This window comes from Microcoleus sp. MON2_D5, assembly GCF_036701905.1.
In the GTDB taxonomy this organism is placed as follows: Bacteria; Cyanobacteriota; Cyanobacteriia; order Cyanobacteriales; family Microcoleaceae; genus Microcoleus.
On sequence record NZ_JAUBRM010000001.1, the window covers coordinates 1 to 57,671 of the forward strand.

The 57,671-nt window shown below is 46.6% G+C and carries 51 protein-coding genes (1 of these 51 running past the window's edge); 27 read left to right on the forward strand and 24 right to left on the reverse strand.

The genetic code is table 11. The annotated features are described in order from the left end of the window. Nucleotides 1-49: 49 nt before the first annotated feature. From QUA47_RS00005 to QUA47_RS00015, 3 genes are all read right to left on the reverse strand, one after another. Nucleotides 50-451 (reverse strand): HAMP domain-containing protein, encoded by a 402-nt coding sequence (locus QUA47_RS00005; protein WP_333429223.1) that lies wholly within the window; start codon nt 449-451, stop codon nt 50-52. Between the two features lie 434 nt (nt 452-885). Continuing rightward, nucleotides 886-1,320 (reverse strand): peptidoglycan-binding protein, encoded by a 435-nt coding sequence (locus QUA47_RS00010; protein WP_333429224.1) that lies wholly within the window; start codon nt 1,318-1,320, stop codon nt 886-888. Between the two features lie 6 nt (nt 1,321-1,326). Beyond that, nucleotides 1,327-1,554 (reverse strand): hypothetical protein, encoded by a 228-nt coding sequence (locus QUA47_RS00015; RefSeq protein ID WP_333405391.1) that lies wholly within the window; start codon nt 1,552-1,554, stop codon nt 1,327-1,329. Between the two features lie 1,072 nt (nt 1,555-2,626). On the opposite strand from QUA47_RS00015, the gene QUA47_RS00020 reads away from it, so the two are divergent. The 5 genes from QUA47_RS00020 to QUA47_RS00040 all read left to right on the forward strand — a co-directional run bounded on the left by QUA47_RS00020 (nt 2,627) and on the right by QUA47_RS00040 (nt 8,681). After that, nucleotides 2,627-3,766, forward strand: coding sequence for a glycosyltransferase family 4 protein (locus tag QUA47_RS00020; RefSeq protein ID WP_333429225.1), 1,140 nt, complete (start codon nt 2,627-2,629; stop codon nt 3,764-3,766). Between the two features lie 444 nt (nt 3,767-4,210). Further along, on the forward strand, nt 4,211-5,335 hold the full coding sequence (locus QUA47_RS00025; protein WP_333429226.1) for a glycosyltransferase family 4 protein: 1,125 nt from the start codon (nt 4,211-4,213) through the stop codon (nt 5,333-5,335). Between the two features lie 105 nt (nt 5,336-5,440). Further along, the gene (locus QUA47_RS00030; RefSeq protein WP_333429227.1) at nt 5,441-6,811 is read left to right on the forward strand and encodes an O-antigen ligase domain-containing protein; all 1,371 of its coding nucleotides are present in this window, start codon (nt 5,441-5,443) and stop codon (nt 6,809-6,811) included. 491 nt (nt 6,812-7,302) lie between these two features. Then, entirely contained in the window at nt 7,303-8,043 is a 741-nt protein-coding gene (locus QUA47_RS00035) for a WecB/TagA/CpsF family glycosyltransferase (protein ID WP_333429228.1), read from the forward strand. Nucleotides 8,044-8,237: 194 nt separating this feature from the next. Continuing rightward, nucleotides 8,238-8,681, forward strand: a complete 444-nt coding sequence (locus QUA47_RS00040) for a DUF4079 domain-containing protein (protein WP_190655512.1) — start codon at nt 8,238-8,240, stop codon at nt 8,679-8,681. 89 nt (nt 8,682-8,770) lie between these two features. Here QUA47_RS00040 and QUA47_RS00045 read toward each other — a convergent pair whose 3' ends face one another. After that, a complete protein-coding gene (locus tag QUA47_RS00045; RefSeq protein ID WP_333429229.1) occupies nt 8,771-9,679 on the reverse strand; it encodes an alpha/beta hydrolase in 909 nt (302 codons plus the stop codon). A 377-nt stretch (nt 9,680-10,056) separates the two neighbouring features. Further along, nucleotides 10,057-10,902 (reverse strand): bifunctional 2-polyprenyl-6-hydroxyphenol methylase/3-demethylubiquinol 3-O-methyltransferase UbiG, encoded by an 846-nt coding sequence (ubiG, locus tag QUA47_RS00050; protein ID WP_333429230.1) that lies wholly within the window; start codon nt 10,900-10,902, stop codon nt 10,057-10,059. Between the two features lie 230 nt (nt 10,903-11,132). Here ubiG and QUA47_RS00055 point away from each other — a divergent pair, with 230 nt between their 5' ends. Next, nucleotides 11,133-11,864 carry a TIGR04283 family arsenosugar biosynthesis glycosyltransferase gene (locus QUA47_RS00055; RefSeq protein WP_333429231.1) on the forward strand — a complete coding sequence of 244 codons (732 nt, stop codon included), beginning with the start codon at nt 11,133-11,135 and terminating at the stop codon, nt 11,862-11,864. A 14-nt stretch (nt 11,865-11,878) separates the two neighbouring features. On the opposite strand, the gene QUA47_RS00060 is transcribed toward QUA47_RS00055, so the two are convergent. The 6 genes from QUA47_RS00060 to QUA47_RS00090 all read right to left on the reverse strand — a co-directional run bounded on the left by QUA47_RS00060 (nt 11,879) and on the right by QUA47_RS00090 (nt 16,562). Further along, nucleotides 11,879-12,931, reverse strand: a complete 1,053-nt coding sequence (locus QUA47_RS00060; protein WP_333429233.1) for an acyltransferase — start codon at nt 12,929-12,931, stop codon at nt 11,879-11,881. A 358-nt stretch (nt 12,932-13,289) separates the two neighbouring features. Next, on the reverse strand, nt 13,290-13,976 hold the full coding sequence (locus QUA47_RS00065; RefSeq protein WP_333284230.1) for a DivIVA domain-containing protein: 687 nt from the start codon (nt 13,974-13,976) through the stop codon (nt 13,290-13,292). After that, on the reverse strand, nt 13,859-14,437 hold the full coding sequence (gene coaD / locus QUA47_RS00070) for a pantetheine-phosphate adenylyltransferase (protein WP_071587822.1): 579 nt from the start codon (nt 14,435-14,437) through the stop codon (nt 13,859-13,861). Before coaD ends, QUA47_RS00065 begins: the two co-directional genes overlap by 118 nt. Nucleotides 14,438-14,590: 153 nt before the next feature. Then, nucleotides 14,591-15,424: a M15 family metallopeptidase gene (locus tag QUA47_RS00075; protein ID WP_333429234.1), complete on the reverse strand. Its 834-nt coding sequence runs from the start codon at nt 15,422-15,424 to the stop codon at nt 14,591-14,593. A gap of 444 nt (nt 15,425-15,868) precedes the next feature. Further along, nucleotides 15,869-16,231, reverse strand: coding sequence for a transcriptional regulator (locus QUA47_RS00085; RefSeq protein ID WP_333284234.1), 363 nt, complete (start codon nt 16,229-16,231; stop codon nt 15,869-15,871). Then, nucleotides 16,215-16,562: a type II toxin-antitoxin system RelE/ParE family toxin gene (locus QUA47_RS00090; RefSeq protein WP_333405413.1), complete on the reverse strand. Its 348-nt coding sequence runs from the start codon at nt 16,560-16,562 to the stop codon at nt 16,215-16,217. Before QUA47_RS00090 ends, QUA47_RS00085 begins: the two co-directional genes overlap by 17 nt. Nucleotides 16,563-16,835: 273 nt before the next feature. Here QUA47_RS00090 and typA point away from each other — a divergent pair, with 273 nt between their 5' ends. From typA to QUA47_RS00110, 4 genes are all read left to right on the forward strand, one after another. Beyond that, nucleotides 16,836-18,626, forward strand: a complete 1,791-nt coding sequence (gene typA / locus QUA47_RS00095; RefSeq protein WP_333405415.1) for a translational GTPase TypA — start codon at nt 16,836-16,838, stop codon at nt 18,624-18,626. 507 nt (nt 18,627-19,133) lie between these two features. After that, complete coding sequence (locus QUA47_RS00100; protein WP_190662708.1) at nt 19,134-20,006, forward strand: ParA family protein; 873 nt, start codon at nt 19,134-19,136, stop codon at nt 20,004-20,006. Next, nucleotides 20,003-20,449, forward strand: coding sequence for a hypothetical protein (locus tag QUA47_RS00105; RefSeq protein WP_333429235.1), 447 nt, complete (start codon nt 20,003-20,005; stop codon nt 20,447-20,449). The genes QUA47_RS00100 and QUA47_RS00105 overlap by 4 nt, the downstream gene beginning before the upstream one ends. A 32-nt stretch (nt 20,450-20,481) precedes the next feature. Next, the gene (locus QUA47_RS00110) at nt 20,482-21,753 is read left to right on the forward strand and encodes a DPP IV N-terminal domain-containing protein (protein WP_333429236.1); all 1,272 of its coding nucleotides are present in this window, start codon (nt 20,482-20,484) and stop codon (nt 21,751-21,753) included. A 141-nt stretch (nt 21,754-21,894) separates the two neighbouring features. On the opposite strand, the gene hpsL is transcribed toward QUA47_RS00110, so the two are convergent. Beyond that, nucleotides 21,895-23,562, reverse strand: a complete 1,668-nt coding sequence (gene hpsL / locus QUA47_RS00115; RefSeq protein ID WP_333429237.1) for a hormogonium polysaccharide biosynthesis protein HpsL — start codon at nt 23,560-23,562, stop codon at nt 21,895-21,897. A 409-nt stretch (nt 23,563-23,971) separates the two neighbouring features. Between hpsL and QUA47_RS00120 the strand changes: the two genes are divergently transcribed. Then, complete coding sequence (locus QUA47_RS00120; RefSeq protein ID WP_333429238.1) at nt 23,972-24,673, forward strand: alpha/beta hydrolase; 702 nt, start codon at nt 23,972-23,974, stop codon at nt 24,671-24,673. 143 nt (nt 24,674-24,816) lie between these two features. On the opposite strand, the gene QUA47_RS00125 is transcribed toward QUA47_RS00120, so the two are convergent. The 3 genes from QUA47_RS00125 to QUA47_RS00135 form a co-directional block, all read right to left on the reverse strand. After that, the gene (locus tag QUA47_RS00125; protein ID WP_333429239.1) at nt 24,817-25,713 is read right to left on the reverse strand and encodes a CoA-binding protein; all 897 of its coding nucleotides are present in this window, start codon (nt 25,711-25,713) and stop codon (nt 24,817-24,819) included. Nucleotides 25,714-25,796: 83 nt separating this feature from the next. Then, complete coding sequence (locus QUA47_RS00130) at nt 25,797-27,026, reverse strand: succinate--CoA ligase subunit beta (RefSeq protein ID WP_333405429.1); 1,230 nt, start codon at nt 27,024-27,026, stop codon at nt 25,797-25,799. A 332-nt stretch (nt 27,027-27,358) separates the two neighbouring features. Next, nucleotides 27,359-28,876 (reverse strand): glycosyltransferase family 2 protein, encoded by a 1,518-nt coding sequence (locus QUA47_RS00135; protein WP_333429240.1) that lies wholly within the window; start codon nt 28,874-28,876, stop codon nt 27,359-27,361. Nucleotides 28,877-29,122: 246 nt separating this feature from the next. On the opposite strand from QUA47_RS00135, the gene ebsA reads away from it, so the two are divergent. Both ebsA and QUA47_RS00145 read left to right on the forward strand, forming a co-directional pair. After that, complete coding sequence (ebsA, locus tag QUA47_RS00140) at nt 29,123-29,497, forward strand: type IV pilus biogenesis protein EbsA (RefSeq protein ID WP_006634686.1); 375 nt, start codon at nt 29,123-29,125, stop codon at nt 29,495-29,497. A 1,374-nt stretch (nt 29,498-30,871) separates the two neighbouring features. Continuing rightward, nucleotides 30,872-31,969 (forward strand): phosphotransacetylase family protein, encoded by a 1,098-nt coding sequence (locus tag QUA47_RS00145; protein ID WP_333405433.1) that lies wholly within the window; start codon nt 30,872-30,874, stop codon nt 31,967-31,969. 52 nt (nt 31,970-32,021) lie between these two features. On the opposite strand, the gene QUA47_RS00150 is transcribed toward QUA47_RS00145, so the two are convergent. Beyond that, complete coding sequence (locus tag QUA47_RS00150) at nt 32,022-32,219, reverse strand: hypothetical protein (RefSeq protein ID WP_333429241.1); 198 nt, start codon at nt 32,217-32,219, stop codon at nt 32,022-32,024. A gap of 28 nt (nt 32,220-32,247) precedes the next feature. Here QUA47_RS00150 and QUA47_RS00155 point away from each other — a divergent pair, with 28 nt between their 5' ends. From QUA47_RS00155 to QUA47_RS00165, 3 genes are all read left to right on the forward strand, one after another. Next, nucleotides 32,248-32,751 carry a DNA recombination-mediator protein A gene (locus QUA47_RS00155; protein WP_190656016.1) on the forward strand — a complete coding sequence of 168 codons (504 nt, stop codon included), beginning with the start codon at nt 32,248-32,250 and terminating at the stop codon, nt 32,749-32,751. A 15-nt stretch (nt 32,752-32,766) separates the two neighbouring features. After that, nucleotides 32,767-33,183, forward strand: a complete 417-nt coding sequence (locus QUA47_RS00160) for an MAPEG family protein (protein ID WP_333218812.1) — start codon at nt 32,767-32,769, stop codon at nt 33,181-33,183. Between the two features lie 123 nt (nt 33,184-33,306). Continuing rightward, the gene (locus tag QUA47_RS00165; RefSeq protein ID WP_006634691.1) at nt 33,307-33,798 is read left to right on the forward strand and encodes a YajQ family cyclic di-GMP-binding protein; all 492 of its coding nucleotides are present in this window, start codon (nt 33,307-33,309) and stop codon (nt 33,796-33,798) included. Between the two features lie 90 nt (nt 33,799-33,888). On the opposite strand, the gene QUA47_RS00170 is transcribed toward QUA47_RS00165, so the two are convergent. The 6 genes from QUA47_RS00170 to QUA47_RS00195 all read right to left on the reverse strand — a co-directional run bounded on the left by QUA47_RS00170 (nt 33,889) and on the right by QUA47_RS00195 (nt 39,831). After that, nucleotides 33,889-35,538, reverse strand: a complete 1,650-nt coding sequence (locus tag QUA47_RS00170; protein WP_333429242.1) for a mucoidy inhibitor MuiA family protein — start codon at nt 35,536-35,538, stop codon at nt 33,889-33,891. A 63-nt stretch (nt 35,539-35,601) separates the two neighbouring features. Next, the gene (locus QUA47_RS00175; protein ID WP_333405437.1) at nt 35,602-35,844 is read right to left on the reverse strand and encodes a hypothetical protein; all 243 of its coding nucleotides are present in this window, start codon (nt 35,842-35,844) and stop codon (nt 35,602-35,604) included. A 94-nt stretch (nt 35,845-35,938) separates the two neighbouring features. Continuing rightward, nucleotides 35,939-36,199: a hypothetical protein gene (locus QUA47_RS00180; RefSeq protein ID WP_333429243.1), complete on the reverse strand. Its 261-nt coding sequence runs from the start codon at nt 36,197-36,199 to the stop codon at nt 35,939-35,941. Between the two features lie 113 nt (nt 36,200-36,312). After that, nucleotides 36,313-37,203: a methylenetetrahydrofolate reductase gene (locus QUA47_RS00185; RefSeq protein ID WP_333284262.1), complete on the reverse strand. Its 891-nt coding sequence runs from the start codon at nt 37,201-37,203 to the stop codon at nt 36,313-36,315. A gap of 138 nt (nt 37,204-37,341) precedes the next feature. Then, entirely contained in the window at nt 37,342-38,352 is a 1,011-nt protein-coding gene (trpS, locus tag QUA47_RS00190) for a tryptophan--tRNA ligase (RefSeq protein ID WP_333429244.1), read from the reverse strand. Between the two features lie 237 nt (nt 38,353-38,589). Beyond that, a complete protein-coding gene (locus QUA47_RS00195; protein WP_333429245.1) occupies nt 38,590-39,831 on the reverse strand; it encodes an HlyD family efflux transporter periplasmic adaptor subunit in 1,242 nt (413 codons plus the stop codon). 216 nt (nt 39,832-40,047) lie between these two features. On the opposite strand from QUA47_RS00195, the gene QUA47_RS00200 reads away from it, so the two are divergent. From QUA47_RS00200 to QUA47_RS00210, 3 genes are all read left to right on the forward strand, one after another. Beyond that, complete coding sequence (locus QUA47_RS00200) at nt 40,048-40,275, forward strand: secretion protein HlyD (RefSeq protein ID WP_333429246.1); 228 nt, start codon at nt 40,048-40,050, stop codon at nt 40,273-40,275. A 169-nt stretch (nt 40,276-40,444) separates the two neighbouring features. After that, nucleotides 40,445-40,618 carry a hypothetical protein gene (locus QUA47_RS00205; protein ID WP_006634698.1) on the forward strand — a complete coding sequence of 58 codons (174 nt, stop codon included), beginning with the start codon at nt 40,445-40,447 and terminating at the stop codon, nt 40,616-40,618. A 133-nt stretch (nt 40,619-40,751) separates the two neighbouring features. Next, on the forward strand, nt 40,752-42,962 hold the full coding sequence (locus tag QUA47_RS00210; protein WP_333429247.1) for a peptidase domain-containing ABC transporter: 2,211 nt from the start codon (nt 40,752-40,754) through the stop codon (nt 42,960-42,962). Nucleotides 42,963-43,256: 294 nt separating this feature from the next. Here QUA47_RS00210 and QUA47_RS00215 read toward each other — a convergent pair whose 3' ends face one another. Then, nucleotides 43,257-43,649 (reverse strand): Fur family transcriptional regulator, encoded by a 393-nt coding sequence (locus tag QUA47_RS00215; RefSeq protein ID WP_190737581.1) that lies wholly within the window; start codon nt 43,647-43,649, stop codon nt 43,257-43,259. Between the two features lie 143 nt (nt 43,650-43,792). Here QUA47_RS00215 and purS point away from each other — a divergent pair, with 143 nt between their 5' ends. The 5 genes from purS to QUA47_RS00240 all read left to right on the forward strand — a co-directional run bounded on the left by purS (nt 43,793) and on the right by QUA47_RS00240 (nt 49,804). Continuing rightward, entirely contained in the window at nt 43,793-44,077 is a 285-nt protein-coding gene (gene purS, locus QUA47_RS00220; RefSeq protein ID WP_190655998.1) for a phosphoribosylformylglycinamidine synthase subunit PurS, read from the forward strand. Nucleotides 44,078-44,386: 309 nt separating this feature from the next. Further along, complete coding sequence (purQ, locus tag QUA47_RS00225; RefSeq protein WP_333067849.1) at nt 44,387-45,088, forward strand: phosphoribosylformylglycinamidine synthase subunit PurQ; 702 nt, start codon at nt 44,387-44,389, stop codon at nt 45,086-45,088. Between the two features lie 220 nt (nt 45,089-45,308). Continuing rightward, entirely contained in the window at nt 45,309-47,354 is a 2,046-nt protein-coding gene (locus QUA47_RS00230; protein ID WP_333429248.1) for an ATP-binding protein, read from the forward strand. After that, nucleotides 47,347-49,287, forward strand: a complete 1,941-nt coding sequence (locus QUA47_RS00235; RefSeq protein WP_333429249.1) for a hypothetical protein — start codon at nt 47,347-47,349, stop codon at nt 49,285-49,287. Before QUA47_RS00230 ends, QUA47_RS00235 begins: the two co-directional genes overlap by 8 nt. 304 nt (nt 49,288-49,591) lie before the next feature. Next, nucleotides 49,592-49,804, forward strand: a complete 213-nt coding sequence (locus QUA47_RS00240) for a hypothetical protein (protein WP_333429250.1) — start codon at nt 49,592-49,594, stop codon at nt 49,802-49,804. Between the two features lie 120 nt (nt 49,805-49,924). Here QUA47_RS00240 and QUA47_RS00245 read toward each other — a convergent pair whose 3' ends face one another. Beyond that, nucleotides 49,925-52,486, reverse strand: coding sequence for a PhoD-like phosphatase (locus QUA47_RS00245; protein WP_445302469.1), 2,562 nt, complete (start codon nt 52,484-52,486; stop codon nt 49,925-49,927). Nucleotides 52,487-52,631: 145 nt separating this feature from the next. Here QUA47_RS00245 and QUA47_RS00250 point away from each other — a divergent pair, with 145 nt between their 5' ends. From QUA47_RS00250 to QUA47_RS00260, 3 genes are all read left to right on the forward strand, one after another. Further along, the gene (locus tag QUA47_RS00250) at nt 52,632-54,794 is read left to right on the forward strand and encodes a CBS domain-containing protein (protein WP_333429252.1); all 2,163 of its coding nucleotides are present in this window, start codon (nt 52,632-52,634) and stop codon (nt 54,792-54,794) included. A gap of 936 nt (nt 54,795-55,730) precedes the next feature. After that, nucleotides 55,731-56,597: a ferredoxin:protochlorophyllide reductase (ATP-dependent) iron-sulfur ATP-binding protein gene (gene bchL, locus QUA47_RS00255; protein WP_006634709.1), complete on the forward strand. Its 867-nt coding sequence runs from the start codon at nt 55,731-55,733 to the stop codon at nt 56,595-56,597. Between the two features lie 34 nt (nt 56,598-56,631). Then, a protein-coding gene (locus tag QUA47_RS00260) for a DUF5331 domain-containing protein (RefSeq protein WP_333284283.1) crosses the window boundary here: on the forward strand, nt 56,632-57,671 show its 5' portion. 505 nt of this gene lie beyond the right edge of the window; only the first 1,040 of its 1,545 coding nucleotides appear in the window; the start codon lies at nt 56,632-56,634; its stop codon lies beyond the right edge, outside the window.

Sequence of the window (57,671 nt, forward strand, 5' to 3'; positions counted from 1 at the left end):
GAATTCTTTGAGATGCACCTTACTTGCTCTCCATTTTTGGACACCATACCTAATTTACCACTATTTGAGCCTTAACTGAACCGTATTGGCTCATATTGGCCAGAAATAAGCTTTTTGCATTGCTAGCTTTTTCCGCTTCGTTGCGAACTTTTTCTGCTTCCTGATTTTTGGCTTCCCAGCTAGGAAATAACTTTTGCAATGGCAAAGCCATTCGATTGAAAGCTTTGGCTAACGTTCCCAATTCATCTGGGCGATAGATATTTACTCTCTGATTCCAGTCGCCGCCCCAAAGCAGTGCAGCGGCAACTGTCAAGTCCGCGATCGGCCGAACCAAACGGCTGGTTAATATCCACCTGAAACCGCCGGCTCCCAAGACGACAAGGGCGGTAATAATAATTGCAAACTGCCAAAACAACTGTTCTTTTTCTAAAGCCTCGGCTTCTTCATGCAAGATAATTACGCCCCAGCGACTGTCTAATTAATTCAGACATGGAAGCCATTTCACTACCCGTTCATCGCCGAATAAAAAGGCACCGCTTTTGCCTGCTAATAGAGTTTTGACTGCGGATAGTTGCTGAGGTTTATTAGTTGCTTTCCAGCAAATAAGTTGGGAGCGGGATGACGGATTAATTGACATTTTTTCTCCCCAAAAAGCGAAGCTAATTTTCCAGATGCGGACTGTTCCGACCGAGGGACGGCGCTTAATAATATACCTATAATAGCTACTCCTTGAATTTTTCCCACTTGGTCGGCAGATTTATCAGTTGAATTTAATTGATGTGTGTGAGAAAATTGTTGTTTAAAATTAGTTGCTAGTTCGAGAAGGTGCTTGGTTGTAAAATCGACGCTGCCACCAACCGGCAAGCCTAAATATTTTTTGGAAAATTAATCAACGGCGTCGGCGGTGGGGTTTCCGTAAGTTCCCGTAATTTCGTTTTTGTAATACCCGAGTTGTTTGAGGTGCGGCTGCAATTGGCTGACTGAATTTCCTCGATCGCCCAAACTTAAAATAGTAAATTCCCGAATGGGTGTTGAGAAAATAACTGCGGGTTTTCCAGTTAAGGGATATGTCAAAGCTTCGCGGGTAATTTCAGTGCCAGCAACTCTACTTTTAAACCAATACCGATCGCTGCGGTTGATGCGATCGGGTGGCGTGCCGCTGCCGCGGGCGACAACGTACCTTTCTAAATTGTCAGCTTCGGCAAGGTATATGTGGCTGTAGCTGCGGTTGATGCCAACTAGCAGCCACAAGTGTTTGCTGGCATTCCTGCTGATTGTACGGGGTTCTTGACTGATGCTGTGCAATAATCGAACGTTCATATCTTCCTACCGGAAGATGCTTTCCGTTAAGCCATCTGAATTTAATTCTAGGTTTTGTTTTGCTTGCGATCGCATAATTTTAGCTGCATGAAAACTGGCCAACATATCGCTGCAAGCATCGGCGGCACAACCCCCAAGAGCACACCGATTGTCATCGGCAATTGCAAACTTAGGAAAAATAATGCTTTCATAACATGAAATTTTTTGTACGCGAAATCGTTTGATACATACCACGAAGTTGCTGCTACTGCTTAGGAGTCAAGGTTTGCACGATATAAACCGCTCAACCTTGAGTATTCCTTTGATCTTTATAGGGTATAGGGTCATTTGATAATTTGCTGCTGAACTTTTGTTACGGTAATTACTTAGACAGGAATAGGAGCGGAACGCTACATATACTCTGCCCCCCAGTGGCAGTATCTTTTGGGAACTTTTTCATGAGATCGCCTTTTATTAACAAATTTAAAACTCACGCAGCTAATTAAATTTATATCGGTGAAACTCTATCTTCTGTAGGACGATTGAGAAACCTATTTTTTCAAATAGTGGACGCAGCAACCAGTTTTTTTTAGGAACATACGACAACTGATCCCAAGGGATATCGCTTGAAAAATTGGCTTTCTCTCCTCCTTCGCACGTCCACGACAGTGATTCGCGCGATCCCGCCCCAGGAGGTATCTGAGAAAACCACCATCTCATAATCTTGATAAAATAGGATATTGTGTCTTGCCATACCGACAGGACAGTTATCAAAAAATCCAAGCCACCGATCGATGTTTAGCTCTGTTAGAGGGATGGGCAATCAACATTTTTAAGGTAATAATTACCTTCTTTAATGCAGTATTTTTTTTACAAAAGGCTATGTCAACCCACTGAAAAATGTTGCAACTGCTACCTTTATCTCCCACATTAAAACTTGGATGATCTTCGGTTTACCGTATATGCCTATCTCTGGGTTAGTAAATGATGTTATGTTGAACCGAGGGTGTTGTCTAGCTTGGTGTTTGTAGCGAAAAAGAGGTTTTATTTTATGAGGTATCTATCTTCAGGATGAAATTTCGATTACCTGCAAATTATCCCTATGGGAACTGTTTGGCGCTCACATCAATCGTTACTATCAATGCAACGACAGTGAAGTTTTGACAGATAGATACTGGGGTGTTGCGAACAGTCGGTCGGTTGGATTCTATGTAAACACCAGGAAAGCGGTAATTAATATTCACCCGCCCCTCTTTCCTTTTGCGCTCTAACATCAGCGCTGGTAACAGTGCCGAATGAGAGTCAAAGTCTTCAGCGGGACTTAAAAATGAAAATCACCTTTGTTCTTCCTACTCTGTCTCTGACTGGTGGAATACGAGTAATATCTATTTTCGCAGAACTTTTGAGAAAGCGAGGACACTCCGTGTTCGTCATCTCTTTACCCCATCCCCAGCCGAGTATGCGCCAGCAAGTCAAGTCGCTGCTGCGGGGAAGGGGTTGGATTTCCCCACCTGAAAACGAACCCTCATTTTTCGATAACTTAGGTGTAGAACACAAAATTATCGATCGCTACCGCCCCGTAGAAGACAAAGATGTACCTGACGCTGACGTAGTAGTTGCCACCTGGTGGGAAACGGCCGAGTGGGTAGCCAAACTCTCTCCTAGCAAAGGAGCAAAAGCTTATTTTATCCAGCACCACGAAATTTTTGACTATCTACCTCAAGGAAGAGTAGAAGCAACCTGGATGCTGCCCATGCACAAAATTACGATCTCTGAGTGGTTAGTTGAGCTAGCTCGGACTAAATATGGCGATCGCCAAGTTTCCTTAGCTCCTCCTACCGTGGACACCAAGCAATTTTACGCCTGTCCTCGCAACAAACAATCGGTTCCTACAGTTGGTCTAATGTACTCTACAGTCTACTGGAAAGGAACTGACATCGCCCTCAAAGCTTTTTCCCTAGCCGCCGAAAAGATCCCCAACCTGCGTCTGGTTGCCTTCGGTACAGAGGCCCCATCCTCGGAATTGCCACTACCGGCAAATGCCGAGTATGTAATTCAACCCGCCCAAGACAAAATCAAAGACTATTACAGCAAATGCGATGCTTGGCTGCTGGCGAGCCGCTCAGAAGGCTTCGGCTTGCCTATTATCGAAGCGATGGCGTGCCGCACTCCCGTCATCAGTACCCCAGCAGGCGCTGCTCCTGAAATTTTGAGCGGGGGTACTGGCATACTTGTAAGACCTGAAGATCCCCAAGAAATGGCAAAAGCCATAGAGTTTATCTGTCAGTTGCGAAATTCCAAGTGGCAAGCCATGTCTGAAGCCGCCTATGCCAAGGTGAACAATTATACGTGGGAAGATGCCACGGATCATTTTGAAGCGGCATTGAAAGTTGCTATAGACAAATCTAAACAGCGCGACGTTAAGATAGTTTCGTTTTCTCCCTATGGAAAAATTCCGGTTTGCTAACTGCTGCAATTTGAAATTCGGCGCTACGGGCGTTTTCGGCGCCGGATTTCTGGGCAGAAACTCAATATCATATCATTTGGTGGGGTGCTTCTGCCCCAACTAAAATCGCATCTGTCCTGTTTTTTACCCAGCAGTCTCGACACGAATTCTGATCCCACCGACGAGCGAATGCTGGTTGTAAAGCGATCGGCAAAAATCTGAACCAGAATGCAAGGGAGGTTTTAAGGCTGGCTCCGTTACAGGTTAAACTTGTCTAGTCCTCAAACATATCCCGATTGGTAATTGGGAAAAGTCCCGGACGACCAGGTAAGATCGGCTCGACTATCGAGTTACGATCGCCTCCAGCACAGATCCGCACCCCACAGAAAAGCCAATCAGAGGCTGGTAAGTGCCAACTTGCTTTAAGGAGGAGTTTTAACCAGTATCAATCTTCAGCATCTATTTATGAAAATTACTTTTGTCCTGCCTACCCTTGGTCTTACAGGTGGCATGAGGGTGTTATCTATATACACAGAACTTCTCCAAAAACGAGGGCACAAAATATTTATCGTCTCTCTGCCCCTGCCACAACCGACTTTAATCCAACAATTGCGATCGCTGCTAACGGGTAGGGGTTGGCTGTCGGCTGCCCAAACACAAAAGTCTCACTTTGACAAGGTAGATGTCGAAAGCCGAGTTATCGAAACCAACCGTCCAATTACCGATCTTGACGTACCTGATGCCGATATTGTCATGGCTACTTGGTGGGAAACTGCTGAGTGGGTGGCAAAACTCTCTCGCAGCAAAGGAGCGAAAGTATATTTTCTCCAACACTACGAGGCTTTTGACTACGTACCAAAAGGTCGGGTAGAGGCAACTTGGCGGCTGCCGATGCACAAAATCGCTGTGGCCCAGTGGCTGGCAGACATAGCTCGGAATGAATACGGCGATTTGTCTGTATCTCTCGTCCCTCCTACGGTGGACACCAAACAGTTTTACGACCCCCAGTCGCAAGCTAAGCAGCCGCGAGGCAAGCAATTAGTTCCTACAGTGGGGATGTACTATACTACAACTCCTTGGAAAGGCTGCGATATTGCCCTGAAAGCTTTCTCTATAGCTGCTAAAAAAATTCCTAACCTTCGTTTAGTTGCATTTGGTTGCGGCCACGATGGTCCTCTTGCCGATTTGCTCCCTGAGGGTACTGAGTATAATAAGGAACCTACTCAAGACCAACTAAAAGAATTTTACAGCAAATGCGATGCTTGGCTGTTTTCCAGCAGATCCGAAGGCTTCGGCTTGCCAATTTTAGAAGCTATGGCTTGTGGCACTCCAGTCATCGGCACTCCTGCGGGTGCGGCTCCGGAACTACTTGCTGGCGGGGGTGGCATACTTGTCAAGCCAGAAGACCCAGAGGATATGGCAAAAGCGATCGAGCAGATTTGTCAGTTGTCTGATGCCGAATGGCGCGCAATGTCCGAGACTGCATTGGAGACGGTGAGAAATTATACTTGGGAGGATGCAACTAATCTCTTGGAGGCGGCATTCTACACTGCTTTGGAACGTCAGGCACAATTAACGAACAAGACGTAAAAGTGAGGCTAATTTAAAAGATTGGGGTTGGGCACTCGTTTAATCGAGAATTTTTATCTGGCAATTTGAGTTGTCTTTCTATAGTTTTACTGCCAAAAAAGACCTATGGTTGCATTCATCCCACTTGCTATGTTCGGCTTTATTCCAGTCGTTTTTTACCTGTTTGTGAGGTTTCCGCCTCTACGGGCGGTAATTATAAGTTTTGTTGCAGCGTGGCTGTTTTTGCCACAAGCTTCTTATCCCATCCCCTCATTGCCACCGTATACCAAAATCTCCGCAGCTTGCTACAGCATTTTGCTGGGGACTCTTATCTACGATACTGCGCGCCTCACCTCTTTTAAGCCCGGTTGGCTGGACGTGCCAATTGTAATTTACTGTTTGTGTCCAATTTTTTCACAAGTTAGTAATGGTGGCAGCCCGATTTCTCCGACTATCAACCAAATCGTTAGTTGGGGTCTGCCTTATTTTTTAGGACGCTTGTATGTGGGTAATTTAGAGGGGCTGCGACAATTGGCGATCGGGATTTTTGCAGGTGGGTTAGCCTACATTCCTTTTACTTTAGTTGAAGGGGTTAAGGGCCCAATTCTGCACCAAATGGTTTACGGCGTCAATGGCTTTGAGGACTGGGGTCAAGCAAGGCGTTTGGGGGGGTGGAGACCAGTAGTATTTATGCAGCACGGTTTGATGGTGGGCCTGTGGATGATGACAGCCGCCTTAATTGCTGTTTGGCTCTGGCAAACAGGGACGCTCAAAAAGTTTATGGGCCGTAACATCAAAACTTTAGCAATTATATTAACTATCGCTTTTTTCTTGTGCCGTTCTACTGGCGCCTACAGTTTATTTGGAATGGCGTTGCTCGTATTATTCTCTGCCAAGTTGTTTCGCACGTCTTTGCCCCTGCTCTTGATAATTGGATATATAGTATTTTATCTGTACATAGCTGCATCGGGCCAATTTTCGAGCAAAGACGTGATTGGATTCATCACTCAAGTATTTGGCGAAGAACGAGCCGCCTCTTTGAAGTTTAGATTTGACAATGAAGAGATATTGGGGGAAAAAGCGCGGCAAAGATTTCTTTTTGGCTGGGGGGATTCCGGCGGGAACCGCGTGTATGACGGGTATGGTAAAGATATCTCGGTCACCGACAGCTTATGGATTATTGCCTTTGGCGTCAACGGTGCAGTCGGTTTAGTTAGTTTATTTTCTTCCATGTTACTTCCTGTTATCGTCTTTTCCGTATTCAAATATCCCGCCAGAACCTGGTCTAATCCCAAGGTAGCACCTGCTGCCACCCTGGGGATAGCCTTAACTATGTACGTGTTTGACTGTGTTTTGAATGCTATGACTAACCCGATTTTTGCGCTGATTGCTGGAGGAATATCAGGTCTGGTCTTAAAAGCTCCAGAAAGTCTTAAGGCCAAGAAAACCAGTTCGCCACCAAGAAGACAGTCGCTGGTTCACCAAAAATCAGGATGATTTTCGGCAATGCGATCGCTGCTTCACTTCAAGCTTGACACTATCTTGCCTTCCCTGGAGACAAAAACTACAAAATCTACCATTTTGGCATAAAATCAAGTTCGGAATTGGCGAGATATTTTTCACTAGGTTAAAATTTTAATCTCATAAACTCTTTTTTACATTCCTTTGCAATGCTTCAAGTATTAGCACTGGATGGCTTTTTTCTTGAAACTGTGTTGCGAGTTGTAAACAAAAATGGGCTTTATACACTTTTTCTAAAACTAGCTGATTCTTTACATAATCTTTAAAAATCCTGACTAGACAGGTAGGGTCTAGGAGGATATACTGAGAAAAGTAGGTTCACTGAAGCGTCCAAGTAGTGAAAACACGAAAGTGTATTGTAGGTTATAATAGTTTGAGTTGTAGTTTAATATAAAGCGGGAAGGGCATCATAAATGAAAACAGTGAATTTATTGAATGTCTCGGTAGATAACTTGTCAATCACAGAGTTGTTTGAAAAACTCGACTGCGAAGGTGGTGTCGTATTTACGCCCAATGTAGACCACTTGATTAAGTTGCAGTATGACCGCGACTTCTATGAAGCTTACAATAGATCTACCTATAGAGTCTGCGACAGTCAAATATTGATGTATGCCTCCAAGTTTTTGGGTACTCCTCTCAAAGAAAAAATTTCGGGTTCGGATTTGTTTCCGGCATTTTATATGTATCACAAAGATAACGAGAAGATTAAAATATTTTTGCTAGGAGCTGCTGAAGGTATAGCTAAGAAAGCCCAGGAAAAAATTAACCAAAAAATTGGGAGAGAAATAGTAGTTGAAGCACTTTCTCCTTCTTTTGGCTTTGAAAAAAATGAAGAAGAATGTGAAAAAATAATTGACCAGATAAATAAATCAGGAGCTACAGTTCTCGCCATAGGAGTGGGATCGCCCAAGCAAGAGAAGTGGTTGGTTAAATACAAGAGCAAATTAACACACGTCAAAATATTCTTAGGCGTAGGTGCAACCATTGATTTTGAAGCTGGTTCCAAAGCAAGAGCTCCCAAATGGATGAGCGAAGTCGGCATAGAATGGGCGTACCGACTGTTAAGTGAACCGAGAAGGTTGTGGAAAAGATATTTGATTGAAGGTTTGCCTTTTTTCCGATTAATCTTAGAACAAAAATTAGGGTTTTATAAAATGCCTTTCCGGGAGAGCAAAACCACCAATCTAAAATGGGAAGGTGGCTCTTAAAAAGGGCAGCGACAAATCTCTAGCGTAAATTAAGCTGAATATCAGAGAAAGTGCGTTTGACTTCCAGGTAAGACTGATGCCATCTGTGGATAGTCCGATCGCACTTTCTCTCAAAATAATTCATTTTTGCTTTCAAGTCCAGGTAAAATCGGAAAGAAACCTTTTGTGGAAAATCCTAATTAGGGATGCAACCGATGAATCTGCCTTCTTTCTTGTGGTTGTGGAAAATAGCGGCTTGGTCAATGGGTGTTTCCCTGTTGGCTTACCTGTTGCTGGCCGTTACTGGAACGTGGATGTTTGCCACTAGGAGTACCAAACAACCGCGCCCAAAGTGGCTGCGTCCCTTTCATTTAGCCACTGGTGTGGGGATGGCGACTTTGGTAATTTTACTGCTGGGAATTGGTGTAGTCGGTACGCTAGGAGAGTACGGCAATTTGGGTCACTCGGCTCATTTACCGGCCGGGTTAGCTGTTGTGGCTTTGGTGTTGGTTTCTGTGGGAAGCGGGCTACAAATTGGCCCTAAACATCCTTGGGCGCGCCCCCTCCATATCGGCACTAATTTGGCCTTGTGTGGGGGATTTGTGACTGTGTTGCTCACAGGATGGACGATAGTACAAAAGTATTTGCCGAAAGTTTGAAACCTGTCTATTTGACCTCAAACTATACCAAATGTGCCAGGGAAACCATATATGTAAGTATGTAAGGTGCGCCACAGCGCACCCTAGGTTTAATTTTTTTGCGTGAGTCCGCTTTTTGTGATGAATTCTAAAATATGCTGCGCGGTAGTCTGTGGCTTTTCTAAGTGGGGAACGTGCCCGCAGTCGGGTATCCAAATTAGTTGAGAATTTGCGATCGCCCTTGCAAACTTTTCCGCATCCGCCGTCCCCAAAATCCGGTCTTGTTTTCCCCACAAAATCAGCGTCTGCTGCTGAAGTTGCGATAATTTTTCCCCAAAACCTCCATAACCGCCGCTTTTGGTAAACGCAATTAAAGCTTGATTCCAGTTGGGCATTTCCAAGTGCAAAGCAGCACACGTTTGAGCGTCTTGAGAAGCCAAATTTTTATCGAAATAAGCATTGACGCTAATTCGCTGGCGAATTTTGGGATTGCGTAAAAATGAAGTTGCTAGATATCCTAAAGGAGGAATTAAAAACTTTCCCTTATTAGAACTGATGGCAAAACCTGCGCTATCTATTAACACTAATTGTTTCACAGCTTCGGGATAATTGAGAGTGAAATCAATTGCTGCTGCACCTCCCATTGAAGCACCGACTAAGATTACAGGCTGCGAAATTAGCGTTTTCCAAAAATAGTAAAGATGACTTTCAATTGCCCTCGCGCTGAAGGCCAAACCTGCCGATCTTTCTGTAAATCCGAAACCTAACAAATCAACCGCCCAAGTTTCATTTTCGGCAGCCAGCAGCGGCAACAGGCGGCGGAATTCAAACAAGGAACTGTCGAAGCCGTGAATTAGCAAAATTGGTGTTTTGCCGCTGCCTTGGCGCACGTAGGTTGTGGCAATTGGTTGAGAAGATAGGGGAGTTGTAATGGCTTCTCGTTGAATGCTTTGGGCTAAGGCAATTGAGGTAGATTCTGTGAGTTGTGCGATCGACTTTGGGAGAAAACTTGCTGGCATAATTCTTGATAAATTGTGAATCGGTAGGGGCGGTGCCACTGTGTTCGCCCTAACATTTAAGTATATATGCTTGCTCGATCGCTATTTGAGGAGTTGGGGCGAGTCATTAAAATTCGATCGATACTCAGTATGCCTCAGCCCAGGCTTAGGTTTGTAGTGCGATCGCCAATATAGCAATTCTCAATTTCCCGCAATACAGTAAGGATACGGCGTCGTGCCGTGTCCCCACGGAATATCTGTATGCACTCCACAGGATAAGGTGTACCGCGGCCTGCGTACCCTAAAAAATGCAATAGAGGCGGGTTTTAGCCGGATTTGTCGAGCGCAAAAATCCGTCTCCAACTCGCCCCAAATGACAACAGTTAACAATTAACTGACTAATTCTTCGCCCCAACGCCAACATACATAATCGACTGATCCTCATTAATTTTGATTTTAAACAACCCAGACCTTTTGTAATCCATATAGTTAGCTACATTAGATGTTAGAGTTTGAGATACTTGTTTTAAAATACCCGCCGAAGGAAACACCTGCTTTCCGCGTGTAAAATCTTCCCAAAAACCGTGCATCTCGGCTAACATAGCGCCCATTTCTCCAAACATATCAAAACCTTTAATTTCAATCTTGCCAAAACCAATATCCTGCATTACCACAGACAGTTCATCCGGGGTAATAAACTTTTCCCAATCGTGAACGCCCCGCCTAATCTCCTGCAAAATATTTTCCATCAGTCCAATCATCACAATTTGCGAGGAAAAAGTTCGGTTAATTGTATCAAAAAAGAACAGTCCCCCAGGCTTTAGAATCCTGTGCACCTCAGACACAACTTTTTTGTAATCGGCCACGTGTTCCAAAACATCCACGCAGATTACAACATCAAAGGTATTGTCGTCGTAGGGCATATTTTCCGCAAAACCTTGCCTGTAGTCAATCTCAAAACCGCTGGTAACTGCGTGATTTTGAGCTGCTGCAATACATTTCTCCGATCGATCTATTCCAGAAACAATAGCGCCTCTCTCGGCCATAAACTCGCAAGAAAAGCCGCCGCCACACCCGACATCTAAGGTTTTCAGCCCTTGCCAATTAGTCGCGTGTCTGTCGAAAAACTCAAATCTGGGTTTGTTTAGATGGTATAAGGCATAAATTTTAGCATTTTCGTCCCACCAATTATCGGCATTTTCCTCATAAAATTCTAAATCATTTTTTACTTCAGTTTTCTGCACGATTTTCTCAGTCCTGATTAGTGGAAAATATAGAGGGCGATTGCACTTTTTTTCAGATTTTATAGGAATGACTCTAACAAACCCGGTTTCTGTGACAAATCCGAGGTTTCGTGACGAGTTCGCAGGCAGACACCCGGTTTCTGAATTTGCGTGCCTAAGTTCTATTTTCTCGTTAGTTGTGAATCGCCACAGTTTTTTATTATAATATCTCTGGCATAAATTTCAACCCGATGGCTCGCGTTTCTATTATCATCCCAGCCCTCAACGAAGCGATTTGTCTGGAACGCACCCTCCGCCAACTCAGCATTCTCAATCCTCCAGCTTGGGAAGTGTTGGTGGTAGACGGCGGCAGTCAAGACGACACAGCGGCGATCGCACTTTCCGCCGCCACCCGCGTTATTTCTAGCAGTATAGCGGGACGATCCCTGCAAATGAACTTAGGTGCTCAAGTCGCCACCGGTGAAATTCTGTGCTTTCTGCACGCCGATACTTTAGTTCCCGATGACATTGTAGCAGTCATCCAGAAAACATTGTCCGATGCCGAAATTTCCGGCGGCGGGTTTATCTCCCTGATGGCTGGTTCGCAGCAAACAAGATGGGGTTTTTCCCTCCACAATTACCTGAAAACTTATTACGCGCCGCTGTTATTTCGACCTCATTTATTTTTCCAAGGATTGCGCCTGCTGTTTGGCGACCAAGTTATTTTTTGTCGCCGTACCGATTTTTGGGAATGCGCCGGTTTCGATGCTGCCCTGCCAATTATGGAAGAAGCGGATTTGTGTTTGAAGTTAGTGCGACGGGGGAGACTTAAGTTAGTCAATCGGGTAGTGGAAAGTAGCGATCGTAGAGTTGCGAATTGGGGCGAATTTAAAGCTATTGCCATCTATCTTTCGATTGGCTTTTTGTGGGGTTTTGGCGTTTCTCCAAGGTATCTCAAGCAGTTTTATGAAGACATCCGCTGAAACACCAAATTTGATTAAACTCCCAAAATGTACTGCCTGTAATTTTTGGGCAAAAGTTTTTCCAACAGGTAAATAATCGCCCAACAACCTAACAAAGTCCCCGTAACTAAAAAGCCGAGCTTCAGCAGCGGATTTACCGGATCAATAAACTTATAAAACACTAACAAGACATATTTCGCTACTGTCGAATCCAGGAGATATATAGGGAAGGAGTAAGTAGCCAATATTTTGACTAACCCAGATACTCTACTGGGAAGTGCGATACTCTTAGAAAATGCGAGGATGGATAATACGAACAAAATTGCGTATCCTTGAGCAGATAGTTTAAAAAACGATCGGAGAAACCATTCCTCCGAATTAACTCCACTTTTCAGGTAATATTCCCAAATGCTAGCTAGATAAAAAAGGATCGTTGCCCCTAAAATTGGCATTTTTTTCCGTTCGAGAACGGGTTGAAGTCTGTCATACGAGCCGCCCAAAAATAGACCAGTTGAAAAGGGCAAAATCCAACTGAAAATCACGCGCTCCATCAAAGGTAGAGGTATTGATATATATTTGAAAGCGGTTAAGTAGAAGAAAATTGTAAAAATTGTTTGAATTGTTAAGCCCAAAGCCAAAACTTTTCGGGAGTCTAAAAATCTTAGTTTCACGAGAAGCCACCACCAGCCGTAGCATTGAACAATCACAACGATGAAGTAATAGGGAGGCATCACTGAACCAGTCAAGATATCTCTGAGTAATGAAAGTAAATCAAATTTTTGGATTTGTCCCAAATTATTTAAGATGTACAAAGCTACTGACCAAAACAGATAAGGGGGTAGAATTTTTGACAGTCTTTTTTTGACTACCAGTGCGGGATTATTTTGATTTTCCAGTTTGTTGGTGAGAAAAAAACCGCTCAACAGTAAAAATGCAGGTACGCAAAATAGTTGAAATGTATCGATCGCCACAAATAAAATTCTGCGATCGCGAAATGCGAAGAACCCAGCATGAGTAATCACCACGCTGAGGATCGCTAAAGCTCGGATCAAATCAAATTCAGCGAACCGATTAGAAACTTTTTGCATGGTAAAAATTAGATTGTAAAAATTGGAATCAAGTTAGGAATTTTTTGTCTGATACCAAATCCCGATTTGCTACCCCTTTTATCATTCGGCGGTTGAAACCGCTGCATAGAGTCAAACTTTCGTCCGAGCCGCCAAGGGGGACTAAGAGATAAAGGGGGTCTTTAAGCCGGATTTGGTATCAGCAGTACAATAGCATAAAAGGTTATATTTGCTCCTATCTTCACAAAACTTATGTCGGCAAAAATAAGTCACCGAGTGCTGGGATTGAGGAATAAAGACTATAGAGACTATGGCGAAAAAAAATCTACCTAAATTAGGTAGACTTTTAGAAATATTCCAGCAAAGAGTTCACTGTGGGCTAACCGTTGTTGTGATTGATGTGCGACGTAGAAACACTATCCAACTGATCGCGCCCGTTGCGGATCACGCGCAGCATATCGCTCAACTTGTGCTCGATATTATCGAGCACTTGGTCGGCATAATCATCGGCTCCGTTTTGAATTTCCTCGCATTCAGCCATCGCCCTGACTCTCATCTCTTCCAATTCCTCTTGAGCCTGGTAGCGAATTTGTTCCACTTCCGCCAGGGTGGCCTGCTGAATTGCCTCGCAGTCGAGCAAAACTTGCTGGCGCAACTGATCTGCCTCTATCTTCGCCTGCTGGAGCAGGCCCATATCGTTTAAAATTTCTGCTGCTCTCTGTTCTGCTGCTTCTATCACTTCCTGAGCGTAAAGTTCCGCCTCTTGAAGCAAGTCGTCTTTGTGCCGGATGATCGTCTCGGCTTCCTGAAAGGCGATCGGCAAATTTAGCCTCACCAAGTCTAATTGATCGAGCAACTGTTCTTCATCCACCAGAGTGCGTCTGGTCAGGGGAATTCGCGGGCTGTCGAGAACAATTTCCTCAAGCCTGTTCAATTCCCGCTGGATGTCTACTCCTGCGGTTCGGGTGGGATCTCCGAAGGCGGCTGTGTTCTGAGGTGGTTCGTTCTCAGTGCCGAGGCCGGTACTATCGGGTTCGATGCGAGTTGGTTCCTGCTGGCGTAACATTTGTAAATATCTAGGGCGACGTGTTTCGGAACAAGATGATCTACGGAGCCACCAAACTTGGCTATTTCTTTAACTACACTACTACTTAAAAAGCTGTACTCGTTAGAAGTTGCCAAAAAAACTGTTTCAATTTCACCCAGAAGGGTTTTATTGGTGTGGGCCATCTGGAGTTCCATTTCAAAATCTGTTAATACCCGGAGCCCCCGCAGCAGCACTTTGGCTTGTCGAATCTTAGCATAGTTTACTGTCAAACCCTCAAAACTGTCTACTTCTACATTTGGCAAGTGTTGGGTAGAGCGCAGGATCTGCTCGATCCGTTCCTCTACGGTGAAGAGAGGGGTTTTGCTGGGGTTTCTGACTACCGTAACAATTACCCGGTCAAACAGTTTAGATCCCCGCTCGATAATGTCTGCGTGACCGAAGGTGATGGGGTCAAAGCTGCCTGGATAGATTGCAATCACGAGTTTGGCTCAACGGAGTGGGGGGGAGTGGCGGAGTGGAGGAGTGGGGGAATGGGAGAGTGGGTAGAGTGGGGCAGTGGGAGAGTCGGAGAGTGGCAAAGCCGGAGATGTGGAAAATCTTCCTTCTTCCTTCTTCCTTCTTCCCTCTTCCTTCTACTTTTTCATGGAATGAGCTTTGTAGAAAGTTTCGAGGCTTTGCTTGTCGCCCACAAACCGCCAGTGCCAAGGCTCGTAACTGACGCCTTGGCCATTGTTTTTGGGGAAGGACATTTCAAAGCTGAAGGCGACGGCGTTGGCTTCTAACCACTTGAATGCTTCGGTATTTTCAAAACTGGGGCTGAGGTTGTGTTCCGGGGCGCTGCCGTCGCCGATGTCGATCGCATAACCGGTGTGGTGTTCGCTGTAACCTGGTGGGGCGCTGACTTCGGCTCGCTTGCTGGCGTTTTGCCTGCGTTCGGCTTTCACGTCAAAAAATACGTGCTGTTGGTCTTCCAGGGAGCGGAAGCCGGATATGGGAGCGAAGTAGATGCCTGATGCCGCTGCGGCGTTGGCCATTTCCTGATATTTTGCTGCTGCTGAGGAGCGGAGTTTGATGCTACCGTCGGGGGTGACGCCTACCAAGTCTTTTGCTGGTGCTTCTGGGTAGGGCAAGTGTCCCAGCAGGTTGTCTGGGGTTGCGGGGGCGGTGACTTTGGGGTTGGTAGCTGGACTCGCAACCGATGCAGACGGCGAACTGGTCGGTGCTGGGTTTTGTTGAGTTTGCTCTGCCTGACTGGTGGCTGGGAACAAGTTAAAGTTGAGGTGCAGCCAGATGCTGACCCCACAGGCTAATGCGGCCAACCCTAGCAGTTTCCAAATCAGCCCTTTTTTCTTAGACTGACTCTGCCCTGCTTCTGGGTATGGATGGTCTCGCACTGCTTCTGGAATTTCGTCGGCGACAAGCTCCGAGGCTTGCGGGGGTTTTCTTGACAGACTAGCGTTATCCAAGCCAGCTCCACTCCTGCACTTCAATAAGGCTCAACGTTAAAAATTGTAGACCGATATGGGCGATCGAACAGCTACAATTGCCGCTGAGAATATATCATTTCTTTCACACTTCGCCCCGTCCCATCCGCCAACTCTCGAATCTGTTGCTTGGGCCCACAGTCGATCGTCCCTGCGAGGCCGAACTGGTTGGCGCTGGTAGCGCTGGTTTATTTTAAGTGTAATTTGTTACTGTTCCACAAAATCCAACAATTCTTCGATCGACACATCAAACGTCCGCGCCAATTTTAGCAGAGCACCGATGTCAGCCATTGCCATACCGGGCGATCGGGCATAACTTTTAACAGTATTGTAGGATACCCCGGAGGGATCGGCTACTTCATTTAGCGCTCGGGGTTGGAGGGCCGTTAAGGTCTAATTAGTAACTTAAAGCTCGATCGCCCAAAATCAAACATTACCAACTTCCGCCAACTCAGTAGCACTAACAGAATCTTCCTCTTCCCCTTTATCCCCTTCATCAACCGCAACAGATAACTTCAATCCCAGAGCCTTCAGCCAACTTACCAAAGCATAAATTCTCGCACTTCCTTCTCCCGACAACAAAAGATCTAATTTTTCCAAATGCAATTTAGCATCCTCTGCAGACATATTTGGTTCGCCAAGAGCCTCAAATACATTGCTAAGTGCGAGTTCCAGCAAACCAGGTTCAGGCTCTTCGTCTTCCAAATGCGCTGTTAGATAAGCCGCAGCGTGTATTTTATCCTTGAGCGCTCCTATCAGATAGCCCTGGTAACTATCGCTCGTTGGCATTTTCGCGTTCTCCATATTCTTTCCAATACTCATACGCTTTGCGGATATCTTGTTCTTGAGTGCTTTTATCCCCACCGCAGAGAAGAAGAACTATTGTTGACCCCAATTGTCCGAAGTACACGCGATACCCCGGCTCAAAATCAATTTTTAATTCGCAGACTCCTTCCCCAACAGAGTTGCTGTTTCCTAAATTCCCTAAGCGAACTCGGTCAAGCCTTTGCTCAATTTTAACTACCGCATTCAAATCTCGCAGGGAACTAAGCCACTCTGCGAAAGGATTTCTACCGTCTGGGGCAATATAACGTCTAATTTCCCTCGGCTGTACTTCCATAAAGTCGATCGTACTTGCACCCTCATCATTAATACGGGCGATCGACCCAAATCAAACCTTCTTCACCAGGGCTAACTCAAAATCACCGATCGAAAGGAACTCTGCCGTCAGGGGTAGTGTAATGCTCAATTTCTCTCGGTTGCGCTTCCATAATCTTGATTCTAGCGACGATCGCACTCCAATCTGGCAGCCGCGCCCGATCGGCCCTTGACTCAATGCGCTACAATTATTAAGAAATCTTTAGTTAGATCCGTTTAACGTTCCAGACGCATTATGAGTCTTCCCATTCGCAACGTCGCCATCATTGCTCACGTCGATCACGGCAAAACCACCCTTGTGGACGCTCTCCTCAGACAGTCCGGGATCTTCCGCGAAGGGGAAGAAATCCCAGATTGCGTCATGGACTCCAACGACATCGAGCGCGAACGTGGCATTACCATCCTTTCCAAAAACACCGCCGTCAGGTACGGAGAAACCCTGATCAACATCGTCGATACCCCCGGACACGCGGACTTCGGCGGAGAAGTCGAACGAGTTCTCGGCATGGTTGACGGCTGTCTGCTGATCGTAGACGCCAACGAAGGCCCGATGCCGCAAACGCGGTTCGTGCTCAAAAAAGCCCTAGAAAAAGGACTGCGCCCGATCGTCTTTGTGAATAAGATCGATCGCGAGCGAGCCGACCCCCACAAAGCCGTCGATAAAGTTTTGGATCTGTTCCTCGAACTAGGTGCTGACGACGATCAGTGCGAATTTCCCTATCTCTTCGGTTCCGGCTTAAGCGGTTACGCCAAAAAACACCTCGAAGACGAAGGGGTAGATATGAAGCCCCTCTTTGAAGAAATCCTCGACCACGTACCACCCCCTGTAGGCGACCCCAACAAGCCACTACAACTGCAAGTAACCACCTTAGATTACTCAGAATACGTCGGTCGCATCGTCATCGGCCGCATCCACAACGGCACGATTAGGATCGGTCAACAAGCAGTCTTAATCACCGAAAGCGGCGCGATTGTCAAATCAAAAATTACCAAATTGATGGGCTTTGAAGGCCTGAAGCGGATTGATATCCCAGAATCTTCTGCTGGTAATCTTGTCGCCGTTGCTGGTTTTGCTGATGCGTATATTGGCGAGACAATTACCTGTCCGAACGACCCGCAAGCGCTGCCTTTAATCAAGGTGGACGAACCGACTTTGCAGATGACTTTCTCGGTGAACGATTCGCCGTTCTGCGGTCAAGAAGGAAGTTTGGTGACATCTCGGCAAATTCGCGATCGGCTAATGCGAGAACTCCAAACCAACGTCGCCTTGCGCGTCGAAGAAACCGAATCTCCCGACAAATTCCTCGTATCCGGCCGCGGCGAACTCCACCTCGGAATCCTGATCGAAAATATGCGTCGCGAAGGATACGAATTCCAAGTATCTCAACCGCAAGTAATCTTCCGCGAAATCGGCGGTCGTCCCTGCGAACCTTTTGAATGTTTGGTGTTAGACGTACCCGAAGAAGCAGTCGGCGGCTGCATCGAACGCCTCGGTCAGCGGAAAGCAGAAATGCAAGATATGCACGTCAGCAGCACCGGTCGCACCCAAATCGAATTTTCAGTCCCCGCTCGCGGTTTGATTGGATTCCGAGGCGAGTTCATGCGCTTGACTCGCGGTGCTGGAATTATGAACCACAGCTTCCTCGACTATCGCCCCCTCGGTGGAGAAATTGTCGCCCGTCGCAACGGAGTATTGATTTCCTTTGAAGAAGGAATTGCAACTACTTATTCACTGAAAAATGCTGAAGACCGTGGCGTATTTTTCATTACCCCTGGAACCAAGGTTTACAGAGGGATGATTATCGGAGAAAACAACCGAGATGAAGACATGGAGCTGAATATTTGCAAGTCGAAGCAGTTGACAAACCACCGCGCATCTGGCGGTGAAGAATTGGCGCAATTGCAAGCACCAGTCGATATGAGTTTGGAGCGCGCTTTGGAGTACATCGGCCAGGATGAATTGGTGGAAGTAACACCAAAATCAATTCGCTTGCGGAAGGTTTCTAAGAAGTTGGTGAAACGCTAAAACAACTTGTAGGGTGCGCCTCGGCGCACCTTACTGGTGAAACGCTAAAAAATCTTGTAGGGTGCGCCTCGGCGCACCTTACGTTTTATCGGCAGTAAAAATCTGCCAGAACTTAAAAAATTAAATATTATCCAATTGTCCTTTAGTTATTTTACTTAATTTTCCACTTGAAAGCTGATATTTATCGGTAGGTACTTCCCCCAAAGCCTTTAAACACCATGCAAATAAGGTTCTCAAAGAAGCACAAGTATTCAGATTAGATAAAACCTTTTCAACATCAAGTCGATCGAGAATTCAATAGCCCTGTTCTTTTTCCTTAAATCCAGAATATATGTTTTAGTTCACCTTTGGGGTGGCTAATAGTTTTATTTTATTATTTAATTCTTTATCATAGTCTGCCTTTTATGTCAATTGGCATATCGGGCTGCTCAGGGGCGATCGCGCGCTGAACAAAGTCACACAATATGTTTTAATTTATATTTGAGCAAAATCCAAACAAAGCCAGCCATGAGTCCTAAATCAATAGCCGTAATCAACTTCAAAGGCGGTGTCGGAAAGACTACCGTCACTTGGAGTCTGGGAAATATTATATCCCAAGGAACAGACTTAGAAGTCTTGATGTTAGACTTAGATCCGCAAATGTCGCTCACAGAGGCGATCGGACTTAACGAAAATACAGGTCATTTAGATGACAAATTTGGTAAGTGGTACGAAAAATCTCTCAAGCATAGACTTACAATTTACGACGCTCTAGAAGTCTTTAAAAAAGCCGGACAGAATTTTAAATTTCCCGTTGGTTTCGAGACCATTTATCAGATTGACGAACAGTTGCATTTTGTCCCTTCAGTTGAAGAATTGTATTGGTTGGATATTGATGGATTTGAGGGAAAAAGTGTTAAAGACTTCATCCGCAGATTCATCGGCAAAATCGCCAACTCTGCCAATCTCCCCAAATACGATTTGATGCTTTTTGACTGTTCGCCTTCCTTCAGCCTCCTCACCTACAGCGTACTCTCTTGCTGCGACTTAATATTAATTCCCGTCAATCCCGATTATTTTGGTTCTAGGGGATTGAGTTTAGTTTTAAACTCGCTCCAGAAACGGATTGAGCCTTATCCGTTTCCCAAGATAGCAGTCTTTATGAATAAAGCTAAAACCTATGGAGGATTGCTGACAAATGAAGTTCAGTTTTACATGAGAGAAGTAAAGAGACTTTGCGCTGAGATATCAAAAGATAATAACATAGAAGTTAGATTTTTAGAATCGACAATTCGGGAAAGCGTCGGGCTAAAACGGGCAATTAATGAGGGAGAACTGCCGCGAGAATTAGTTAGAGAATTTGAACAACTATGGCGCGAGTGTGAGGAGTATCTGAAATGAGTAAAAAAGAAATTTTGGCTGCTTCCGAACAAGCAAGCGGGGGGTTAGTTGAGGAAATTGGCGAACTTAAGGAAATCTTGCGGGACGTTGCTCGAAAATTAACCAGGCTTGAAGCTCAAGTCAAGCGGGGAGGGCTTTCTGCTGGGTCAAAAAATTCCGATATTTCCAGTGGTGCTGATGTTAATAAACCTGCTAATTTATCGGCTGGAAATGTTCTAGAAACTTATGAAGAACTGCGTTTACAAGCTAAAAATGGAAATGAAGAAGAGGTGAGGAAAAAATTGTTGGCAATGAGTGCAACTGACTTGAACTTGATGTGTTGCGAGTTAGGGATGCCGCCCAGCAGCAAGAATCCGTCCCGCAAAAAAATGTTCGAGCTAATTATTGGTAGAATTAAACAGAGTTTGAGGCTGTCACGACATATTGACAGACAAACACTGTGAACTACAGATAAACCGACAAATAAACCAACAAAATGCGTTTGAATAAATTATGGCTGGTAAGGGCGATCGGCCTAATCTCCCTAACACTCTCAATCACCTTGTTTTTGAGCCTTCACAGCCCTCCCCCAACCGCAGCCCAAAAACCAAGGATACTAGCGTTTACCGCCCTCCAGATGCGCGGCAGCGAGAACAGATCCACTTTATTTGCGGTCAATGCTACCAGTTCCGCTCGCCGCGAACTTACACGTAATATAGATGTTATCGCTCCCCTAGTGTGGTCGCCCAACGGCCAGCGGCTGGCTTTCGTTAGCGGATACAGCGACATCTATACAGTCAATGCTGACGGTTCTCGACTAACTAAACAGTTTGCTGAGGCTGGTTGCAAAGCAGCTAATTTTGAAATAGCTTGGTTTTCCAACAGCCAGAAACTTGTTTTTGCCCGTTCTTGCGACGGTTTTACCTCTGATGCTCCCGGCAGCCAATCACTTTATACAAGCAACACTTCTGGCATTAAAGGAACTAAATTAGTTAGGAATTTGGAAGTAGGAGGACAGCCGCCTAAAACAGAAATTTCATCGGAATTTTACATTTCACCCGACGGCCAGCAGGTAGCATTTGTCAAGGATAAAAATATTTACAAAATGAATGCCGACGGTTCGGGAATGACCAAACTAACTAAAAGTCCCGGCGAATATATATCATCGGGCGGAAGTGAATTTGTGTGGTCGCCAGATGGCACAAAAATTGCTTTCCTGGTCGGCGCTTATCCGAAACAGCAAATTTACACAATTAATGCCAATGGAACCAACCTCAAAAATTTGACGAACAACCCGCAAAATGAGGTTTACAACGTCAAACTATTTTGGTCGCCCGACAGCAGCCGCATTGCTTACTATTATAATAAACCCGGCGATTCAGCACGCGAACAGCAAGATATCTACCTGCTCGACATTAACCGGGGGACAGCCAAGAACCTCACCCAAAAACCCAGAAACTACGACGAAATTTCGTGGTCGCCGGATGGCAAACTTATTGCCTTCGTTGCCGGAGAGTTTAACAATCAAAAACTCTACACAATCAATGCTGACGGGAACCAGCTAAATCAACTAGCTACCCGGCTAAAACCGTCGGGAATTTCAGAATTAGCTTGGTCTGCTGACAGCCAGCAAATTGCTTTTATATTTAACGAAATCCAAGGAGACAAAAGCAACTTGTATTTAATTAATCGGGACGGTTCGGCATTGACTAAATTGACAAACGACAAAGATTTGAATGCTAGCAATCCCGTTTGGCAACCGCAGTAAAGTTACGAGTCACAATATGCTGTAGGGGTCGGTTTTAGCACAGATAAACCATGAACTGCGGGCTATATTTGTACCGCCTTGGATCGAAAGCGGGTTACTGAACAAGAAAGAATCCACCCAACTCAACACTCAAAACTCTTCTCAAATTGGGGCAGATGCAATAATTTTTTTCTCCTTTAATTGCTGGTGAACTTGCAAATCATTTGACTCAAGTTCTTGGGGTTTTTCATCCTGCACCTGTTTGTCAATTTTGGGCAACTTTAAAATCGCCCCAGCTAAAACCCAATAATACACCGACACTGGATCTACATCCAGGGGATAGTATTGAGGATTGATCGTAATAAATCCCACAAATACCCAAAAACTAGCTCCGTAACTCCGCAAACTTTTGTCTTTCACAGAACGGTAAGCTCTAAAAGTTATAAAAGCCAAGTGTAAAACCATGACCTGAAAAGCAATCATTCCCGGATAACCGAGTTCGTAAATCAACTTAGGTTGGAAAGTTTCAATTAGCTGCGTAGCACCAAATATTCGCGTTGAATTAGTTGCTCGTCCCACACCTCTACCGAGAGGTCTGTCAATAATAAAATTGTGGCTTTGCTGGAACTGATTAAAGAGAAACTGCTGGGGCGGTGCAGCCTTCCAGCGGTTAACAAAACTCTCCCGCTGCTGCTCGATAATTTCCGGGTTAATTGCTGCACCGACAAACAGCAGAATCGCCAGTCCTGCACCGATGGGAATAAATCGTTTTAAATTAACTAATTGACCGGTGAGAACTAGCAGGATTGCCGTAGCAACGGGAACCAGAACTAAAGCAGCTCTTTGACCGGAAATAACTGCATTGGCAAATACTAATGCCATGCCAAATAAACCGATAACTCGCCACCAGAATGAAGGGTCGCAAAAGGCAGAGGCAAAGGTTAAAAAAGCATTAGAAATTAAAAACCAAGCCCACTGCCAAGGGGCTACAAAAGTTCCCGGCAAGCGGATAAACTTGACTTCTGGACTGAACACTAAAGAACCGCCGACAAAACATCTAGCTTGCAGCGTTGCTTTATATAAGTCGTTTCCGATCATTCCTCGGGTACCCGCACATTTTCCACTTTGCAGCAACAGGTACTGAATCAAACCGAGAAGGCAGCAAACTATCGCCAAAACGATGTGCATTCGACTAAAAAATACCAAATCCTTCTTAGTGCGGAGCAGATAATAGGTACAAGCCATAAGCGGTATGTAACCTATCAATACTTTTAAGCCGAGAATTCCTTGCAGAATTGGTTTCTCACCCTTCATAGGGTTGAGCTGCATATCGCCGTTGACAAAAATTAAAGTTAGCATTGCCATCATCAACAGGATGCTAAAGGTAGAAAGCATTTGTTTGGGGATGAACAGGGGCAACTGTTTCTTTTTGCAGCTTTGAATTAGGGCGATGAGAGCTGGTATGTAGAAAGCATCTTTGGCTAATTGAAATGCAGCATTCCCGCCGCCAATTGCGTAAGTAATTGTACCGCTGAAAGGCAGGTAAATTAGAAAAGTCCACAAAGCTTGACGGGGGTATTTGTAGGAAAGCAGCAAGATGGCTGCGGCTGCGCCTCCTGCAATAGCAATCTTAGGGCCGGCCACGAACAACAGGGGGATGCTGAGAGCAACGGTGACTAAGCAGCTTATGGCGATCGCCTGCACCAATTCATTGCGCTTTTCTGAAATTTTGCGTTTTTGTGCAGCTACTTCTTTTTTGCTTAGCGCGGTTGTTTTTTCGCTGTGCTTGTGTTTGGATTTCTTGGATTTGCGCTTGGTTTTCAACAACATATACAAGAAGGAAGAAGGAAGAAGGAAGAAGGAAGAAGGAAGAGGGAAGAGGGAAGAGGGATTTAGTGGTCTAGGAGAGAAATAATAAGTAATTCCTTATGTTTCAGCAATTAATAATTTCCTCTGCATCAGGGGGATTACTATAATTTTTATAAGGCACTTATGTAGAAGGCTGAAGGCAATATGATGTAGAAGGCTGGACATCGAGAAGGTAGAAAGCAGAATGAATAGAAGCAAAAATATTTGGGTAGAGTTGGTTACTTATTCTTAAAGTCAAGATCGAGAAAAAGTCTCGGTCGAGATTGTGGGTGTGACGCCGGCACAAATTACACTGGCGACCTTGTAGAATATAACTGCTGCATCTATAATGTACAAATCTCGAAAAAATAATTTTAATCTAGCGGTGAATATGAAATTAACAAAATTTGTATCGATCGGGATTGTCCTATTTTTAGGAGCAAGCGGGAGCATATTATCTAGCAGCAGTAGAGCATTAGGGGCCGAAAAAGTTGTCCTCACCTTTGGCCCGATCAGACAAGCCATCAATGTCAGCGACTTAGAAGACTTTGCTAAAGAGGGCACGACGACGCCAACCCTGCAACAAATTATCCGGTTCTCCAAAATGGACGCGCAAATATTGCGGGGGTTCATGGGTCTAGAAATCGGTTTAAAGCCTGCTAATCTGGCTAGGGTAGTTTACAGCACCCCGGGAGAAAAAATCACTGACCAAATCGGTCAAGCAATTCGGACTCAGCGCCGCACAGAAAGCGGGAAAGCTTTGCGGGCAGCGGTGATCCTGGCATCGGGGGATGACGGTAAGGTATCGCTGCTGGAAATCCTGAAAAAGTATCCTCTCAACGAGGTTTACGTAGATGTTGCCAGCCTTCGCACCGCTGTTGGCAAAGTTCAGAGTATAGCTGGAACTCTGCGAAGCCTGCTTCAAGATGTGACGAGATCGACAACTCGCACAACTGAAACAACTCGCCCCGAAAGTCCGATCGAGCCTCGCCGCAGCGTGCAGCCAACAACTCCGCCTCCAGCGCCGCGCCGCGCCGCCCCTTTGCCAGCACCCGCACCGCAGCCTGTGACGCCGGTCAGAGGGCTTTGGTAAAAAAATCATAAATGTGTCCTAAAGGCGGGTTGAAGCGGCTGTTGTGCCATTCTGCCGAGTCTTTTGAGACCAAACCGGCCCCCGCCCTACCCCTATCCCAACCCCCAAAAGGGTTAGGACTTTTGTGAAAACTCCCAAAGCAATCAATTTTTCTTTAGCAATTTTTTGAGCAACTTAGGAATCTCTGAAGGTCGAGCCGCCACAGGTATGTCCGCCTCTTCAAAGGCAGCCATTTTGTTTGGGGCCGTAACTCCAAAGGCTTTCTGGGCAGCCGCCCGAGAACTGATCAGGATGCCGGCGTGGCCCAAAGACGGCCCCTTGGGAGCGTAGCGGCCGGCCAGATAAGCAACCACGGGTTTGTCGATCGCCGAGGCGATGTAAGAAGCAGCAGCTTGTTCACTCCACCCGCCAACTTCCCCCACCAAAACTATCGCTTCGGTACTGTCGTCTTCGTCCAAAATTTGCAGCCACTGCATAAAAGAAGAACCGACAATCGCGTCGCAGCCAATACAAACCGCCATCGACTGTCCCAACCCAGCCTCCGTCAGTTCTAGGGCAACTTCGTAAGTCAAAGTGCTGCTGCGGCTGATCACTCCCACCGGGCCGGGAGTGTAAAATTCCTTGGGGTGAGTTCCCAGCAGGAGTTTGTCGGGCACAATAATCCCCGGACTGTTGGGCCCGATTACCAAAGTTTCGGTGGCTTCTGCTTTTCTGACTAAGTGCACCATATCCAGAGGAGGCACTCCCCCAGTAACGATCGCGATTTGCCGAATTCCTCCGGCGATCGCTTCTAAAGCAGCATCCAGCACCGAGTAAGCGTCTACCAAAATTACCGCAGTGTCAACGTGACCCACTGCCGCCACTGCTTGTTCTACCAAATCAAAAATCGGAATTCCCTCCACCTGCAGCCCCCCCCGACCGGGACTAACACCGGCGACTACATTCGTGCCGTATGCTTTCATCATCAGGGCGGCGCGGGTGGACGCGGGAGATTCTGTAATGCCCTGTACTAGGACTTTGCTTTCAGGAGTTAAATTCATTTTTTCCCACTTGACACTCGATCTGTAAAAAGCAGAAGGCCTTCATCTGTACAGAAATCTCATTTTTTGCCGATCGACTGCCGCTACTTGGCGGAGGATACAGAAGCGGCCGCGGCCTCATCCAAAGTGCTAGCTAGCTGCACCGGCAACTGTCCCAAACGCTTTTTAACAGCATCAGCATCGATCTCTACCAGCCGCAGCACCACTTGGATGTGGCGGTTAGCGCGAGCTTTCCGTTCCAAATAGCCGGCTACTGCAGCGATTATTTCCTCGGTCTTGGAGGCGCTGCCCAAAATATTTACAAGTATCACCTTAACGCTTTTATCCTGAGCGACTAACTCCAGACCCAAATCCGCGCGATCGCGCAGGGCATTTGCTGCTTCGTAGCGGTCTAGGGAACCAATATTCACAAAATTAGCTGGTTTTCCTCCTTGGTGGGTTACAGCATCTAGAGTTGCCATTGTCAGGCCCACTCCGTTGCACAAAATCGCGATATTCCCGTCTAGTTCGATTAATTGCAGGGATTCGGAATTCGAGATTGGCGATTTAGATTTGGGGTCAAACTCCGGCGACTGCTGAACCTTCGAGTGGGAATGGGGGCGATCGCCAGGGGCATGGAGACTTCTCCTTTCCCGTGCCAACCCGCTGTTTTGCCTCTTCCCCGATAGTGCTGCCAAATCTGGATGTCGCCCCAAGGCATCGTCGTTGGCGGTCACTTTACCGTCTAAAGCCATTACCTCTCCCGTTGGGCTAATGCCGAGAGGATTGATTTCTACTAGATCTAAATCTTTTTCAACAAACAGCCGGTACATTTTTTCGACAATGGTGCTCACCGATTGAATCAAGTCTCCCTGCAATCCCATTTTCAGCGTGAGACGCCTCGCGTAGAATGGCGAAAATTCTTGATCTACGGCAACTTGCTGCATTTGCTCGATCGACCGTTCGACATCCATACCTCCTTGTCTCGAACCCAGAAGCACCGGGCGGCGGGCTACGGGGTCTAGGAGTACCGCTAAGTACAATTCTTGGTCAGCGTTGTACTTTGCTTCTGCCAGTAGAACTTGGGGATATTCATCCTCGATCGGCAAATTAAAAATTGTTTGGGCGGCTGCTACTGCATCGATCGTATTTTCCACAAACTTGATACCGCCCGCCCGGCCCCGTCCCCCAGCCCGCACTTGCGATTTGAGTACAACGGGGTAGGGAATTTTCAGTCCTTTGAGGTCAGCGGGATTGTCAATCTGCTGCGACGGCAAAATCGGAATTGCCATCTGGCGAAATAAAGATTTAGCTTGGTACTCTAACAAATCCATTATCAATTACGGGTTACGGGTAGTTGGCAACAAGCAATTCGTCCTAATTGGCAATTCATAATTAATAGATAGTAATTGGTTTTTTGTCAAGTTAAAAGTTAAAAATTATCGATTTTATCTTTTATTTTTCGACTTGTGTATGACCGATTACTTATTCGCTATTACCGCTCGCCGATTACCTATTACCTAAGCTGTTTCAAAGTGTTTTTTTCTAGGAATTGCCAAATTTTACTGTCGGCTCTGGCGGGGAGATATTTGGCGAGCGTGGGTGTTTTTTTGTCTCGGAAAATCTTCGGACGTTCGGCCTGTGCCGAGATATTTTTGCGAATTGTTTACTTGATGCTATTAACAGCGCCTTGATGGACGGTTTTGACCCATTTGAGCCGCTTGGGCCGTACCGCAATCCGAGCCGTCACAGTCCCTACCAGCAGCCAGTGGAACATATACACAGTACCCCGCAGCGTTTGCAGCAAGGTGACAAAAACTCTTTTAACGTCAAATTTGGTCTCTTTGCGAGTGCGGCGCAAACCGACAAACATTCCCACCACCGACAATGTAAGGGTCATAAAAGTTATGGGACTGGCGATCGGCATCCGGCGCAGCGCAATTGACATCACAAAGTCGGGTAGCGCTACTGTGGGTAAGAAATATTGAGATACCCAAAATCCAAATAAATCCCAAGTTTTCCCAGTTCCCATGCGGTTCCGCAAAATTAGCCGCCAGTAGTCAAGATAACGCTGATAGCCACCTTCGGCCCAGCGATTGCGCTGGTGCCACAGAGCGCGAGGGTTAGTGACTCCTTCTTCTGACACGGCTGGGAAAGCGAGAAATTCTATGTCCCATCGGTCTAGGTGCAGCCTCAGAGTCAAATCCAGGTCGTCGGTAATCGTCTCCTCGTTCCAGCCTCCGCAGCTTTCCAAGGCGGTGCGACGCATGAATTGGCCGTTACCGCGCAATTCTCCAATGCCGCCGATCGCAATCCGCTGCTGCTGGAAAAAACTGTCGAGAGCCATTTCGGCTTCTTGGCCACGAGTCCAAAAATTTACCGAAGCATTGGCGATGGCTTTTCTGACTTGCACAGCCCCTACCTTTTCTCCATGGAACACTGGCAGCACCCGGCGCAGCAAATCTGGCGTTACCGTCGCGTCGGCGTCAAATATTCCCACAAATTCCCCGCGAGTCAGCGGTAACACTTGATTGAGTGCTCCCGACTTCCCGCCACTGGCATTTGCTCCTCTGCGAAATACTTTGAGCTGGGGGTACTTTTTGGTTAGCTGTTCCAATACTAGCGGCGTGGCGTCGCTGCTGTGATCGTCGATCGCCCAAACTTCGTAGCGGTCGATCGGATAATCTACATTGCAGATGGATTCTACGAATCGGGCAATCACCGCTTCCTCATTTTTCGCTGCCACCAGCAGCGACACGTAAGGCCAATCCTCTCGGCTTTCATCGGCCAGAGGCGGCAGTGCGGGCTTGGGCGAAGCAAACAAAACTCGAAATGCTTGCATCCACAGCAGTCCCGTCAACCCCCACACTACCCACGCACCCCAAGAAATCAAGTGCAGGGCGATCGTGCCGGCCCAAATCGCCGTCAGCACTGCGGCGGCTTTTCTGCGGCGTCCCCGGTACAGATTTTGAGGAAAAGAGGGAGTTCCCGGCACAGACACCGCAACCGGGAGCTCTGCTTTTGTTTCCGCGTCAAACACCCTGTCGCCAATGTCTGGTATAGCAAATACTTTGCTGAGCTTCGAGTGCGAGGTCAAACTCTTGAGCTCTTCTTGAGCTAAATCAGAGATGTCCAAGTTAAGCTCGCTGCGAGCGTCGTTTTCTGGCCAAGAACTCTCCTGCATAGGTTACTTGATTCAACCACCAATAGTTTTTGATTTTAGATATAAGCATCTACTGTATCAGTTTCTGGACTTTTGTCGAAAGCGGACGGAAGGACAACCAGCGGGTTCGGTGCTTGTACTACCCTGGTAAACGGGTACTGCATCGAGTATTTTGGTTGACTTTTGCTTGCGATCGACCAGGAATATCTGTTAGTTTTTTCTGGGGATCTAAACTATCTGTTAGTAATAAGTGTCTGAGGTGGAAATATGTCTATTCCTCAACTCAAGCCAGCCGATGACAAAGAAGTGAAAGTCTACGCGCCTTTCTGTCAAGAGCCCAGGCGCAAGTTTTTACCGCACGCTATTGGTCTCTACAAGCTCAAAAGCTTGGAGGGGGCAAGAAAAATTGACGGTGGGGAGAGCGTGCCGTTTGTCGCTAGTTGGAATATCTCGTCGCTGCCGATCGACTTAACCCGCTGTCGGGTGTTGTTTGACGGCAATGCTGAACTCAGCTACGAAGTGACTATGCAAAGCTCTGAGTTTGTTAGTTGCTTAATTGAGGTACTCCTGACTTTTCAGCGGACTCGTACTGTGGATTTTTCTAAAACGTTTTACCGCAAGCTGATGCGAATGGATGAATAACTTTCACCGCCGCCGCACTCCCGAAAGTCCGCAATTGACAATCAAGTAATTTAATCCGGGGCCCCCGGATTGATTCGCGGGTCGAGAAAAAAGCTCCTCGCTCCCGATCGCCAGCCCCCGGATTTATCAGTGGGGTCGCTTTCTTCAATCTAAATTCTAAAATCTAAAATCTAAAATCGATTGACGGGCGCTATAACTGGCGCACCAATAGTGTAACGCCTCGACGGCAAGATTACATGATTGGTGCGCCAGCCCTATTTGAGAAGCGGAAATAGTAAGTGAGTTGTTGGATCGTTCTCAATAATCCCTTTGGGGGTGAGCACTTTTCCCCATTGCTAAAGTAAATTTACAGCAGTTTTGTGTTGAGCGTGATACAGATTTCGCGTAGGGACTCAGGCAAAGCCTGAGTCCCTACCTGTATTTCATCCAATTCAAAACTGCTGTATTTGTTGTGCGACAAGCCCAAAAGCCTATTTCGGACATTGGTGCTGTGGGAGTGCGTGAAGCGAAGCTATCGCCGTTAGGCAAATCGCGCCGTCCGATTTCGTTCAAATTTTGCGACTCGGTAGCTGAGAGGAAAGCGCTGTAGATCCGCCCAAGGAAAATCAATCTACAGCCCTGGAACTGCGATCTGGCTAGCATCGCAATCAGCCTTTGAGCTGCCAAAACTCCAGCCCACGCCGCCCGACAATTTATTTGTTTAGAAGCTAGAAGCCTGATCCTAAGCAGCTTATTGCTCGCAGTGCTACCGATCGGTTTGAACGCGGGCGATCGCACTAATAATTAATAACTAATAATACAAGGTATCGATTTTCAATTATATGCAAAAATGAGCAGGCAAGCAGCGGGATTTATTCCTACAAAGTACCTGTTTGATAGCAATCATAAATGAGTCGTATTTTTTTATCTCACCCCAAGCTCCCGTTATGAAGGGGAGGGGGTCAAAAATTTAAAAATGATATAATTAATTGCTATATACCAAACAAAAACTTACCCAGCCCTCTCAATAGGTCTTTATACTAAAATCACTACTTCTACCCTGTTATTTTTATTTGATAAAAGTCGGTGTTACTCTCTAAATTTAGCAATAAGACTGGCTAAAATTTTTATAAATAAAATCGGTTATTAAAGGAAGCAGTGGCGATAAATTTTTATCCAAAACGGCGGGTAAAACAAACAATTTAAAAACGGCTTTACCCAAATTAAGTAAAAAGAATGGGAAGAAAAGGGTTGCTAACAGCCGAATAAAAATTTCTCGTAAAAAAACAATCTGCCCAAAAGTGACAAAATCGAGTATAATAGTATTGCCAAATTGAGTCGCAGTTCAGAAATACTGTAGAAAAAACTAAATTTATTGAAATAGACAGGTGCAAATTGAGGATTGAAGGCGTACCCAAATTGACTAAATATTTGCTGATCGGTTCCACAAAAGCTTACAGCGGCAAGTCGGCCATCGCCCTGGGGATGGCACTCGGACTCCGGGGAAAAGGACTGGCCGTCGCCTACGGCAAACCTCTGGGAACCTGTTTCAGCTCCGAGGGAGCTGCGATCGAGGAGGAAGACGTGCGGTTCGCGGTAGAGACGCTGAAGCTCTCAGAAAGCCAGATGCCGTCAACACTGCTGTATTTGGATGAAGAGACCGTTCACAAGCGTTTGCGGAGAGAAGACAAGACAGATTACCGCCAGTCTTTAGCGCAATATTTGCAAGCTCCCAGCGGAGACTTGGTGCTGTTAGAAGGCCCAGCTAATTTGGAGGAAGGCAGTCTGTTTGACTTGTCTTTGGCTCAAGTCGCTGAGGCAGTTGATGCCTCTGTGCTGTTGGTAGCCCGCCCGATCGATCTTTATATAGACGATTTGCTGTCGGCTAAACAGCGTTTGGGTTCGCGGTTGCTGGGCGTGGTACTCAACGACGTTCCCTCGGACAAACTCGAATCGGTAACGGCGACTGTGCGGCCTTTTCTGGAGGCTGCGGGTATTCCTGTTTTGGGAATGCTGCCGAGAAGTGCTTTGCTGCGAAGTGTCAGCGTCAAAGAATTGGTGCACCAATTGAAAGCTGATGTGCTGTGCCGTCGAGACCGTTTGGACTTGATGGTGGAAACCTTGACAATTGGCGCGATGAATGTTAGTTCTGCTCTGAAGTATTTCCGCAAAGCGAGAAATATGGCGGTGGTGACGGGGGGCGATCGCACGGACATTCAGCTAGCAGCTCTGGAGAGCTCGACTCAGTGCTTAATTTTGACAGGTCACTTGCCTCCTTCTCCCCTAGTGATTGGCAGGGCAGAAGAAATGGAAATTCCGGTTTTGTCTGTTGATTTGGATACCTTAACCACGGTAGAAATTATCGACAGCACCTTTGGCAACGTGCGGCTGCACGAACCGATCAAGGTGGAATGCGTTACTCAGCTAATGGCAGAACATTTTGACCTTGAGGGTCTGATGGCTTCCTTGGGCCTGAGCGATCGAGTCCATTAATAACAGAGCCGGAGCTGAGGGAAGAAGGTATTCGGCAGAGAAAACTTTTTGTTTAAATAAATAAAAAGCCACAATTCTTAAATTCTCCATTTTTCTTGAATTCTACCTTGAGCTCCGGCTGGCGAATGTCTTGAGACATTCTGCCTTCTGGCTTCCTCAAATCTCCAGATCCTCTAGCCCGATCCCGTAAATCAGCAATTCTTAACTTCTTTTTGGCGGCAATGGCTAGTGAGTCTGCTAAAATCCACAACGTAGTTTTATTTAATTTAATAAATTCTTTGAGTCAATCAATTGAGCTACCCAGAGTAGATGATTTTTTACAAGAACTTGCGGCGATCCAGCAAACCAGCTCCAAGCGGCTTGCTCTTTTGGGTTCTCGCCACGTTCCTATTACCCACCAGCAGCTAATTGAGATGCTGAGCTACGCCCTAGTTCTGGGAGGCAATCAGCTCATCACTTCTGGCGCTACAGGCACCAATTCAGCCGCAATTCGGGGGGCAATGCGAGCAGATCCTAATCTGCTGACGGTGATTTTGCCACAAAGCATGAGCCGCCAGCCTCGGGAGTCTCGCGACCAACTCGAACAAGTGATACATTTGGTAGAAAATCCCAAAAATGATAGCTTGTCTCTCCCGGAAGCAAGCGCCATGTGCAATCAGGAGATTATTTCTCGCTGCCAGCAACTGATATGTTTTGCTTTTCACGAAAGCCACACTTTGCTGAAAACTTGCCAGGATGCGGAGGAACAGCGCAAGGTAGTTACTCTGTTCTATTTTGATTGAACTGCGAGGCGGATGATGCTGTTGGGATTACCTGTGTCGGTTATTCTGCTTGATTGTATTGCTGCTGCTGCTGCGCTGGTTTACGCACCGTTTTTGGTGGTTGCGTTCGCCCGCTTGCAGCTAGGCTACGACCAAGCAGCCCCCCGCGCTATGTTTGAGAGGTTGCCTGCTTACGCTCAGCGGGCAACTTGGGCTCACCAAAATTCGTTTGAGACGTTTATGCTGTTTTCAGCGGCGGCTTTGATGGCTTTTGTGACGGGGGTAGATTCGGAAGCGGCGGGTTGGGCTGCGATCGCTTTTACGATCGCCCGGTTGTTGTTTTCGGTTTTCTATATTCTGAATGTGCCGCTGGCGCGATCGCTCATGTTTGCGATTAGTTCTTCTTGCACTGTTTCTTTATTCTATTTCAGTTTGAGAGCTGTTAATGGCTAATTGTTATTAGTCACTGGTCATTAGTCATTAGTTAAGAGACGCTTAATTAATGACTAATTATTAACTACTAATTACTAATTACCCATTACCAACTACCAATTACCCATTACCAATTACTAATTTATGGCTGCTAGTTATTCCTTTGATATTGTCAGCGAGTTCGATCGGCAAGAATTAGTTAACGCTGTTGATCAAACTGTGCGGGAAATTCAAAGCCGGTACGACTTGAAAGATACCAAAACTACCGTGGAATTGGGCGCAGAATCAATTACTGTCAATACGGACAGCGAATTTACTCTGGACGCAATTCACACTGTTTTGCAAACTAAAGCCGCCAAGCGGAATTTATCTTTGAAAATTTTTGATTACGGCAAAGCTGAACCTGCTAGCGGCAGTCGGGTGCGTCAAGAAATTAAACTTAAAAAAGGAATTAGTCAGGAAATCGCGAAACAGATTACTAAATTAATTCGCGATGAATTTAAGAAGATTCAAGGTTCGATTCAAGGAGATGCAGTGCGGGTGTCTGCTAAGGATAAGGATGATTTGCAGTTGGTGATTCAACGCTTGAAGCAAGAAGATTATCCCGTGGCTTTGCAGTTTACAAATTACCGCTAGATTTGAGAGTTTATCGGGACTTGAGTCCTCATAGTTCTGGCGAATAAGGACTCAAGTCCTGATTAGAAACAACTTTTTACCTCCTTAATATTAAATATCTAAACCCGTAACTGTTAAGTCGGGAGGATGTTCGACAACAAACTGGTAATATAACTCTTGCTTTGCTTGCGGCGGCAGATACATTATCCATTCTAGCAGTCCCATTTCACCTGCTACTATCTTCGGATTAGTGAGAGTCGATCGCACTTTAATTTGTTCGTTGCGGCTTACTGGCAATTGCTCTTTTAGTGTCAGGTGTACCTGCACCTGATGCAAGTTTGTCACATTTAAGCGATAAGCGTAACTCATGCGCCGCTGCTGGCCCATCAGTTTTTTATCTACTTGTCTTTCCACTAATTCCCGCTCTATTTTTAAGCGTTCATCAATTCCTAAATTAACTTTATATTCTTGCCCGGGGGAAACATTTTCTAACTGCACAGTACCGACAAAAGTGTTGTCGCGAAAGATATTTGCTTTACCTGGAAGCAGAGTTGCGCCTGTCATCGGATTCACAACAACTGCTTGCAAATAGGCAAAACTGACTAATCGCGGAACGGCTATATATTCAGGTTTAAATGGATAATTTTCGCTGAAAATAGTGACTTTGTGCGGCGTGCCGTCGCTGGGAATGTTGGTATTTCCGCCTACTTGAAATGAAACAGTTCCGCCTTCTCTGGAGACTTTGGCTGTGGCTGTTTCAGCTTGTATGGGTGCGAGTGCCATGTCGGGTGTAGCGCCTGCAACGTCTTCAAAGAACATATCGTTTACGTCTACATCATAGTCTGATGAAACGCTAAGAGGTTGCTCTAATTCGGCTTTTTGGGATCTGCCTCTACGGCGTCTAGGGTATAAACCATCGATGTACCAAGGTTCTAGTTTTGGTGGCAAAGTTCCCATTCCCGGTTTTGCTGTGGATAAAGTCAGCCCTACTCCCGTCCAATCTTCCCCTGTATTTTGATTGACTTCGGCTAAGTAATTGAGATTAATTTGGTTGTTGGTAGTGTTGACTCGCAAGTCGTAAAGGGGAGTCCAGCGGGAGCCCATGACTACATAGGAAACTTCTAGTTCAAAATTGCCGGTGCCACTGGGTTCTATGGCAACAATGATGTTAAAACTTTGCTGAGAATGGGGAGTTTGTACTTGCCGCAACTGCTGCAACAAAGCTTCTATTTGCTTGTCTAATTCGCGCTGCTGTTTTTCGTGCTGGGCGATCGCACTTACATATTTTACGTAATTAGTTCCTAAAAAGTTGAGCAATTCGCCAGTTTCGTTTAAACCTACCTGCTGTTTGGCGATGCTGCTGGAAAAGAAACCGACGCTTTTTTCGCTCAAATCTTCCACAAATTTGAGCTGAATTTTTCGGGCGGTTATTTTGTCGTTAATTCCCCGTCTTTGGGTTTGTAATTCCTGAATTTGTTGGGTTAATTCGGCAGTGCGATCGCCCACAGGTTCGCTGCTAAACACTGTTTCGGTTCGCACTCCCAGCAATCGCACTGCAACTGTACCCGCACCCGTGGCCCTGACTGACTCTGTTTCGAGGGTTGCCGGTACAGAGGCGATCGCCAATTCTCGCTCGTTTCCCGTCAGAGATACCGTACCGCGCCGCGTCACCAAAGCGCGATCGGTATAAACTGTAACTGCTGATATGCTAGTATTTAGTGTTTTAATGGTATCAGAATTAAGTATTTCTGAGTCAGTCATTGCCAGTTGCTCCTATTTAATAACCGTTTAGTCGATCGAGCTATTTCAAAAATAGTTTATTGGTCAATTTTTCCGCTCGCCCATTCCTTTAGCCAACTCCTCAAGCGCATCCAAAGGCGAACCAAATAAAATGCACCTTTTCAGCAAAGATAAGTCTAACTCAGGCAGCATTTCGCTACTAGCAATTCGCTCGTAATCTTCCTCTCGCAGATGGTAAAGCTCTAGAGTGCCATCTTCCCAAAACCAGACTTCCGGGACTCCCATCAGTGGGTATTTCTGAAGTTTAATCGGACTACCGCTAGTCATAACAATCTCAATACATAAATCTCGAACATCTTTAATAGTTCCGAAACAATAAGACAAATCTGCCTGATACTCGACTTGCTGTTCGACAATCTGACTATAAGTACCGCTGGGAAAAAATACAATTTTTTTTCAGAAAATACTGTCCCGTTAGCAAGCGCATCAAACACCTAATCGCTTCATGCAACCTTCCAGTACCCGCAATTGCTAGAACTCCATCACAATAAAATAAGCGTACATTCGCCACGTCTTCAAAGCCGGCTTGAATGGCCTTGAATTTATGCCATGTCAAACTGTGGCAAGTGAAACGTTGTTCGACTGCGGGAGAAGTGCTTGGATTGTCTACAGTTTGAAGCATGGGTGTTTTATTGATGTTCAAAATGGTAGCGCGGGAGTGGGCGGGTTTATGAGTTTAGGAAATCGTTAGTTTTAGGAATTGATAATTGGTAAAACCCGCCCCTACGTTTAATTTTAGCTCAGTGGCTCGATTCCTGCCAAATCCAAAATTTGAGGAATTAAATCTTCTCGTTTGACAGCCATCATGTGAACTCCTTGACAAATCTGCCGCGCTAGTTTGACTTGTTCTGCAGCAATTTTTATGCCTTCCTGCAAGGGTTCGGGAGCTTTTGCTAAACGATCGATAGTCTCTTGTGGGATGTGAACTCCCGGCACGTATTTTTGAATAAATTCCGCATTTTTAGCTGATTTAAACAAAAATATTCCTGCTAAAACTGGCTTGTTGCAGCCCGCTGCAACGTGGTGCATAAACTTATCCAAAACTTCAAAATCTGTAATTAATTGACTCTGAAAAAACTGTGCTCCAGCCTCTACTTTTTTCTCAAACCGACTTTGCAAACCCGACCAACTGGGGGATTGCGGATCGACTGCTGCACCTACAAATAAATCAGTAACTCCGTCGGTTAAAGGTTTGTCATTCCAGTCTTGGCCGCCGTTCATTTTTTGAATAACTTGCAATAGCCGAACTGATTCCAAATCGAATACACTTTTTGCTTTAGGATGGTCGCCCGCTTTGACGGGATCGCCTGTAAGTGCTAATACATTGCGAATGCCTAAAGCGTGGGCTCCCATGAGATCCGCTTGCAGGCCAATTAGATTGCGATCGCGACAAGCAACTTGACAAATTGGCTCAATTCCGTGCTGCACTAAAATCGCCGAAACTGCTAGCGGGCACATTCGCAAAACTGCGCGACTCCCGTCTGTGACATTAATTGCGTGAACTCTGTTTTTGAGGCGTTCAGCCATTTGAATTGTGTGAGTTATGTCGCCACCTTTTGGCGGGGCCACTTCGGCGGTAATTATAAATTCTCCGGGGGTGGTGCAGGCTGTGCGAAAACGGTTCATGATTATTTGTCTGTTATTGGTTATTTGTTATTTGACAGTTGACAGTTGACAGTTGGCAGTTGTTAGTGGGCAGTTGGCAGTTGGCAGTTGTCATTCTTAACCAGTAACCAATAACCAATAACAACTCACAACTCACAACTAAACAGGTAAAGAATAACCGAAAGCTTTCTTAACCTTATTTAGAGTTTGATTAGCAATAGCTTCTGCTTGTTCTCTTCCGCGACGTAGTACAGACTCTAAATATCCCGGATCGTCCATTATTTCCTTGTATTTATCCTGAATTGGTTTGAGGGCATTAATTGTCGTCTCTGTCAGCAAGGATTTAAAATCTCCCCAACCCATGTTTTCACACTCTGTTGCTACTTCTTCCTTAGATTTGCCGGAAAGCAGGAGATAAAGTGTCAACAAATTTCTAGCTTCGGGGCGATCGGGGTCGTCAAAAGTCAAACCCCGCACGGCATCTGTTTTACAGCGCTTGATTTTTTTGGCGATCGTATCTGGGGAATCCAATAAATTAATTCGACTTTGTTCGGAAGGGTCAGATTTCGACATTTTGCGCGTGCCATCTGTCAAACTCATTACCCTCGCACCGTCGGTCCGAATTAACGGTTCGGGAAGTTTCAATACTGGCTTTTCGGGTGTGCCGAATTGGTGATTTAATCTGATAACAATATCGCGGGTGAGTTCCAAATGCTGTTTTTGGTCTTCTCCCACTGGCACTTTGTCGGCATCGTAAAGCAAGATGTCTGCGGCCATTAACACGGGATAATTTAGCAAGCCTGCGTTGACATTTTCGCCTTGTTTAACTGCTTTTTCTTTAAACTGAATCATATCTTCGAGCCAGTTAATCGGCGTAATGCAGTTGAGAAACCATGCTAGCTCTGTGTGCGCCGAGACGTGAGATTGCACGAAAATAGTACAATATTCCAAATCGATGCCGCAAGCTAAATAAAGAGCGGCGAGCGTGTAAGTGTCAGAGGCTAGGGTTGCTGGATTGTGCGGTGCAGTAATTGCGTGCAAATCAGCTACGCAAAGGTAGTTTTCGTACTCACTTTGACCTTCTACCCAGTTGCGAATGGCACCGAGATAATTGCCGAGGTGCAGATTGCCGGTTGGCTGAACTCCAGAAAGAACGCGCTGTTTGGCCATGAGGAAATAATAGAATTGAACTCACATTTCTATATTGACACGTTATTTTGATTTAAGATACTCTTGGTTGAAATTCACATCTTGCACCATTGTCAGCAACGGCGTCGAAGCCCGTTCCACTTTTAAGACATCTGTAGAGACATGACCTTGCCGTCTCCTTACCTTTTTAAATATCTGTAGGGAGACGGCAAGGCCGTGTCCTTAGCTGTAGCATTTAAGAAATGGGCTTGAAAGCAATTACCAATCTGTCAGCAACCTTGCTTTGCGTAGAACAAATGTCAGAACCGTTTCTTCGCCGGTAATAATATCTGCTCTGCCTTCCATTCCCGATTGAATCGAATACTGGCGGGGGACATTAGCCTGGGAGTTTCCGGAGAATTGACCGTTGGCGGATTTGAGTTTTGTTAAATAAGTTTGTTCGGGCTTAATTGCCACTTCGTAATAAGCTGTACCTAAATTATTAGTGGGATTTTGAGTGGCGATCGCATCTGGGGCGATTTCGCTGACGGTTCCTTTTAATGTGCCGTAATCGGGGAAAGGTAAAGCCGAAATCCTGATCTGTACGGGTTGGCCGATTTGGATGCGGGCGATGTCTTGGGATGTTACCTTGGCTTTCACTACCAGGGGTACGTCGCTGGGGACAATTTTGGCGATCGGGCTGCCGGCTTGTACGGTTTGACCAGTATTTCGTACTTCCAATCTGAGAATTGTACCATCAGCGGGGGCGCGGATCACGCTATTTTCGAGTTTTAAGTCAATTTGATTTAGTTGTTTTTTAGCTTGAATTAATTGTTGTTGAAGGGACGATCGCTTAACGAGCAAAACCCGCCGACTTCGGCCCAGTCTCTCGGCGACATCTGGCAGCGATGTGGCGAATTTTACTAAAGCGGATTCGATTAATTCCTGTTGGGCGGAACTTTCTCTTTGGATGCTTTTAAATTGGGCGCTGGCCAAAATTTGATTTTCTAAGTCGCGCAGTTGCTGGTTGATTTGCTGTGCTGCTGTTTGAGACTGATTAATTATTTCTTGTAACTGCTGTTGTTGAGCGCCCAAACGCGAAGCGTCTACAACTGCGATCGCATCTCCTTCTTTTACTGTCTGATTCTCGCTGACAGCAATGCTTTCGACGGTTCCTTCGGTTGCGGCTTGCACGACGCGCACTTCTCCGGCGGGACGGACGATCGCATCTGCTTTGACTGTAGCGCTGTATTTGGTGACGCTAGCGAGGGCGATCGCCCCGCCAAACGTCGCCACCATCAAAATGCCCCCCAAAGTCGTCCAGCGGCTGACAGGGGGCAAAAACTGGTCGTTATCAAAGGTTTCAGCGGGTGTGGCTTCGGGAGTGAGAGACATGGCGGCAAGGGGGAGAGGGGAACAGTTTGGAGTTTTGAGTTTTGAGTTTTGAGTTAGGGGGGAGGGAGAGATCGATCGGTGATTTGTTTTGTCACCTTTACGATCGGCTTTCCGGAAACCAAGCATAGGTTTAGAAGTCTAAATCAAAATTCACAGGGTAAAGGTAAAAATCCGCACAGCTTTGGTGTTCCCACCCACAAACTTCGCCAAATATCAAGAGGAGTGAAGCCAACGGGCTACAGTCAGGAAAATATGGGATTTTTGCAATGACTTTTGGCGCTGTTACCGGGTTTTTCCTGTATGCGTAGGTAGTAAGTACATAGGTATTAATAGGAGTTCTTTATGTCAGAAAATCAACAAAATTCACTCTTCATCGAAGTAACCGATGGAGAATCTGCTACTGTCAACGGTGGCAGCATTACCAGCGGTGTGGGCGGTGCTAAAAGCAACAGCGAGACGGATAACACCAGCAGCTATCGCCTGAATATGCTGTTTTTCCTGCCGCCGGCTAGCCAGTTTTATCAATACAATCCGAAGGACTATCGCACTTTCAAAACCATAGTGGTTTAGATAGCTGAGTCAAGTTGTGCGATCAAGTAAATTTTGAATATTTCTCCGTAATATTCCGGAGGTCGCACAGCACTACCAGAAGTATTAGTCAGTATTTACACGAGGTTCTAGAAATTAGATAAGATTTCTAGCTTCCCTTCACTTTTCTCAACTTAAACGGAGTCAAATCATGGAAGAAACAAACGACAATTCACTGTTTACTGAACTTACATCTGAAGAATCAGCTAGCGTCAACGGCGGTCACTATTATTCTAATCGATACAACTGTTACCGTCCTACCCGTCACGTCGTGTACCGCCGGGATTTCGACGGCTCCTTAAGAGTAGTGTACCGCTACTGGTAAATTTTAGTGCTGTCACTTCAGCTCGATTAATGTTGATTAATAAGCACCCATAAACTTATGGGTGCTTTGTTCTGATTGGCTACTGGGTGAGGGGTAATGTTCATTAGGCTCTACTCATTATTCATTTTGCCAAATGTTAAAAAACATTCCATTTATCCGAGAAATGCCTTTCTTCGGACAAGTAAACAGGCTGATGAAATATCAGGTTGTTCTCCAGCAGAGCGAAGAAGATTGCGGTGCAGCTTGTCTGGCTTCGATCGCCAAATTTTACGGACAGAATTTTACAATTAGCCGTTTGCGAGAATTTGTCGGCACCGGTCAACAAGGGACGAGTTTACTCGGTTTGAAACAAGGCGCTGAGGCGATCGGCTTTAATGCTCGATCCGTGCGAGCCGCGGCTGCTATTTTAGACCAAATTGAGGAAGCGCCTTTACCGGCAATTATTCACTGGAGCGGTTATCACTGGGTTGTTTTGTACGGAAAGCAGGGCGACAAATATGCGATCGGCGATCCGGCTGTCGGTATGCGCTATGTTTCTAAAGCAGAATTAGCAGCAGCTTGGACAGATTGGCTGTGCTTGCTAGTAGAACCCGATGCTGAGCGGTTTTTTGCAGCAGCAGACGGTCAACCGCCCGCTAATTCCTTACAAAAATGGATGCGCCGGATTGGGATTTACCGCCCGATTTTAATAGAAGCATTTTTGCTGAATGCAGTGTTGGGTTTGCTGTCAATTTCTTCGCCTTTTCTAGTTCAAATGCTCACCGACGACATCCTGGTGCGGGGCGACAGACAACTCCTGGCGAGTGTGGCGATCGCAGTTATCGTTATGAACCTTTTTAGCAGCAGTTTAGGATTGGTACAGTCCAACTTAATTGCTCAGTTTTCCCAGCGTTTAGAATTGGGATTGGTGATGGAATTCGCGCGCAAATTCCTGCGATTGCCTTTGAGTTTTTACGAAACTAGACGCAGCGGCGAAATTGTCAGTAGATTACAAGATATCCAAGAAATAAATAAATTAGTTTCTCAAGTCGCTATCAGCTTGCCAAGTCAATTTTTTATAGCTGTAGTGTCTTTTATTTTTATGTTATTTTACAGCAAGGAACTGACGTTTGCAGCTACAGCTATAGCTCTGTTAATGACTGCCTCTACAGTGGTATTTCTGCCCGTATTGCAGCAAAAAACGCGCAGTTTATTGGTGTTGGAAGCAGAAACTCAAGGCGTTTTAGTAGAAACTTTTAAAGGCGCACTGACGGTCAAGACTACTAGCAGCGGTCAGCAACTTTGGGAAGAATTTCAAACCCGCTTCGGTCGCTTAGCCAATATCACTTTTCGCACTACACAAATTGGCATTCTTAACAATATATTTTCTGGTTTTGTTGCCTCTGCTGGGAGCATTACTCTGCTGTGGCTTGGTAGCGGTTTGGTGATTGACAAGGTATTGAGTATAGGTCAGTTGCTAGCGTTTATTAGCATGAATCAAAACGTTACTACTTGGGTGAATTCGCTAGTAGGATTTACTGATGAGATGACTCGCGTGCAGACAGCTACTCAACGGCTGTCGGAAGTCATTGATGCTGAAGCGGAAACTAGAGACGATACGAATAAACCTTTCGTAACAATTCAGAACCGCGACGGTATTGTTTGCAAGAGTGTTAATTTTCACTACCCCGGCCGACTTGACTTGCTGGAAAATTTTTCTGTCACATTTCCCGGCGGTCAAGCAATTGCTTTAATCGGCTATTCCGGCTGCGGAAAAAGTACGCTAGCCAAAGTAATTTCTGGTCTGTACCCGCTGCAATCTGGTAATATTAGAATTGGCGGTTACAACTTACAGGATTTGTCTCTCGACAGTCTCAGACAGCAGGTAGTTTTGGTTCCTCAAGAAGCACATTTTTGGAGCAGATCGATTCTAGAAAATTTTCGTTTGGGCAATCCAGATATCAGCTTTGAACAGATTGTTAAAGTCTGCAAAATTGCGGGGGCGGATGAATTTATCAGCCAATTGCCGGATAAATATCAAACTGTTTTAGGAGAGTTTGGAGCGAATATTTCTGGCGGACAAAGACAAAGATTGGCGATCGCCCGCGCCATTCTCAACAACCCGCCCGTATTGATTTTAGACGAATCTACCGCAGGGCTTGACCCTGCAAGCGAAGCGGAAGTTTTAGAACAATTGTTGATGTACCGGCACGGGAAAACCACGATTTTTATCAGTCACAGACCGCGAGTGATCGATCGCGCCGATTGGATTATCATGTTAGAACGCGGCCGATTGAAACTGCAAGGCTCGGCTGCAAAATTGCGATCGATTCCAGGAGACCATTTAGAGTTTTTGCATCCTTGAGCGAGTTAATAAAACAACAGGTTTAAATCTGTCGCTACACAAACAACACCGGGATCATCTCACTTTTGCACCCTACCCCAACCCTCCCCGAACCCGCGGGGAGAAAGTAAGAAATTCACAAATGATCCGAGGATTGCTATATCGTTGGCGGTTTCATGGGAATAATAAAATTGAGTCAACACTTAACACTCAACCATTCAGTGTTTCGACCAGATTCAACAGTCAACAGTTAACAGTCAACAATCATTTCGCTCGTGCAACGGGAATTGAGATCGCTGATGACTAATAACTTCTCTAAGATTCTTGAGCTAAAGTACATCGATCGCACAATCCGAAAAACTCCAAAGTGTGATAATAAATCTTGAAAGAATGAGATTGTTGTAGTTGGCTTTCTAAGTGGTGGACGGGGCATTCGTCGATCGTAATGGAGGTGCCACATTCCAGACAAGTTAAGTGATGTTGGTCTTGGTGGGCGGCACCGTAGAGAGACTCGCCACTAGCAAGCGTTCTGACGTGAACGAACCCCTCTCGCTTTAAACCGTCGAGGGAACGGTAAACGGTTGCTAAGCCCATGCTTTGGTCGCTGTTACGCAGTTCTAAGTAGATATCTTGCGCTGAGAGCGATCGGTTTAGGACTTTGAGCAAGTTTAAAATACGCTCCTGACTGCGGGTGCGGTTGGTTCTCATAATTTTTTTGTGTAATCTGCTAGAGTCAAATCTGTCCCTGTTTCTAGGCTATCTTACTTGGGCTAACCGAATGGCGATCGGCGTGCAGCTCGGTTGTAGAATACAATGGGGCTAACTTTCACATCACCTACCGCAACATTCCCGTGACTCAGAAATATCTTGCCCAAATCTATGTTACCCTCCGCCCTTCTGTTTTAGATCCCGCCGGCACTGCCGTACAGTCTGGTTTGCAACACATGGGATACGACAATGTTGAGCGTGTGCGAATCGGGAAGTACGTTGAATTGACGCTGACTGCTGCTGGTGAGTCGGAGGCGCGCGAACAACTCGATCGCGTTTGCGACCAACTTTTGGCTAATCCAGTGATTGAAAATTATCGCTTTGATTTGACTGAAATTCCTGTTGCCGTGGAGACAGCGACGGCATAAATGCGATCGTCGCTAGGATGTTTTTAAACTCGGAGATCCCCCCTAACCCCCCTTAATAAGGGGGGGACAAGAGTGTTCACAGTCTCTATTCAAAAAGCGAGGACAAGAGTGTTCAAAGTCTTTGTTAAAAACACGAAAACTCCGAACACTCAAAGTCCCCCTTCTTAAGGGGGATTTAGGGGGATCGAGACTTTGATACAAGCGAGAAAAACCTAAGATTTCAGTCTTAAGTTGACACCTCTTCCTTCTTCCTTCTTCCTTCTTCCCTCTTCCTTCTTCCCTCTTCCTTCTTCCTTCTTCCTTCAGCTTATGAAATTTGGAGTTATTGTTTTTCCGGGTTCAAATTGCGATCGCGATGTGGTATGGGTGACTCAAGGGTTACTCCACCAACCGACGCGGATGATTTGGCACGAAGATACCGATATTTCGGATATTGATATCATTGTAATTCCCGGTGGTTTCAGTTACGGAGATTATTTGCGGTGCGGCGCGATCGCCCGTTTTTCTCCAGCGATGCGGGCTACTGCAGAACACGCGAAAAAAGGCAAACTTGTATTAGGCATCTGCAACGGTTTTCAGGTGTTGACTGAAGCTGGTTTGTTGCCCGGTGCTCTGGTGCGGAATGCGGGATTGAATTTTATTTGCGATCGCGCTTCTTTGAAAGTCGAGCGCGGTAATACTCGTTGGACTGCCGCTTATACTACGGGTGAAATCATCGATTTGCCGATCGCTCACGGGGAAGGCAACTATTATGCCGATGCCGATACTTTAGCAGAACTAGAAGAGCACAAGCAAGTCCTGTTTCGCTACTGTACTCCGGCGGGCAAAATTAGCGATGCTGGCAACCCCAACGGTTCGTTAAATAATATTGCCGGTATTTGCAATCGCCAAGGCAATGTATTAGGAATGATGCCGCATCCTGAACGGGCATCCGATCCGATGCTGGGCGAAACTGATGGGGTGAAATTGTTTCAAGGGTTGTTGATGGCAAGTGTTGCTGCTGTTTTGTAGTTAATATTTGTCTCTGATTTGATGAACAGGCAAGATGCCTGTTCCACACTAGATTAAATTGATTGTGGGGTGGGCATCTTGCCCGCCCAAAATCAACAGGCAAGATGCCTGTTCCACACTAGATTAAATTGATTGTGGGGTGGGCATCTTGCCCGCCCAAAGAAATACAATTTAGATGCGGGACAGCTTACCAACTTTTGAAAAGAAGAATATTTATTTTATGCCACTAATGGACTTAGCTAATTTTAAAACTAGGGTAATTGGATGCAGTGCGGTGATGGCTATTGGACAAGTTATTTCAAATGCGATCGCCAATCCGGCAACTCAAGCAGCAGCGGGTATTATCGGCGGCCCGATCGCACTTGGGGGAGTTTCTATCTTAGCGGCGATTGCTGGTAGTCTCGCTGAGACTATGGCCGCTGATGAACTAGCAAATCGGATGACGGAACGGTTGGGAAAAAATCCGAGGATTCTCGATAATCACGATTTGATTAAGGCGGCGGGTGAGGCGATCGGCTATATTTTGAGAGAGGTTGCGAAGTCCGATCGACTAATTGCGATCGCCGAAACCAAAAAATTGCCTTATCCAGAAACAGCACTCTGTCAATTAGCAGAGAAAACTCCTGAATACTGGCTGGATATTAACACGAATACAGCCGATTTGTCAAGGAGTTTAAATATTTCCGAAGACCAGTTAACCAAGATTTTTTCTGCCGATGCCGAGGAGTTCGATCGAGTTACCGGATTGACAACGGCAGATTGGGCAACTTTCGTTAACGAATTCGCCGCCAGCGAGGGGAAATCCTTCGATGCGGAAATTGTGGAATTTGTGGCGGGCAAACTGTACGCAACTTTCCCGAAAGCGTACCGCGAAGTGCTGAAACTGGATGCAGCGAAGGGAGGAGAAAAGTTTGCGGCGATGCTGTTGAATCTGCACCAAATTGCTTTGGCAGAACTCAAAGATTTAGGGCTGCAAAATGGGGAAATTCTGCAAAAGTTGGAGGCCGTGGCAACTGGGCAGCAGATTTGTCAAGTGATGGTGAAATTGGAGGCGATCGAAATTGGTATCCGCGACGATTTGGCGCAACTTAAAACATCACTGGAACGATTTATCGATACTTCCGCGCCCAGATTGCCGCCTCCCTACGAGTGCGAAACGATTATTGCAGACCGGACTCAAGACTTTACCGGCCGCCAATTTGTGTTTGCAGCAATTGCCGAATTCTTGCAGAACAATCCCAAAGGCTATTTTGTTTTAGAAGCAGATCCGGGCGTCGGGAAAACTTCAATTATGGCGAAGTTAGTGCTACTGCTGAAGCGGCGCTGTGTTGTCCATTTTAACTCGCAATCTCAAGGCATTGTCCGCACCGAACAATTTCTGGAAAATGCCTGCACTCAGTTAATTCGAGGCTATCAACTAAATTATCCGCAACTGCCGGAAAATTCCACCAGAGATGGCAACTTTCTGAGTCGATTGTTGGGGGAAGTCAGCGCTAAAATGGGCAGCAAAAAGTTGATTGTGGTGGTGGATGCCCTGGATGAAGTGGATTCGAGTTTGCAGGGGCGCGGCAGCAATGTCCTGTATTTGCCAGATGCTTTGCCCGATAATGTTTATTTTATTGTCTCGAAGCGACCGGAATCTCTGCCTTTGCCAAATCATCAGGTTTTTGATTTGATGCAGTACAGTGCAGAAAGTCGGGCGGATGTCAAGGTTTATATTGACAAACGCACCAGCAACAGCGCGTCAATTCAGAGTTGGATTAACCGTCAAAATTTGCAGCGCGAACAGTTTGTGGCGGCGGTGGCGGAAAAAAGCCAGAATAATTTTATGTACCTGCGCTATGTGCTGAATGATATCGATAGCGGCAAGTACAGCGATGTGACTTTGAAAGATTTGCCGAGGGAGTTAGAAGGATATTATGAGAAGCATTGGGCGCGCATGGAAATGGCGGTTAAAGATAAAGAATTGCGCCGCCGGAAGTTGAAGGTGATTTATTTGTTGACCAAAACTCGCAAGCCGGTTTCCTGCGATATTTTGGCGGATTTTGCTGAGGAAGATGCTTTAGATTTGCAGGAAGTTCTGGATGATTGGGAACAGTTTCTGCGCCGTAGCAGCGACACCCCGCCGGATTACAGTATCTATCACGCGAGTTTCCAAAGATTTCTGCATCGTAAGGATGTAGTGCAGAAAGCTGGGGTTTCGCTGCGGGATATTGAAACGGCGATTTCTGATAATTTGTGGGAGAATTTGTACGGCGATGAGTAAGTTTAAAGAACGGTTGGGGAAACTGTCGCCGAAAAAGCGGCTTTATGCTTTGGAAACTCTGCCGGGGCATTTGGCGGAGAGTGTTCAAGGGGAACGGTTGCATCAGTTGTTGACGGATTTTGATTTTATTGAGGCGAAGTTGGATGCGATCGGGGTTCAAGGGTTAATTGAGGATTACGATTTGGTGGGGGTTTCTGATGTTTGGCTGTCGGAGGGGCAAACGGAAAGTTTGAAGTTGATTCAGGGGGCAATTCGCAAGTCGGCGCACGTTTTGGATGGGGATAAAACGCAACTGGCTGGGCATTTGTTGGGGAGGTTGTTGGATTTTGAAGCGCCTGAGATTCAGGGGATGTTGGAACAAGCAAAGCAGTGGAAAGATTGTCCTTGGTTGCGGCCTTTGAAGGCTAATTTAGAGCGATCGGGTGAAGGATGTCTGCGAACTCTCATCGGTCATAATTCGGAGGTAAATGCAGTAGCGATCGCACCCGACGGCAAAATCGCGATTTCCGCTTCATTTGATAACACCCTGAAAATCTGGGACACAGAAAGCGGCACCGAACTCATAACCCTGACCGGTCATACTAGCTCGGTAACGGCAGTAGCGATCGCACCCGACGGCAAAACAGCGATTTCGGCTTCAGAGGATGAAACCCTGAAAATCTGGGACACCGAAACAGGCACCGAACTGAGAACCCTTACCGGTCATACTAGCGAGGTAAATGCAGTGGCGATCGCACCGGACGGCAAAACAGCAGTTTCCGCTTCAAGGGATGACATCCTGAAAATCTGGGACACCGAGACAGGCACCGAACTGAGAACCCTTACCGGTCATACTAGCGAGGTAAATGCAGTGGCGATCGCACCGGACGGAAAAACAGCAGTTTCCGCTTCAAGGGATGACATCCTGAAAATCTGGGACACGGAAACAGGCATCGAACTGAGAACCCTCATCGGTCATACTGGAGATGTAACAGCAGTGGCGAGCGCACCCGACGGTAAAACCGCGATTTCCGCTTCATGGGATAAAACCCTGAAAATCTGGGACACCGAGACAGGCACCGAACTTAGAATCCTTACCGGTCATACTAGCGAGGTAAATGCAGTGGCGATCGCACCGGACGGCAAAACCGCAATTTCCGCCGCTCGCACCCTGAAAATCTGGGACACCGAGACAGGCACCGAACTGAGAACCCTTATCGGTCATACTAACTGGGTAAATGCAGTGGCGATCGCACCGGACGGCAAAACCGCGATTTCCGCTTCATGGGATAAAACCCTGAAAATCTGGGACACCGAGACAGGCACCGAACTGAGAACCCTTACCGGTCATACTGACTCGGTAAATGCAGTGGCGATCGCACCGGACGGCAAAACCGCGATTTCCGCCGCTCACACCCTGAAAATCTGGGACACCGAGACAGGCACCGAATTGAGAACCCTTACCCATTATACTAACTACGTATATGCAGTGGCGATCGCACCGGACGGCAAAACCGCGATTTCCGTTTCATCGAATAAAACCCTGACAATCTGGGACACCGAGACAGGCACCGAACTGAGAACCCTTACCGGTCATACTAACTGGGTAAATGCAGTGGCGATCGCACCCGACGGCAAAACCGCGATTTCCGCCGCTCACACCCTGAAAATCTGGGACACCGAGACAGGCACCGAACTGAGAACTCTTACCGGTCATACTGACTCGGTATATGCAGTGGCGATCGCCCCTAACGGCAAAATAGCAGTTTCCGCTTCACACGATCGCACCCTAAAAGTGTGGGATTTGCTTAGTGGCAAAGAGGTTGCTAGTTTCAGCGGAGATTATGAGTTTAATTGCTGTGCGATCGCCCCTGATGGAGTGACAGTTGTAGTGGGCGATCGATCGGGCCGGGTGCATTTCCTGCGATTGGAGGGAGTTAGCGGCGATCGATAATCGGATTTTTGGGTCGATTCGGGCGATCTAATTTGAAATCCTCGGCGGTTGAAATCCCGGCGGTTGGAAACCGCGTCTACACAAACGATGTCCGCCTACGCGGACCAAGAGGGTATTTGGAGATTGAAAATCATCGGGTGAAATCTTCAACCCGCTAAGGCGGGTTTTGTCTGTGTAGACGCGGTTTCAACCGCCGGGTTTTTTGGGTTTCAACCGCCGGATTTTTGTTGATCGGGCGATCGGGTTTTTTGTTGATCGGGCGATCGGGTTTTTGTGTTGATTGGGGCGATCGGGTTTTTTGTGGATGGGCGATCGAATTTTTGTTGATGGGCGATCGAATTTGAGAGAAATGTGCGATCGAATTCTATCTGTTAGTCCGTTAGTTTGTCCGCGCAGGGAAAGCCAGTTAGTTCGTCCGCGAGTCCGCCAGGGGTTGAAACCCCTGTCTCAAAGCGAAAGTCCTCTCAAGAGGACTGAAGAGTTAGTTAATGTACATCGGTTTAAGGCGAATCTTTAGTCGGTTTCAACCGACTTTAGCTATGAGACGGGGGTTTCAACCCCCGGCGGACACAGCCACCAACTCATCACAATATTGTACCAATATCCAAATCCCCGACTTCTTCAAGAAATCGGTAATCTAATCATCCTCATCCAATCCCAGCGGCACAAAATATTGACTGTAAACCACACTATCCGGCTCCCAAAGCGGCCGCCAATAAACATTTTGCATCACCGCCTTCTCCCCATCACCATCAGCAGGCCACTGAAAACTGACGATCGCAATATTGCTATATCCCACAATCTCATCACCCTCTTGCAGCCAGCGATTGCGCCACAACAGCGATATAAAATTCCACAACCTACGCAGCAGTGACAATTGTTTATTTTTATGCGATCTACTTGACGGAGTTCCCTTTTCTAGCTTCAAAAATACCCGAGCTCTTTGCCGTTTCATCCAGTCAATCCGATAGCCCCAATCAGGCATAGATTGTCTATTTCTGAGACCAGCCGCCACAGCCTTCTTTCTGGTCATCCTCGAAATATTCATTAATTCCAGCGGCTCATTCCATCCCAAACATTGGTGCGATCGCTCAGGAAGCAACGACTTAATCTTAGTATGAATTAAATGCGTTGTCCACTCCTCATTGATAAAAGCACTAGCAGTCAACTGCGCCAGCACAGAATATTGACAACTTGACTTATAATTCGCCCCCCTCAAAGGCTCAATATTCGGTCGAGAATCGCCAAAATGACAATCATACCAATAACTCAGCCGCACAGCAGCAGCATAGTGAATATCCCCCGTCAACACAATCACCCGATCGCGCTGTTTAAAAAATTCCACCAACAGCTTCACAAAAGCCAACTCATGAAAATTCCAAGCATCCCCCGCATCACTACTAAAAACCTTCCCCTGTGCCAAATCCCACTTTTGCACCGCATCAATAAGCCACAAACCCACCAAATTTGTCGGCACAACCACCAGCGTCGCCTCAATCTCAAACTCCTCAGTTTTATTCAGCAAATCCGTCTCCTTCAAAGGTTTCTGAATTTGCTCCTCAAAACCTTTGTGAGTCAAAAGCATCGGCGGAGCCATCGGGCTTTCCACCGGATACCCCCGCGAACTCCGCGTATCCAGCACAATCACTTCGTGCTTAAAACTTCTTACAATAAAATGCCAATTCAAAACCTCATTTACACCCTGGTCATCCCGATCCAAAATAAAAACATCTTCATCTAATTTCAACTTCGGTAAATGTGTTTTCGGATCGAGCCTTGGAATTCCTAAATACGAAGCCGCATCCTCCCAAGCAGAAACATCAGTTCCCGCCGAAGCCGACCATTTTTCCGCAGCCTTTAATAATTTATCTCCCGGTTTTTCGCGATCGAACTGTGCGGGCGTATTTCCCCAAGCCTGAAACACAGCGTAAGCCACCAAAGCATTCTGCACCACCCGTCGTCCCAGCGGCTTCCCCAGCACCCGGTAACACCACTCTCGATTCAAATACAAATCGTCGCTAACATCATGGTCATCGCAAATCATATAAGTAGGAATATTCGCTAGCGCCCTCCTCACCCTCCACAAATTGCGAGCAAAACCGTCAAGTTCAACAACTTCCTTATCCCAGACTTTTGCCGGCTTAGAATTTGGACAAATATCCTTACCCTTCGGAAAACGCGCGCACCAAAGTATCGGCGACCAAACTAACAAATACATCGCGCAATATTCCCCCAAACTGAACAAATGACTTTTAGCCTTGTCCGGTTTATTCACCAACATCCCCGTAAAGCCGCCAAAATCTCTGGCAATATCGCTGCGAGTCCCCGGCTGTAACTCAATTGGTTTTTTGTAGTGATACTCATCAGCCTCAGAGAGTTTCTGAATAGGGGACTCTTTAAAAATTTCCCTCTCTTCGCCAACTGCATTTTCGTTTTGCGAATTTTTAGGTATACTGATACACAAATTCTTTTTAATTTGGGCATCATCCATCAGGGGTAGACTCTCTTCCCAGCCCAACAGTGTATCGCCAGCATCAGTCAAAGCCCACAGCATCGCATCCGCAACGTCGTCGCCGTAAATTTGGTCGCCGGTTAAAAACAGTTGGTGGGGCCTGCTATTTGCCGTACCTGCAAACTGTTCGATCGAATTATCCAAGATTGGCAGCGCATCTCTGCCGTCTCCGTGGGGCTTGCGACAAGAACCGTGAACGATACGCAAATAGTTTAAATCGTTCGGTGGCAGGGCAAAAGTCGGCAACTGGTGAGCGAAATAACTAATCGTGTCCCGTCCCAAAGCCGACAAATCCGGGGCGGCAGGCCACAGGCAAGAAATGAGATTTTCTTTCTCATTTTCTGCGACTGCCACCCCCGACGGCGACTCGCTACTCCCAGCAAACTTGATGTCATAAGCATAAATTTGCCCGGATGTCAAGACATTGCGGTCGATCGGTTTAGCAGTCACCGCCACTACGTGCAGGTATTTGCCGAGCTGCACAGTAGAGTTCGCACCTTGGAGCAAGGGTCGATCGACAATTTCGCCGGTTCCGCCCTCTGTCGAATAAACCTTGAGTTCGACTCGGCGGGGTGCTTTCAGAGCCAGCCAAACTGTCACGGCCCGACTTTCAGTCCGGCGCAAAATCGGGCCCGCAAGGATAAGCGGCAAGTGATGAATTCGATGACTTAAGGGAGTCCACGACATAGAATTTAAAAAATAAAAATTAAATAAGGGTGTTCTAGCAATCAGATTTTAGGCGAGCCAGCATCTGTGACCGGGTTAATTAATGCTAAGTCTGCCAACCCCCGTCTGCAACTTTGTAACAACTCATTAAGTAAAATTAATAATCATGCTACAAGAAGAAAAATTACAGCATTTCGTCAATTCAGCCCCGCAGTTGCCCGTAATTAAATCATCAGAACCCGCCGGACGGCCCAACAGCCAACCGCTCTACTCCTCACCTTTAGATCGGGCGATCGACCGCCACCCCCTCACCGTCGCTCCAGAAACCCCGATCGCCCAGGTGTTGGCTCTCATGAACCCGATGCGCGTCTCCTGTCAGCTTTGTGGGGAAAAACAACACGCTGTTGCTAGCGCAGCCAAGCGCAGTTGCGTCATAGTCGTGGAAGATAATCGACCGATCGGCATTTTTACAGAACGCGATATCGTCAAGCTAACTACCGTCGCAGCTTGTACAGTCGGACTGACAATTGCTGATGTAATGACTCGATCGCCCATTACCCTCAAACAATCCGAGTCTCAAGATATTTTCACAGCTATGTTCATGTTGCGCCAGCACCAGATCCGGCATTTGCCCGTAGTGGACGAGGACTCGCGACTTCTCGGCATCATCACCCGCGAAGCGATTCACGAAGCCCTGCAACCGATTAACTTGCTAACCAATTTGCGCTGTGCAGCAGATGTCATGACTAAAGAAGTCATTTCTGCCCCAACAACTGCCTCAGCCCTCGATTTAGCCCAGCTCATGGTCAAGCATCGAGTTAGTTGCGTCGTCATTGTCCAAGAGCAAATTCAGCATCCCGAGCTGGCGATCGCCCCAACACCAAATTATCAAATTCCGATCGGCATTGTCACCGAGCGCGACATCGTGCAGTTTCACGCCCTCGAATTAAACCTCTCGGAAATCCCGGCAGCAAGAGTCATGAGTGCGCCTTTATTTTGCGTATCTCCCGCCGATTCCCTCTGGAGCGTCCACCAGTCCATGCAGCGGCACTGCGTCCGCCGTTTGGTAGTAGTTGGCAGCCAGGGAGAACTTTTGGGCGTTGTCTCTCAGACAAGTTTGCCACAAGTTTTTAACCAATCTGAAATGTACGGGACGATCGAGCTTTTGCAGCAAGCAGTGGACGATCGAGCCACCCAATTGCAGAAAGCCAACGAACTTTTGCAGCAAGAAATTTTAGAGCGGCAGCGGGCTCAAGAAGCCCTGCGCCAAGCTCACGACGACTTAAAAAAACAAGTTGAAGAACGCACCGCTCAACTTTTAGAATCCAATGAATTGTTGAGACGGGATATTATCAAGCGCCAGCGAGTCGAAGAAGTGCTGCGGCGAAAGCAAACTTGCTTGAAAAATCAAGCGCAGCAATTAGAGCAAACTGTCCGAAAGTTGCAGCAAACTCAAACTCAATTAGTGCAAACCGAAAAAATGTCTTCTTTGGGACAAATGATTGCCGGTATCGCTCACGAAATTAACAATCCTGTTAATTTTATCTACGGCAACCTTTCCCACGCCAGCCACTACATCAAAGAATTGCTCCAACTTTTGGGACTTTACCAGCAGCACTATCCCGAACCAGTCTCGGAAATTCGGGAAGCAGCAGCAGAGATGGAAATCGATTTTTTGGTAGAAGACTTATCTAAGCTAGTGTCTTCTATGCAAGTAGGAACCGAGCGCATCCGCCAAATAGTTGTGTCGATGCGTAATTTTTCGCGATCGGATCAATCTAACATCAAGCTCGTTGACATTCACGAGGGACTCGAAACCACTTTGTTGATTTTGCAGCACCGACTCAAAGCCCACGGCGGACATCCAGCTATCCAGATTATTAAAGAATATGGCAATTTGCCCCACATCGAGTGCTGTGCCGGTCAGATCAATCAGGTGTTCATGAATATTATCGGCAATGCTATTGATGCTTTGGATGAAGAAATCCAGAAAGGGGAATGGGCGACGAGAAATGCGAAAAATTCAGCCCTGTCAAATCCTAGTTCTCCATTGACTGTTCCCACTATTACAATTCGCACTGAAGTTGTTGGTGGCGATTTTGTGGCGATCCGCATTTCCGACAACGGGCGGGGCATACCGGAGGAGATTCGCCGCCAATTATTTGACCCGTTTTTTACTACCAAACCAGTCGGCAAGGGCACTGGGTTGGGACTGTCGATTTCTTACCATTTAGTCGTCGAACAGCACGGGGGGCGGCTCGACTGCGTTTCGGAAGCTGGACGGGGCACTGAATTTGCGATCGAGATTCCGATTGTCAGTGGTCATTAGTCAGCAGTCATACGATTTTAGATTTTAGATTTTAGATTGAACAATTTAAGGATGGGAAATGACTCATGAAGCCCGGGGTTTGGATCGCGGGCCTACAGTTGCATTCTTTTTTTCAACTGGTATCAGTAGTCATGGGGAAGACATCATATTCTCCCACTCCCCCACTCTCCCCATCCACTCTACCTCTCCCCGACTCACTCCCCCACTCTCCGACTTTCCACCATTTCCTAAAAATTCACAATTTTTTACAAAACACCAGAAACCCAAGCAAAGTCAATCTTTCCCAATCTAAAATCTCAAATCTCAAATCTAAAATCCCATAACTTTGCCCTCCCCTGACCCAACTGATCCGAACTCACTTCGAGTTTGCCTCATCCACTAGCGCCTTTATGACCGTTCCAGTTACCCGCACAAGCCATCAACTGCCTGCATCCTAGCCCCAAAGCCAAAAGCCCAGATTGTTTTAGAAGTTAATTTTTGTTTTATTTTTGTACCTCTTTATATTAAGAAAGTATTCTAAAATCAATTTAAAAGCTAAAAAAAATATAAAAATAGATTTTTGTCTCAAAAAACCCGTTAAGATTCTCAGAGGTGCAAAATAAACCAATTTACTAGCATTTTCATTTACACGCCCCCTTTCTTTTCCTCGCAAGTTAGCTAATAATGCTTTCAACGAGGTGACTAAGGGCTGAGTCCAAAATTGGCGTAACCCAAAGACGGAGACAAGCCCCAAACAAAAGTCGTCGAGATCGAAAATTTTAGTTAGAGAGAAGCCCCAGATTCATCTGTGGAGTCCATTCTTTAATCTCAAATCTGAAATCTCAAATCGACAGACAGTAAGGGAATTGCAATTGGGCTATTGCAATTGGGCGATCGAAAAAAAGCAGGAAAACCCAGCCCTCATCGTTTTGATAGAAACCTATAGGAGAACAAAGAGTGAAACTCGCAGTTTACGGAAAAGGTGGAATTGGCAAATCGACAACAAGCTGCAACATCTCCGTTGCCCTAGCCAAGCGCGGCAAGAAAGTTTTGCAAATCGGTTGCGATCCAAAGCACGACAGCACATTTACGCTCACTGGCTTCTTGATCCCCACAATTATTGACACCCTTCAGCAAAAGGACTATCACTACGAAGACGTTTGGCCCGAAGATGTTATATACAAAGGCTACGGCGGCGTTGACTGCGTAGAAGCAGGTGGCCCTCCCGCAGGAGCTGGCTGCGGCGGCTATGTAGTCGGTGAAACCGTCAAACTCCTCAAAGAACTCAATGCCTTCGACGAATACGACATCATCCTGTTCGACGTGCTCGGTGACGTAGTGTGCGGCGGTTTTGCAGCCCCCTTGAACTACGCCGATTACTGCATGATTGTTACCGACAACGGGTTCGACGCTTTATTTGCAGCCAACCGCATCGCCGCCTCAGTCCGCGAAAAAGCCCGCACTCACCCGTTGCGGCTCGCCGGTTTAATTGGCAACCGCACCTCAAAGCGCGACTTGATCGACAAGTACATAGACTCTGTACCGATGCCAGTGCTGGAAGTGCTGCCCCTGATTGAAGACATCCGCGTTTCTCGCGTCAAAGGCAAAACATTGTTTGAGATGGCCGAAAGCGATCCTTCCCTCAACTACGTCTGCGATTACTACCTCAACATCGCTGACCAGATTTTGGCAATGCCCGAAGGAGTAGTGCCCAACGACACGCCCGATCGCGAATTATTCGCCTTACTTTCAGATTTTTATCTAAATCCAGTGCAACCGGTGGTCAAGAAGGAGGAAGATGAGCTAGACCTGATGATGGTTTAATAGGTCTAGCGATCAGGATGAGGATAAAGAGGTTATGGCTTTTTTTGATACTTTTTCAGTTGCTCTCAAACAGAAGTGGTTGGACTACTACCAGGTAAATCGGGCTTGGCTGCTCCTGCACATGACGGCTGACAACACGGTCGCCACACCCGACGGCGGGAAAAGGCCTGTTTCTTACCTCATCCTGGGAATTGCGGCTGCCCTGGAGCCGGAACTCCAGCAATTAATGCTGCCCTTCTCAAAACTCAAGCCGGATGCAGACAGCCTGATCGAAGTGTTGGGGCTAAATTTTGACCCGGACATAGCGCTGGGTATGCCCTCAAATATCGCGCCGCAGACGGCCGGCACATCTCCAACACCCGCAGCAGCTCAAACTGCAACTGCTGCACCCGCAGCAGCTCAAACTGCAACTGCTGTACCCGCAGCAGCTCAAACTGCAACTGCTGCACCCGCAGCGGCTCAAACTGCAACTGCTGCACCCGCAGCAGCTCAAACTGCAACTGCTGCACCCGCAGCAGCTCAAACTGCAACTGCTGCACCCGCTGATGCCAAATCTAATAAATTGGGCGGTGCGGCCTTAGCAGCAGCCGGAGTAGTCGCCGGAGTCGCCGGAGCCGCCGGTCTGGCTGCTGCTGCGTCAGCACTGAGCTCCGACGACGAATCCTTCGATGAGTTTGAGGAAGAAGCAGTCTCCGACTTCGACCTGGGCGATGACGAGGAAGACGCGGTATCTGACTTCGACCTAGGCGATGACGAGGAAGAAGCAGTCTCCGACTTCGACCTGGGCGATGACGAGGAAGAAGCAGTCTCCGACTTCGACATGGACGACGATGAGGAAGAAGCAGTCTCCGACTTCGACATGGACGATGATGAGGAAGAAGCCTCGGCTTTGGACGGTCTCGACCTCGGCGACGATGAGGAAGACGCGGTATCTGACTTCGATATGGGTGACGATGAGGAAGACGCCGTATCCGACTTCGACCTCGGCGACGACGAGGAAGATGCCGTATCTGACTTCGACCTAGGCGACGACGATGAGGAAGATGCCTCGGCTTTGGGCGGTCTTGACCTCGG

Excerpts from the sequence above, each read along its gene's own strand:
- QUA47_RS00010 (WP_333429224.1), bottom strand. The coding sequence starts at position 1,320 with ATGAACGTTCGATTATTGCACAGCATCAGTCAAGAACCCCGTACAATC.
- QUA47_RS00020 (WP_333429225.1), top strand. The coding sequence starts at position 2,627 with ATGAAAATCACCTTTGTTCTTCCTACTCTGTCTCTGACTGGTGGAATA.
- QUA47_RS00025 (WP_333429226.1), top strand. The coding sequence starts at position 4,211 with ATGAAAATTACTTTTGTCCTGCCTACCCTTGGTCTTACAGGTGGCATG.
- QUA47_RS00030 (WP_333429227.1), top strand. The coding sequence starts at position 5,441 with ATGGTTGCATTCATCCCACTTGCTATGTTCGGCTTTATTCCAGTCGTT.
- QUA47_RS00040 (WP_190655512.1), top strand. The coding sequence starts at position 8,238 with ATGAATCTGCCTTCTTTCTTGTGGTTGTGGAAAATAGCGGCTTGGTCA.
- QUA47_RS00045 (WP_333429229.1), bottom strand. The coding sequence starts at position 9,679 with ATGCCAGCAAGTTTTCTCCCAAAGTCGATCGCACAACTCACAGAATCT.
- QUA47_RS00055 (WP_333429231.1), top strand. The coding sequence starts at position 11,133 with ATGGCTCGCGTTTCTATTATCATCCCAGCCCTCAACGAAGCGATTTGT.
- QUA47_RS00060 (WP_333429233.1), bottom strand. The coding sequence starts at position 12,931 with ATGCAAAAAGTTTCTAATCGGTTCGCTGAATTTGATTTGATCCGAGCT.
- QUA47_RS00065 (WP_333284230.1), bottom strand. The coding sequence starts at position 13,976 with ATGTTACGCCAGCAGGAACCAACTCGCATCGAACCCGATAGTACCGGC.
- QUA47_RS00085 (WP_333284234.1), bottom strand. The coding sequence starts at position 16,231 with ATGCCAACGAGCGATAGTTACCAGGGCTATCTGATAGGAGCGCTCAAG.
- QUA47_RS00090 (WP_333405413.1), bottom strand. The coding sequence starts at position 16,562 with ATGGAAGTACAGCCGAGGGAAATTAGACGTTATATTGCCCCAGACGGT.
- typA (WP_333405415.1), top strand. The coding sequence starts at position 16,836 with ATGAGTCTTCCCATTCGCAACGTCGCCATCATTGCTCACGTCGATCAC.
- QUA47_RS00100 (WP_190662708.1), top strand. The coding sequence starts at position 19,134 with ATGAGTCCTAAATCAATAGCCGTAATCAACTTCAAAGGCGGTGTCGGA.
- QUA47_RS00105 (WP_333429235.1), top strand. The coding sequence starts at position 20,003 with ATGAGTAAAAAAGAAATTTTGGCTGCTTCCGAACAAGCAAGCGGGGGG.
- QUA47_RS00110 (WP_333429236.1), top strand. The coding sequence starts at position 20,482 with ATGCGTTTGAATAAATTATGGCTGGTAAGGGCGATCGGCCTAATCTCC.
- hpsL (WP_333429237.1), bottom strand. The coding sequence starts at position 23,562 with ATGTTGTTGAAAACCAAGCGCAAATCCAAGAAATCCAAACACAAGCAC.
- QUA47_RS00120 (WP_333429238.1), top strand. The coding sequence starts at position 23,972 with ATGAAATTAACAAAATTTGTATCGATCGGGATTGTCCTATTTTTAGGA.
- QUA47_RS00125 (WP_333429239.1), bottom strand. The coding sequence starts at position 25,713 with ATGAATTTAACTCCTGAAAGCAAAGTCCTAGTACAGGGCATTACAGAA.
- QUA47_RS00130 (WP_333405429.1), bottom strand. The coding sequence starts at position 27,026 with ATGGATTTGTTAGAGTACCAAGCTAAATCTTTATTTCGCCAGATGGCA.
- QUA47_RS00135 (WP_333429240.1), bottom strand. The coding sequence starts at position 28,876 with ATGCAGGAGAGTTCTTGGCCAGAAAACGACGCTCGCAGCGAGCTTAAC.
- ebsA (WP_006634686.1), top strand. The coding sequence starts at position 29,123 with ATGTCTATTCCTCAACTCAAGCCAGCCGATGACAAAGAAGTGAAAGTC.
- QUA47_RS00160 (WP_333218812.1), top strand. The coding sequence starts at position 32,767 with ATGCTGTTGGGATTACCTGTGTCGGTTATTCTGCTTGATTGTATTGCT.
- QUA47_RS00165 (WP_006634691.1), top strand. The coding sequence starts at position 33,307 with ATGGCTGCTAGTTATTCCTTTGATATTGTCAGCGAGTTCGATCGGCAA.
- QUA47_RS00170 (WP_333429242.1), bottom strand. The coding sequence starts at position 35,538 with ATGACTGACTCAGAAATACTTAATTCTGATACCATTAAAACACTAAAT.
- QUA47_RS00175 (WP_333405437.1), bottom strand. The coding sequence starts at position 35,844 with ATGACTAGCGGTAGTCCGATTAAACTTCAGAAATACCCACTGATGGGA.
- QUA47_RS00180 (WP_333429243.1), bottom strand. The coding sequence starts at position 36,199 with ATGCTTCAAACTGTAGACAATCCAAGCACTTCTCCCGCAGTCGAACAA.
- QUA47_RS00185 (WP_333284262.1), bottom strand. The coding sequence starts at position 37,203 with ATGAACCGTTTTCGCACAGCCTGCACCACCCCCGGAGAATTTATAATT.
- trpS (WP_333429244.1), bottom strand. The coding sequence starts at position 38,352 with ATGGCCAAACAGCGCGTTCTTTCTGGAGTTCAGCCAACCGGCAATCTG.
- QUA47_RS00195 (WP_333429245.1), bottom strand. The coding sequence starts at position 39,831 with ATGCTTGGTTTCCGGAAAGCCGATCGTAAAGGTGACAAAACAAATCAC.
- QUA47_RS00200 (WP_333429246.1), top strand. The coding sequence starts at position 40,048 with ATGTCAGAAAATCAACAAAATTCACTCTTCATCGAAGTAACCGATGGA.
- QUA47_RS00205 (WP_006634698.1), top strand. The coding sequence starts at position 40,445 with ATGGAAGAAACAAACGACAATTCACTGTTTACTGAACTTACATCTGAA.
- QUA47_RS00210 (WP_333429247.1), top strand. The coding sequence starts at position 40,752 with ATGTTAAAAAACATTCCATTTATCCGAGAAATGCCTTTCTTCGGACAA.
- QUA47_RS00215 (WP_190737581.1), bottom strand. The coding sequence starts at position 43,649 with ATGAGAACCAACCGCACCCGCAGTCAGGAGCGTATTTTAAACTTGCTC.
- purQ (WP_333067849.1), top strand. The coding sequence starts at position 44,387 with ATGAAATTTGGAGTTATTGTTTTTCCGGGTTCAAATTGCGATCGCGAT.
- QUA47_RS00230 (WP_333429248.1), top strand. The coding sequence starts at position 45,309 with ATGCCACTAATGGACTTAGCTAATTTTAAAACTAGGGTAATTGGATGC.
- QUA47_RS00235 (WP_333429249.1), top strand. The coding sequence starts at position 47,347 with ATGAGTAAGTTTAAAGAACGGTTGGGGAAACTGTCGCCGAAAAAGCGG.
- QUA47_RS00240 (WP_333429250.1), top strand. The coding sequence starts at position 49,592 with ATGGGCGATCGAATTTTTGTTGATGGGCGATCGAATTTGAGAGAAATG.
- QUA47_RS00245 (WP_445302469.1), bottom strand. The coding sequence starts at position 52,486 with ATGTCGTGGACTCCCTTAAGTCATCGAATTCATCACTTGCCGCTTATC.
- QUA47_RS00250 (WP_333429252.1), top strand. The coding sequence starts at position 52,632 with ATGCTACAAGAAGAAAAATTACAGCATTTCGTCAATTCAGCCCCGCAG.